Annotated in this window: 54 protein-coding genes (2 of these 54 only partly in view); 26 read left to right on the top strand and 28 right to left on the bottom strand. The window is 48.2% G+C overall.

Annotated elements, in window-relative coordinates; all coding sequences use genetic code 11:
- Window positions 1-245, top strand: partial view of a chemotaxis protein CheX gene (locus EHO61_RS13845; RefSeq protein ID WP_135769418.1) — the 3' portion only. 220 nt of this gene lie to the left of the window's left edge; only the last 245 of its 465 coding nucleotides appear in the window; its start codon lies off the left edge, out of view; it ends in the stop codon at window positions 243-245.
- Between the two features lie 12 nt (window positions 246-257).
- Here the strand turns inward: EHO61_RS13845 and EHO61_RS13840 are convergent, their stop codons facing one another.
- Window positions 258-1,142, bottom strand: a complete 885-nt coding sequence (locus EHO61_RS13840) for a tetratricopeptide repeat protein (RefSeq protein WP_246032138.1) — start codon at window positions 1,140-1,142, stop codon at window positions 258-260.
- A gap of 74 nt (window positions 1,143-1,216) precedes the next feature.
- On the bottom strand, window positions 1,217-1,816 hold the full coding sequence (locus EHO61_RS13835; RefSeq protein WP_135814134.1) for an LIC_11485 family protein: 600 nt from the start codon (window positions 1,814-1,816) through the stop codon (window positions 1,217-1,219).
- Between the two features lie 452 nt (window positions 1,817-2,268).
- Here EHO61_RS13835 and ccoN point away from each other — a divergent pair, with 452 nt between their 5' ends.
- The 10 genes from ccoN to EHO61_RS13785 all read left to right on the top strand — a co-directional run bounded on the left by ccoN (window position 2,269) and on the right by EHO61_RS13785 (window position 12,213).
- Window positions 2,269-3,699, top strand: coding sequence for a cytochrome-c oxidase, cbb3-type subunit I (ccoN, locus tag EHO61_RS13830; protein ID WP_425460355.1), 1,431 nt, complete (start codon window positions 2,269-2,271; stop codon window positions 3,697-3,699).
- Window positions 3,696-4,385, top strand: a complete 690-nt coding sequence (locus EHO61_RS13825; protein ID WP_135814132.1) for a cbb3-type cytochrome c oxidase subunit II — start codon at window positions 3,696-3,698, stop codon at window positions 4,383-4,385. Before ccoN ends, EHO61_RS13825 begins: the two co-directional genes overlap by 4 nt.
- A gap of 9 nt (window positions 4,386-4,394) precedes the next feature.
- Window positions 4,395-4,541 carry a cbb3-type cytochrome c oxidase subunit 3 gene (locus tag EHO61_RS13820; RefSeq protein WP_135769419.1) on the top strand — a complete coding sequence of 49 codons (147 nt, stop codon included), beginning with the start codon at window positions 4,395-4,397 and terminating at the stop codon, window positions 4,539-4,541.
- Window positions 4,542-4,545: 4 nt separating this feature from the next.
- Window positions 4,546-5,079 carry a cbb3-type cytochrome c oxidase N-terminal domain-containing protein gene (locus EHO61_RS13815; RefSeq protein WP_135814131.1) on the top strand — a complete coding sequence of 178 codons (534 nt, stop codon included), beginning with the start codon at window positions 4,546-4,548 and terminating at the stop codon, window positions 5,077-5,079.
- Between the two features lie 57 nt (window positions 5,080-5,136).
- Entirely contained in the window at window positions 5,137-6,510 is a 1,374-nt protein-coding gene (ccoG, locus tag EHO61_RS13810) for a cytochrome c oxidase accessory protein CcoG (RefSeq protein ID WP_135814130.1), read from the top strand.
- Window positions 6,494-6,979 carry a FixH family protein gene (locus EHO61_RS13805; RefSeq protein ID WP_135814129.1) on the top strand — a complete coding sequence of 162 codons (486 nt, stop codon included), beginning with the start codon at window positions 6,494-6,496 and terminating at the stop codon, window positions 6,977-6,979. The genes ccoG and EHO61_RS13805 overlap by 17 nt, the downstream gene beginning before the upstream one ends.
- Complete coding sequence (locus EHO61_RS13800) at window positions 6,976-9,393, top strand: heavy metal translocating P-type ATPase (RefSeq protein ID WP_135814128.1); 2,418 nt, start codon at window positions 6,976-6,978, stop codon at window positions 9,391-9,393. The genes EHO61_RS13805 and EHO61_RS13800 overlap by 4 nt, the downstream gene beginning before the upstream one ends.
- Window positions 9,390-9,563, top strand: coding sequence for a cbb3-type cytochrome oxidase assembly protein CcoS (gene ccoS / locus EHO61_RS13795; RefSeq protein ID WP_135814127.1), 174 nt, complete (start codon window positions 9,390-9,392; stop codon window positions 9,561-9,563). The genes EHO61_RS13800 and ccoS overlap by 4 nt, the downstream gene beginning before the upstream one ends.
- A complete protein-coding gene (locus tag EHO61_RS13790; protein WP_135814126.1) occupies window positions 9,560-10,309 on the top strand; it encodes a sulfite exporter TauE/SafE family protein in 750 nt (249 codons plus the stop codon). Before ccoS ends, EHO61_RS13790 begins: the two co-directional genes overlap by 4 nt.
- 182 nt (window positions 10,310-10,491) lie before the next feature.
- Complete coding sequence (locus tag EHO61_RS13785) at window positions 10,492-12,213, top strand: DUF342 domain-containing protein (RefSeq protein ID WP_135814125.1); 1,722 nt, start codon at window positions 10,492-10,494, stop codon at window positions 12,211-12,213.
- Between the two features lie 15 nt (window positions 12,214-12,228).
- Here EHO61_RS13785 and EHO61_RS13780 read toward each other — a convergent pair whose 3' ends face one another.
- The 3 genes from EHO61_RS13780 to xerD all read right to left on the bottom strand — a co-directional run bounded on the left by EHO61_RS13780 (window position 12,229) and on the right by xerD (window position 14,117).
- Window positions 12,229-12,624, bottom strand: a complete 396-nt coding sequence (locus tag EHO61_RS13780; RefSeq protein WP_135814124.1) for an LA_2478/LA_2722/LA_4182 family protein — start codon at window positions 12,622-12,624, stop codon at window positions 12,229-12,231.
- A gap of 133 nt (window positions 12,625-12,757) precedes the next feature.
- A complete protein-coding gene (locus EHO61_RS13775; protein ID WP_135814123.1) occupies window positions 12,758-13,183 on the bottom strand; it encodes an ATP-binding protein in 426 nt (141 codons plus the stop codon).
- Window positions 13,184-13,220: 37 nt separating this feature from the next.
- Window positions 13,221-14,117 (bottom strand): site-specific tyrosine recombinase XerD, encoded by an 897-nt coding sequence (gene xerD / locus EHO61_RS13770; RefSeq protein WP_135769340.1) that lies wholly within the window; start codon window positions 14,115-14,117, stop codon window positions 13,221-13,223.
- A 213-nt stretch (window positions 14,118-14,330) separates the two neighbouring features.
- On the opposite strand from xerD, the gene EHO61_RS13765 reads away from it, so the two are divergent.
- Together EHO61_RS13765 and EHO61_RS13760 are read left to right on the top strand one after the other, a co-directional pair.
- A complete protein-coding gene (locus tag EHO61_RS13765) occupies window positions 14,331-14,837 on the top strand; it encodes a tetratricopeptide repeat protein (RefSeq protein ID WP_246032137.1) in 507 nt (168 codons plus the stop codon).
- Window positions 14,834-15,847 (top strand): LA_2486 family SGNH/GDSL-type esterase, encoded by a 1,014-nt coding sequence (locus EHO61_RS13760; RefSeq protein WP_135814121.1) that lies wholly within the window; start codon window positions 14,834-14,836, stop codon window positions 15,845-15,847. The genes EHO61_RS13765 and EHO61_RS13760 overlap by 4 nt, the downstream gene beginning before the upstream one ends.
- Here EHO61_RS13760 and EHO61_RS13755 read toward each other — a convergent pair.
- Window positions 15,844-17,277, bottom strand: a complete 1,434-nt coding sequence (locus EHO61_RS13755; protein WP_135814120.1) for an MBOAT family O-acyltransferase — start codon at window positions 17,275-17,277, stop codon at window positions 15,844-15,846. The two genes, EHO61_RS13760 and EHO61_RS13755, sit on opposite strands and share 4 nt — an antisense overlap.
- On the bottom strand, window positions 17,267-18,544 hold the full coding sequence (locus EHO61_RS13750) for an LA_2490 family SGNH/GDSL-type esterase (RefSeq protein WP_135814119.1): 1,278 nt from the start codon (window positions 18,542-18,544) through the stop codon (window positions 17,267-17,269). Before EHO61_RS13750 ends, EHO61_RS13755 begins: the two co-directional genes overlap by 11 nt.
- Before the next feature lie 166 nt (window positions 18,545-18,710).
- Here EHO61_RS13750 and trxB point away from each other — a divergent pair, with 166 nt between their 5' ends.
- Complete coding sequence (gene trxB, locus EHO61_RS13745) at window positions 18,711-19,658, top strand: thioredoxin-disulfide reductase (RefSeq protein ID WP_135814118.1); 948 nt, start codon at window positions 18,711-18,713, stop codon at window positions 19,656-19,658.
- Between the two features lie 21 nt (window positions 19,659-19,679).
- Here trxB and EHO61_RS13740 read toward each other — a convergent pair whose 3' ends face one another.
- Together EHO61_RS13740 and EHO61_RS13735 are read right to left on the bottom strand one after the other, a co-directional pair.
- Complete coding sequence (locus tag EHO61_RS13740; RefSeq protein WP_135814117.1) at window positions 19,680-20,405, bottom strand: hypothetical protein; 726 nt, start codon at window positions 20,403-20,405, stop codon at window positions 19,680-19,682.
- Between the two features lie 69 nt (window positions 20,406-20,474).
- Entirely contained in the window at window positions 20,475-21,347 is an 873-nt protein-coding gene (locus EHO61_RS13735) for an early set domain-containing protein (RefSeq protein ID WP_135769347.1), read from the bottom strand.
- A gap of 128 nt (window positions 21,348-21,475) precedes the next feature.
- On the opposite strand from EHO61_RS13735, the gene EHO61_RS13730 reads away from it, so the two are divergent.
- Entirely contained in the window at window positions 21,476-25,180 is a 3,705-nt protein-coding gene (locus EHO61_RS13730) for a tetratricopeptide repeat protein (RefSeq protein ID WP_135814116.1), read from the top strand.
- A gap of 7 nt (window positions 25,181-25,187) precedes the next feature.
- Here the strand turns inward: EHO61_RS13730 and EHO61_RS13725 are convergent, their stop codons facing one another.
- From EHO61_RS13725 to thiS, 3 genes are all read right to left on the bottom strand, one after another.
- The gene (locus tag EHO61_RS13725; protein ID WP_135769349.1) at window positions 25,188-26,015 is read right to left on the bottom strand and encodes a WecB/TagA/CpsF family glycosyltransferase; all 828 of its coding nucleotides are present in this window, start codon (window positions 26,013-26,015) and stop codon (window positions 25,188-25,190) included.
- Window positions 26,016-26,076: 61 nt separating this feature from the next.
- Window positions 26,077-26,739 carry a thiamine phosphate synthase gene (locus tag EHO61_RS13720; RefSeq protein WP_135814246.1) on the bottom strand — a complete coding sequence of 221 codons (663 nt, stop codon included), beginning with the start codon at window positions 26,737-26,739 and terminating at the stop codon, window positions 26,077-26,079.
- Window positions 26,740-26,761: 22 nt separating this feature from the next.
- A complete protein-coding gene (gene thiS / locus EHO61_RS13715) occupies window positions 26,762-26,962 on the bottom strand; it encodes a sulfur carrier protein ThiS (protein ID WP_135814115.1) in 201 nt (66 codons plus the stop codon).
- A gap of 57 nt (window positions 26,963-27,019) precedes the next feature.
- Between thiS and EHO61_RS13710 the strand changes: the two genes are divergently transcribed.
- Window positions 27,020-27,406 (top strand): hypothetical protein, encoded by a 387-nt coding sequence (locus EHO61_RS13710; protein ID WP_246032136.1) that lies wholly within the window; start codon window positions 27,020-27,022, stop codon window positions 27,404-27,406.
- 2 nt (window positions 27,407-27,408) lie between these two features.
- Here EHO61_RS13710 and EHO61_RS13705 read toward each other — a convergent pair whose 3' ends face one another.
- From EHO61_RS13705 to guaB, 3 genes are all read right to left on the bottom strand, one after another.
- Window positions 27,409-28,110, bottom strand: a complete 702-nt coding sequence (locus EHO61_RS13705; RefSeq protein WP_135814114.1) for a 16S rRNA (uracil(1498)-N(3))-methyltransferase — start codon at window positions 28,108-28,110, stop codon at window positions 27,409-27,411.
- A gap of 1 nt (window position 28,111) precedes the next feature.
- Window positions 28,112-28,882: an outer membrane lipoprotein-sorting protein gene (locus EHO61_RS13700; protein WP_210415347.1), complete on the bottom strand. Its 771-nt coding sequence runs from the start codon at window positions 28,880-28,882 to the stop codon at window positions 28,112-28,114.
- 64 nt (window positions 28,883-28,946) lie between these two features.
- Window positions 28,947-30,473: an IMP dehydrogenase gene (guaB, locus tag EHO61_RS13695; protein ID WP_135814113.1), complete on the bottom strand. Its 1,527-nt coding sequence runs from the start codon at window positions 30,471-30,473 to the stop codon at window positions 28,947-28,949.
- A gap of 81 nt (window positions 30,474-30,554) precedes the next feature.
- Between guaB and EHO61_RS13690 the strand changes: the two genes are divergently transcribed.
- Window positions 30,555-31,721: a DUF1577 domain-containing protein gene (locus EHO61_RS13690; protein ID WP_135814112.1), complete on the top strand. Its 1,167-nt coding sequence runs from the start codon at window positions 30,555-30,557 to the stop codon at window positions 31,719-31,721.
- Between the two features lie 16 nt (window positions 31,722-31,737).
- Here the strand turns inward: EHO61_RS13690 and EHO61_RS13685 are convergent, their stop codons facing one another.
- Window positions 31,738-33,393: a hypothetical protein gene (locus EHO61_RS13685; RefSeq protein WP_135814111.1), complete on the bottom strand. Its 1,656-nt coding sequence runs from the start codon at window positions 33,391-33,393 to the stop codon at window positions 31,738-31,740.
- Window positions 33,394-33,439: 46 nt separating this feature from the next.
- The gene (locus EHO61_RS13680) at window positions 33,440-35,014 is read right to left on the bottom strand and encodes an LA_3751/LA_3752 family putative glycosyltransferase (protein WP_135814110.1); all 1,575 of its coding nucleotides are present in this window, start codon (window positions 35,012-35,014) and stop codon (window positions 33,440-33,442) included.
- On the opposite strand from EHO61_RS13680, the gene EHO61_RS13675 reads away from it, so the two are divergent.
- Both EHO61_RS13675 and EHO61_RS13670 read left to right on the top strand, forming a co-directional pair.
- Window positions 35,013-36,722 carry an ArnT family glycosyltransferase gene (locus EHO61_RS13675; protein WP_246032135.1) on the top strand — a complete coding sequence of 570 codons (1,710 nt, stop codon included), beginning with the start codon at window positions 35,013-35,015 and terminating at the stop codon, window positions 36,720-36,722. The two genes, EHO61_RS13680 and EHO61_RS13675, sit on opposite strands and share 2 nt — an antisense overlap.
- Window positions 36,709-37,959: an acyltransferase family protein gene (locus tag EHO61_RS13670; protein WP_135814109.1), complete on the top strand. Its 1,251-nt coding sequence runs from the start codon at window positions 36,709-36,711 to the stop codon at window positions 37,957-37,959. Before EHO61_RS13675 ends, EHO61_RS13670 begins: the two co-directional genes overlap by 14 nt.
- Here the strand turns inward: EHO61_RS13670 and EHO61_RS13665 are convergent.
- The 4 genes from EHO61_RS13665 to EHO61_RS13650 form a co-directional block, all read right to left on the bottom strand.
- Window positions 37,916-40,009, bottom strand: coding sequence for an O-antigen ligase family protein (locus tag EHO61_RS13665; protein WP_135814108.1), 2,094 nt, complete (start codon window positions 40,007-40,009; stop codon window positions 37,916-37,918). The two genes, EHO61_RS13670 and EHO61_RS13665, sit on opposite strands and share 44 nt — an antisense overlap.
- 50 nt (window positions 40,010-40,059) lie before the next feature.
- Window positions 40,060-41,547, bottom strand: coding sequence for an FAD-binding oxidoreductase (locus EHO61_RS13660; protein ID WP_135814107.1), 1,488 nt, complete (start codon window positions 41,545-41,547; stop codon window positions 40,060-40,062).
- A 30-nt stretch (window positions 41,548-41,577) separates the two neighbouring features.
- Entirely contained in the window at window positions 41,578-42,318 is a 741-nt protein-coding gene (locus EHO61_RS13655) for an SDR family NAD(P)-dependent oxidoreductase (protein WP_135814242.1), read from the bottom strand.
- A gap of 64 nt (window positions 42,319-42,382) precedes the next feature.
- A complete protein-coding gene (locus tag EHO61_RS13650) occupies window positions 42,383-43,186 on the bottom strand; it encodes an arginyltransferase (protein ID WP_135814106.1) in 804 nt (267 codons plus the stop codon).
- A gap of 113 nt (window positions 43,187-43,299) precedes the next feature.
- Between EHO61_RS13650 and EHO61_RS13645 the strand changes: the two genes are divergently transcribed.
- The 5 genes from EHO61_RS13645 (at window position 43,300) to EHO61_RS13625 (ending at window position 47,651) form a co-directional block, all read left to right on the top strand.
- Window positions 43,300-43,608, top strand: a complete 309-nt coding sequence (locus tag EHO61_RS13645; RefSeq protein ID WP_135814105.1) for a hypothetical protein — start codon at window positions 43,300-43,302, stop codon at window positions 43,606-43,608.
- Between the two features lie 17 nt (window positions 43,609-43,625).
- Entirely contained in the window at window positions 43,626-44,021 is a 396-nt protein-coding gene (locus EHO61_RS13640; protein WP_167884880.1) for a ribonuclease HI family protein, read from the top strand.
- Window positions 44,022-44,068: 47 nt separating this feature from the next.
- Window positions 44,069-44,416 carry a hypothetical protein gene (locus tag EHO61_RS13635; protein WP_246032134.1) on the top strand — a complete coding sequence of 116 codons (348 nt, stop codon included), beginning with the start codon at window positions 44,069-44,071 and terminating at the stop codon, window positions 44,414-44,416.
- Window positions 44,413-45,729: a CCA tRNA nucleotidyltransferase gene (locus EHO61_RS13630; protein ID WP_135814103.1), complete on the top strand. Its 1,317-nt coding sequence runs from the start codon at window positions 44,413-44,415 to the stop codon at window positions 45,727-45,729. Before EHO61_RS13635 ends, EHO61_RS13630 begins: the two co-directional genes overlap by 4 nt.
- 272 nt (window positions 45,730-46,001) lie before the next feature.
- A complete protein-coding gene (locus EHO61_RS13625; protein WP_135814240.1) occupies window positions 46,002-47,651 on the top strand; it encodes an outer membrane beta-barrel protein in 1,650 nt (549 codons plus the stop codon).
- A gap of 213 nt (window positions 47,652-47,864) precedes the next feature.
- Here EHO61_RS13625 and EHO61_RS13620 read toward each other — a convergent pair whose 3' ends face one another.
- The 7 genes from EHO61_RS13620 to EHO61_RS13585 form a co-directional block, all read right to left on the bottom strand.
- Complete coding sequence (locus tag EHO61_RS13620) at window positions 47,865-48,599, bottom strand: hypothetical protein (protein WP_135814239.1); 735 nt, start codon at window positions 48,597-48,599, stop codon at window positions 47,865-47,867.
- 4 nt (window positions 48,600-48,603) lie between these two features.
- Window positions 48,604-49,605 carry an efflux RND transporter periplasmic adaptor subunit gene (locus tag EHO61_RS13615; RefSeq protein WP_135814102.1) on the bottom strand — a complete coding sequence of 334 codons (1,002 nt, stop codon included), beginning with the start codon at window positions 49,603-49,605 and terminating at the stop codon, window positions 48,604-48,606.
- 10 nt (window positions 49,606-49,615) lie between these two features.
- A complete protein-coding gene (locus EHO61_RS13610) occupies window positions 49,616-51,040 on the bottom strand; it encodes a TolC family protein (protein WP_246032133.1) in 1,425 nt (474 codons plus the stop codon).
- Window positions 51,041-51,643: 603 nt separating this feature from the next.
- Entirely contained in the window at window positions 51,644-52,120 is a 477-nt protein-coding gene (locus tag EHO61_RS13600) for a hypothetical protein (protein WP_135814100.1), read from the bottom strand.
- The gene (gene secA / locus EHO61_RS13595; RefSeq protein ID WP_135814099.1) at window positions 52,117-54,846 is read right to left on the bottom strand and encodes a preprotein translocase subunit SecA; all 2,730 of its coding nucleotides are present in this window, start codon (window positions 54,844-54,846) and stop codon (window positions 52,117-52,119) included. The genes EHO61_RS13600 and secA overlap by 4 nt, the downstream gene beginning before the upstream one ends.
- 71 nt (window positions 54,847-54,917) lie before the next feature.
- Window positions 54,918-55,610 (bottom strand): type 1 glutamine amidotransferase, encoded by a 693-nt coding sequence (locus EHO61_RS13590; RefSeq protein WP_135814098.1) that lies wholly within the window; start codon window positions 55,608-55,610, stop codon window positions 54,918-54,920.
- Window positions 55,607-56,236, bottom strand: a complete 630-nt coding sequence (locus tag EHO61_RS13585; RefSeq protein ID WP_135814097.1) for a TlpA family protein disulfide reductase — start codon at window positions 56,234-56,236, stop codon at window positions 55,607-55,609. The genes EHO61_RS13590 and EHO61_RS13585 overlap by 4 nt, the downstream gene beginning before the upstream one ends.
- Window positions 56,237-56,324: 88 nt before the next feature.
- Between EHO61_RS13585 and EHO61_RS13580 the strand changes: the two genes are divergently transcribed.
- Window positions 56,325-56,858, top strand: a complete 534-nt coding sequence (locus EHO61_RS13580) for a DNA primase (RefSeq protein WP_135814096.1) — start codon at window positions 56,325-56,327, stop codon at window positions 56,856-56,858.
- Between the two features lie 249 nt (window positions 56,859-57,107).
- Window positions 57,108-57,671 carry the 5' portion of a 6-hydroxymethylpterin diphosphokinase MptE-like protein gene (locus EHO61_RS13575; RefSeq protein WP_246032132.1) on the top strand. Its footprint extends 561 nt past the window's final position, so 564 of the gene's 1,125 nt are visible here — the first part of the coding sequence; its start codon is at window positions 57,108-57,110; its stop codon lies off the right edge, out of view.

The raw sequence follows: 57,671 nt of genomic DNA, 5'->3' as shown, positions 1-57,671 counted from the left end.
TGATGCCCGGAATGAGTCAGGAAGACATCAAGAACGAATACAAGGATATATTAGGCGAAATCGCGAATATGACCACTGGAAACGCGATGAATATTTTTGCGACGGCGGGACAGTCCATCGAGATCACCGCCCCGAATATCGTAGACGCAAAGAATGAAACCATCAAAATTCCTAAGAAACAGGCTTTGGCGATCAATCTATTTTCGAAATTCGGCAAATTGGAAGTGAACGTCTCCCTTTCTTAAGAGAAAAACCGATCATTCTCGTCGGGCGAAATTTTCCAATTCGGAACGCATGGGAGAAAACTTGCTCTCTACGTCCTTCGAGGATTTTTCCAGATACTTGGAGAGGAATTTTTTCGCCCATTCCGTCTCCCCGGATTTGTAACTCGCCTTGAACAAGAGATAAGCGCCTAGATCCCTCTCTTCTCTCTGTCTTTTAAATTCCGCGGAACGTACATCGTCTCCGATCGGATATTTTTTCCCGAATCGGTTCCAAAAATCGATCAGATAAGAACGAGCCTCCTTGTATTTCCCCTGGCGAAAAAGAGAGTCTCCCAATTGTAAATACGCTTGAGCCCGAAACTCATCGGGAGCCTCGGTTGCCACCTGTAAAAGAGCCGATTCGGCCTCCGGATATTTGGATTGAGATCGGAGCGTTCTTGCGGATTCCAGTAAGGATTTCCACTTGATCTCCTCGTCCTGTCCCTCGGAAGTCTGCGGCTGTTCCCCGGATCCGGAAAATTTGGACAATTCCAATTTGGCCTTTCCCGACATTTCCCCGCCCCCTGCGGCGGCTTTGGAAAATTCCTCTTGAGCGGCCTCTTTTTGTCCATTACGAAGTCTGAATAAACCTCTTTCATAGGCCGCCTTGCCGGAGTCTCCTCCTTCCCTTTTACCGCCTTTCTTTCCTTTTTTCTCCGTAAGATTCGGGGGAAGAGTACGCTTCGGTTTTTCCGGTTCGGGGTGCTTTTCTTTTACGGTCCGGTCTTCCCTGTCCTCAGGCAGCTTCTCCGCGATCTTGGATTCGTCTTCTTTGATTTCTTTCGGGGGAAGATCTGACTCGATTTCCGAATCGGAAGAGGGAATCACCTCGCTTGCAGCGGATATTTCCCGGAGATCTTCCGGAAACGGCAAGGGCATTTGCGCGAAAAGTCGATCCGTTAGGAAGAGACAGAGGATAATAAGGAACGGAAAAAATTTCGGAACTTTCGGAGTCATTCTCTCAACTGGCTGGGTTTTCTGGGAGGCTTTTCCAATCTGGATTCGTTCTTAGGAATCGAGGAAGGAGTCGACTCTCCCTTCGGTTCCAAACGAGGGGAATCGTTGGAGGAAGTTCCGGGAGGAGCCAAATCCTCTCTGGGAGGGCGTTCCGATTCGTTCGGAAAAAATACTCTGGAATCCCCTTCCTTCCTACGCGAATTCGAAAGTGTATTTCCTTCTTCCAAGGAACCGTTGGGAGCGCTAGGACCGTCTTTGGGCTTCTCTTGGGAATACCTTTCTATCTCAAAGGAAGAAGTCGAAGAATCCCGCAAACTAGGATCGCTCCAATGAACGTCCCTTCTTTTCCGGTTGTATTCCCTTTCTATATCTTCCAAAAAAAGAGCCTTTCGATCCAAAACCTTTGCTCGATCCTCTTCTCCCGCCATTTCCAATCCTTTTTGAAAGCTGAACCAGCCCAAGGCTAAGGCGACTAGGGCGGCGAGAGCAAGAGCCGCCTTTCCGATCATCTTGACGGTTTGCGGAGGAAGCCCTCCCAGAATTCCGTCTACGGACTGTCGGATACCTGTCAAAACTGCGAAAGGATTAAAAGCCATCTCGATTCCTATCTATTAGGATCGGTGGTTTTTCATTTTTTTTCAAGGGGATAATTTCGGCCTAAGTCTCAATTTTCCCGCGGATTTTCTGCACTTAAAGCAGCGTTTCGGACCTTCTTCACAATCCCTCGCCTGTCTTTATCGTTTTCTCGCGCAGCTTTTACGAAGTGAAAATCCTCGTATCGTCGTATGCTCGGCTCAATACTTACCCAAATCACTCAGCAAAGAACCGTTCAAAATCTATACTAAGAAAGATTCTCAAAACCAAAAACATTCCTTCGTTTTTGCGAAATGATTTTAAGAATAAATACAAATATTCATTAAATTGAATGTTCCAGTACGGTTGACAATTGTCAGCGCGTCGGGAAACGAGCGAACGACTTCCTTGCTTGGCTTTTTATTCGAGTTTCGAATCCTTGGTATTAATCCCTGTCCACGGGAACGGAGAAATGATGAATTCCCAAAAATACAACGATAGAATCGTAAAAGGATTTCTAATCTCCGCGTTGGTATGGGGCGTGGCTTCGATGTTAATCGGAACTTGGATCGCCTTCCAGATGGTATTTCCGGAGCTGAATTTCGGCCCGTATTTTACCTTCGGAAGACTCCGCCCGCTCCACACAAACGCGGCAATATTCGGCTTTGCGCTCAGCATCATATTTGCGACCGCTTATCATACCGTCCAAAGACTCTGCAGAGTGAGAATATGGAGCGATCGACTGGCGAACATTCATTTTGTATTATACAATCTGACTATCGTTCTCGCTGCGATCACCCTGCCTCTAGGTCTGAACCAGTCTAAGGAATACGCCGAGCTGGAATGGCCTTTGGATCTCCTAATCGTGGTTTGGTTCGTGATCTTCCTGGTAAATTACTTCGGAACGATTTTTACCAGAGAAGAGAAGCAGCTCTACGCCGCGATCTGGTTCTATATAGCCTCATTCGTTACGATTCCGATTCTGTTCATCGTGAACAATCTTGCTGTTCCCGTAGGCTTGACCAAATCGTATTCCCTATTCGCGGGAGTGTATGATGCCAACATCCAATGGTGGTACGGACACAACGCGGTGGCCTTCGTTCTAACGACCCCGTTTTTGGGATTGATGTATTACTACCTCCCGAAACATATCAAGCAACCGATCTACAGTCATAGACTATCGATCATCCATTTCTGGTCGCTGATTTTCATCTATATATGGGCCGGCCCTCACCACTTGCTGTATTCTCCGCTCCCCGATTGGTTACAAACTACGGGTATGGTATTCAGCATCATGCTCTGGATGCCTTCCTGGGGAGGAATGTTAAACGGCTTCCTAACCCTAACTCAGGCAAAGGAAAAAATCAAAACGGATGCCACCTTAAAGATGCTCCTGGTCGGGATCACCTTTTACGGTATGTCCACTTTCGAAGGTCCGTTACTATCCATTCGATCGGTGAGCGCCTTGGGTCACAATACGGATTGGATCATCGGGCACGTTCATGGAGGAACGCTGGGCTGGGTAGGAATGATGTCTTTTGCGGTCATTTACTATCTCGTTCCAAGAGTCTGGAATACTAACCTGTATTCGGAAAGACTTGCCAATTTCCATTTCTGGGTAGCGACCTTAGGCATCCTGCTCTACATCGTTTCGATGTGGGTTTCGGGAGTTACGGAAGGTTCCATGTGGAGAGCGGTGGACGAAACGGGAGCTCTGAAATATCCCAATTGGGTGCAGATTACGGAAGTGCTCAAACCGTTCCGTCTATTCAGAGGAATCGCCGGAGTACTCTACGTTACCGGTCTCTTCGTCATGATTTATAACGTAATCAAGACGATCGCCACTGCAGGAAGCGGTTGGAAAGAAATCGACCTTCGTGTCGGCCTCAAGGAGGTAAAAGCATGAGTTGGTTCGATAAATTATTGGATTGGTTTTCCGGTTATACGGATAAGTGGGAAACCAACGGAGTCAAATTCACGATCTATACGACGATCGCCGTCCTCTGCGGCGGAATCTTCGAATTGATTCCCCCTTTCTTTCTTTCCAAAACTGCGGAACCGATAGCGAACGTAAAACCTTACACCGCTCTCGAAATCGCGGGTCGAGACGTTTACCAAAGGGAAGGCTGCAATAACTGCCATACCCAAGTCATCCGTCCGTTCAAGTGGGAAGTGGATCGTTTCGATCCTCAAAAATCCTTCGGTCGGGACGGTTATTCCAAGGCGGGAGAATTCGTCTATGACCACCCGTTCCTTTGGGGCTCCAAAAGAACGGGTCCGGACTTGGCTCACGAATCCCAAATCCAGGCTTCCGCGGAATGGCACAAAACCCATTTGATCAACCCGAGGGATACCGCCCAAGGTTCCGTGATGCCTGCTTATCCTTGGCTCTTCGAGGAAAGTGCCAAATTGGATCCGAGCAAGATCGCTGCCCACATGAGAGGCCTCAGAAGCGTAGGAGTTCCCTACACCGATGCGGAAATCGAAGCGGGTACGGCGGAGTTGGCGGGAAAAACGGAAGGAGACGCATTGATCGCCTATCTATTGAAATTGGGTAGAGACAGCGCGGAACTTGCCAAGAGTCTGAAATAGGGAAGAATGATGGATTTAGATACATTACAGATATATAAAGCGCTCAGGCTTCCTGTCCTCGTGATAGCGATAGCTCTGATCTTTGCCTACGTTTACGGTCGTAAACGTAGGGACCGCATGGAAAAGCCGAAATACCGCATGTTAGAGGAGGATTGATCGAATGAGCGATCCGAACAAAGAATTCGACGGCATAAAACAATCCGATAATCCTCTACCCGCTTGGTGGGTTTGGGTTTGGCTGGGCTCTATCCTATTCGCAGTCGTATACGCGATCTACTTTCACGGATTTTCCTCGTGGGGAACCGGAGAGCAGTACGCGGAACAGATTCAGGAATACGAAAAAGACTTCCCGCAAAAAACGAACGTGGTAGCGTCTAAGGACGGGGTAAATCCCTTCCGAGGGGACGAGAAAGCGATCTCTGCGGGGCAAGTCACCTTCCAGACGTACTGCGTGGCTTGCCACGGCCCGACGGGAGAAGGCTTGGTGGGACCGAACTTGATGGATAAGGAATGGCTGCACGGGAATACCGACGCGGAAATTTACCAAGAGATCATGAAGGGAATCGGTCCTGACAAGGCCAAATTGGGAAGAGGCCCTATGCCTCCCCATGAAAACACTTTAGGCTCGGAGAAAGTCTATCAGGTAATGGCCTGGTTAGCTTCAAAGAATCCGAATTTAAAACCCTCCAAGTGAAATGAAATTTAACCCGCCCATTCTGAATATGGGCGGGTCCGATCCGGAGGAAACCAAATGGTAATTTCCCGCCCCATGTCGGGCAAAATACGAAACGCACGCACGATCGTACAAGTCTTCTTAGTCATTCTATTCGCCGGTACCCCTTGGCTACGCTGGGGGAACCTCCCGCTCATCCGGTTGGATATCCCGGAAAGAAAATTCTTTTTACTCGGAAATATATTCACTCCCCAGGAAGGTTATTTCCTTCATCTCTTCCTACTGGGAATGGGACTCTCCCTCTTCCTATTCACTTCCCTGATCGGAAGAGTTTGGTGCGGCTGGGCTTGCCCTCAAACGATCTATACCGATATTTTCGATAAGATAGGCCGCCTCATTTTAGGAAGTAAATACGGAAAAAAAGACGCTTCGATTTTAGGCAGGATCGGAACCCACCTGATTTGGATCCTAGTCAGCCTCTTAGCTTCCTTGGCCTGGATTTCATATTTTTCCGATCCCTATCTGATGGTAGCCGACGTTCGGGACTATTCCGCGAACTCCACGATTCCGAGCTGGGCGTATTTCACCGCTTTCTTTACCGGTTCCATGTATGTGGACATGGCATTTATACGGGAACAATTCTGCAAGTACGCCTGCCCATACGCCAGATTCCAGACAGTGATGATGGATGGAGATTCCATCAATATCACCTACGATTATCGAAGAGGCGAACCGAGACGAAAGGGCACGACAAAAATCGGCGATTGCACCGCATGCAATATGTGCCTCGTCGTTTGCCCCACCGGAATCGATATCCGAGAAGGAACTAACGTGGGGTGTATCGCTTGTGGAAAATGCTCCGACGCTTGCACTCACCAAATGGCAAAGGAAGGAAAGAAAACCCTCATCGGTTATTGGTCGGAAAAGCAAGTCGAGAATCGAAACTCCAAAGTACGCCTACTCCGCCCAAGAACGATTGTTTACGGGGGTCTGCTCCTGCTGGTACTATCCGTTTCCAGTATCCTTCTCTGGAATCGTGTTCCTATGTATTTGTCCGTACTTCCGGATAGAAACATCCAACCGATGGCGCTCCCGGGAGGGATTGTCAGAAATTTCTACGAAGTCCAGATCCAGAACCTTACGTTCGAAGGGAGAAAGCTCAAATTTCAAGTGGACCGCTCGGATTTGGAGGGAGAATTGCATATTCTGGTGGGAGGAACGGAAGAGGCTTCCGTGGAACTCCTACCGAACTCGAACATGCATTATCGATTGATTCTGGAATTGAAAAACGCTTCACCGAAGGATGCGTCCAAAAGAAGTCACGAAATCTTTTTAAAAGTCACCGATCTTCACCAACCCGCATTCGCAAAATCCGACCGGATCCCTTTCCTATTACCTCTAGGAATCGCATTCGGTCCTACCGGAGGAAACACACTTGCATCCAAGCCTTAAAAGAGCCTTTGTTCTCGTTGCGATCTGTTTTGTCGGATTGATTTCCGCCACAATCTGGACGGTCCGAGTCGCGACGTCCAGCCACACCCCTCCCGTCGAAAAGGATTACTACGAAAAAGGGTTGAGATACGAAGCCGCAATCGCGGAACAAAAAAAGATGATCGCCTTAGGGTACGATTTCCAGGCGGATTGGTTCTCCGGGACCGCTCCCTTAAAAACGGGAAAACAAACGTTAAGATTGCTTCTTTACCGAAACGGATCCTCAGTCACAGACGCAAACGTGAGGATCCGAGTCGAGAAAAGCGCCACGGATGCCTACAATCGGCAGGCTTCATTCCGTTCGATTTCGCCTGGAGTTTATGAGGCGGATCTGGAAGTTCCCTTTTCCGGAGACTGGACCGCCACCATTTTCGCGGAAACGAAGGACGGCAAATTCGAACGAAGTCGACTACTGAGAGCGATACGGTGAGTCAAGTCTGCTTCCATTGCAACTCTACGCTGGATGAAACTCCCGTTTTCCGACAAGTTTCGGGAATCGAAAGGACGTATTGTTGCAACGGATGTGCGGAGCTTTCTTCCTTATTGCTTACCAGCGGACTCGGACATTTTTACGAGATCCGCGGCGGGCAAAAGTTGGATCCTGCGGAAATTCCCACAAAGCAAACTCCGGATTCCAGATTGGAAACGGAATCGGTATATTCAGAGTATGTGGAGAAGACGGCGGAAGGGAATTCCCTAGTACGACTGAGTATAGGCGGCATCCATTGTAGCGCCTGCGTATGGTTAAACGAAACCGCGCTTTCCCGGGTGCCTGGTGTTGTCACCGCGAGAATGAATTTTGCGACTTCCCGATTGAATGTGGAATTCGACCGGAACAAAACGAACCTGAGCGGAATCTTCGAGTGTGTCCGAAAATTAGGATACACCCCCAATCTATATTCCCCTTACAAATCCGAAGCGAAGGTGGAAAAACCGTTCAAAGACCTGACCTTACGAATGGTCGTTGCCGGTTTTTGCTGGGGAAACATCATGCTTTTCTCCGCAGGTTTGTACGCGGGATATTTCGAAGGTATGGATCTCGGAATTAAAAAACTCTTCCATTACGTTTCCTGGATTCTCGCCACACCGGTCTATGTCTTTTCGGGATATCCTTTCTGGAAAGGAGCCCTGGAATCCTGGAAGAGAAGATTCCTTTCCATGGACACTCTGCTATTTTTAGGAGTAAGCCTAGCGTATTTTTATAGCGCTTATGTGACTCTCACCGACAGGGGGGAAGTCTATTTCGATTCGGTTTGCACGATCTATTTTTTCATTTTGCTCGGTAAATACTTGGAAGCTTATATGAGGTACAAGGCAGGTTCCAAAGTGGGGGAACTTTTATCCCTTCTACCGGAGGAATACGAAGCGGAACGGGACGGAATCTGGAAGAAGGTTTCCACATCCGTACTCGCCGAGGGAGACAGAATCAAATTGGTTTCCGGTAGCAAGGTTCCCGTCGACGGAATTCTGGAATCGGAAAACGGTTACTTTGACGAATCCGTTCTTACGGGAGAAAGCGAACCGGTTCACAAAGTCCGGGGTGATTTTCTGCGCGCGGGATCCATACATCTTTCCGGCGCGATTTTTTTCCGTGCGTTAGGAACTTCTTCTCAAAGCACATTGGCTCAGATAGGCCGACTTTTGGAGGAATCTCTGCTCACGAAACCGAAACTACAGAGAACCACCGACAAACTCGCGTCCGTTTTCGTCAAAATCGTTCTACTCGTGGCTCTCGGAACCTTCCTGTATTGGTGGGGAAATTCCGGAACGGAAACCGCGGTCTTGAATACCATCAGCGTTCTCATCGTCGCCTGCCCTTGCGCCTTAGGACTCAGCGTACCTGCCGCGTTGGTAGTCAGTCATTTGCTTCAATCCCAAGCGGGAATTCTGGTGAAAAATCCGGAATCGACGGAAACCCTAGCAAAGGCGGATCGGATCTTTTTCGACAAAACCGGGACCTTGACCACGGGAAAATTGGAATTGCAGGAGGAAAAAATCTTCGGAGAGGATCGTCCTGTCTATTACAGAAATCTAGCCTACTCTCTGGAAACGAATTCCTCGCATCCGTTAGCGAAGTCCTTGGTCCGGGCTTTAGGGGAAAAATCGAACGATCACTCTTCTCCCGAGACGTTCTGGAAGGAAATCCGGGAAATTCCCGGCTTCGGAATCGAGGCAAAACGTCCGGGAGAAAACGGAAACCTGTACAGGATCGGAAACAGAAAATTCGCCTTCGAATCGGAAAGTAAAAACGACGGATGGATTTATTTCACTCGGAATTTACATCCTATGGTAGCCTGGAAGTTCGGAGATTCGCCCAGGTCGGACGCGAAAAAAAGCATTACTCTTTTGAAAAGTTCCATCCCTCATCTGCAGCTTCTTTCCGGAGATTCTTCCGAAAAGGTGGAACGCTTGGCTGGAGAAATCGGAATCCAAGAATTCGAAGGCGATCTCTCGCCGGAACAAAAAAGGGATAGAATCAGGGAAGCCCAAAAGAAAGGAGAAACCGTCGTAATGGTGGGAGACGGCATCAACGATTCTGCCTGTATCGCGCAAGCGAACCTCGGAATCTCCATGGGGATGGGTTCCGACTTAAGTCTGGACCGTTCCGATTTGATCCTAGTGCAAAACCGCTTGGATTCCCTCCCGAAAGCGGTTTCCATAGCGAAAACTACGAGACGGATCATTTTGCAGAATATCGCCCTATCCTTAACTTACAATTCCATAATGATTCCGATCGCCGCCCTGGGTTATATGCTCCCAGTGATCTGCGCGGGGTTTATGACTTTAAGTTCGATCACCGTCGTACTGAATTCCGTTTCATTAAAAAGGAGGATTCGATTTTGAACGCATTGTACATGACTGTCCCAATCGCCTTATTCATAGCCTTCGGTTCGTTTTTCATTTTTCTCTGGAGCTACCGCTCCGGACAGTACGAAGATATAGAAGGTCCCAAGTATAGGATGCTCTTCGACGACGAGGAAGAGAAACCGAACGAAGAGGGAAAGGAGAAATGATCCTACCGATTTTCGGCGCCGCGTTCCTGCAAGGGCTCGCAAGTTCCCTCCACTGTGTCGGGATGTGCGGCCCTTTCGCCGGAACACTTTCTGTTTCGTCCGGAGAAAGCGGCTGGCGGTCCAACGCATTCCTGCAGGTTTCTTATAATTTAGGCCGTCTGGGTTCGTATTCCCTTTTGGGAATCCTATTCGGCGCAGCCGGTCAAGGGGCGAATTTCGTTTCCGTGGAGCTGGGTTGGGTCCGTGAAATCGCGGCTTGGATCTCGGGATTCTTTCTGCTTTTCTTCGGGCTTTCTCTCTTTTTCGGAGGCAGTCGTGTTTCCTTCCGCTTATCCGCAAAGATTCTGGAAAAGATCGCTAAACCCATCCTGCAATCTCTCCGTTCGGGACACGAAAAACCGTTTCTCCCTCCTCTGTTAGGATTCGCTTTCGGATTAGTAACCGGATTGCTTCCTTGCGGAGTCCTCTATCCCGCGTTCGCACTCGCCTTCGCCACAGGATCTCCTTGGCTCGGAGGAGGGATCATGATTTCCTTCTTTTTAGGAACCTTTCCCCTACTCTTCCTTTTCGGATTCGGCTTTCGTACGTTGGCTTCGAAACTCGTAGGAAATCGGGCAAGATTTGCGGGAATCATAGTGATCCTGATCGGAATCGGTTGGATTTTTTTCCGAATCGGGCACGACCATTCGGGACATTCCGCACACATACAAAATGCGCACGAATCCCATTCCTCTCACTCGAACTGAAAGGACTCTCCTTCCCTTCGATAAGATCGAAAAAAAAGGCACTCGCCCGATTTTCGAGATCGATTCCGTAAAAAGTTTTCGGATCTGCGCCGCGTTTTTCCTTCTTATCCCTAAAGTCTTGGCCTAAGATTTCGATTGTAAAAAATAGGATGGGCGTTACTCTCCAATATCGGAACCGAAGAATGACCGATTCGATCCGCAATTACACCGATTCCCTGCTCCGTGATCTGGAGGAAAACGAAGTCGGCTTTTTTAAGATCGAGAATACGGACGGTCTAGCGTATTTGACCGTCTTTCCTTCCGGAAAAAAAGGGAAGAACGTAGAAATCAAGGAAGTACGAAAACGGCTGGAAGTGTTCCGAATTTCCGGCATCTCGGAAGAGGAGATCAAACGCATCGTCTCCGAAAAGGACGGCGGGCCTCATTACGTAGGCAAATGGCCCGGAAAGCCGGAAACTAGCGTTCTGGATTTGAAAATGTCGGAAGATAAAATGACGGTCCACGGAATCCTCCAACCTCCCAAATACGGAGGCAAATTATTGAACGAAGAGGAACTCCTCGAGACGCTTCTGAAAAACAATATCCGTTTCGGAATCAAAAACGAGGAAATCCTTCGTCTGGCCAAAGCGGAGGAATTCGGAAAAAGAACTCTCTTGGCGGAGGGCGAGCATCCCGTTCCCGGTTCCGACGGGGATCTGAAAATTCTGTTCCAATATCCGGAGTCCCCCGTTTTGGAGGAGGACGAATTCGGACGCGTCGATTTTAAAAACATTCATATCATTCAAAGCGTTAAGAAGAACCAAAAGCTGGCGGAAAAAGGTTCCCCTCGGCCGGGAAAGATCGGGCATAACGTATTGGGCGAAGTCCTTCCTTTCGAAGAGGGAAAAACCGCGGAATGGAAGTTGGGACCCAACGTAAAGATTTCGGAAGACGGAAACCAACTCTTCGCTCTTATCGACGGTCGTCCTATCCTGGATAGACACGGATTGATCCGGGTAGACGAGGTCTGTCATTTGGATCATGTCGATTTTTCCACCGGAAACGTAAGCTTTCCCGGCACGATCATAGTGGAAGAATCCATTGCCGACGGATTCGTCCTGGAAACGGAAGGTTCCATCATTATCAAAAAATCCGTAGGCAAGGTCTTTCTAAAGGCCGCCGGCGATATCGTCCTGTCCGGAGGATTTATGGGGCGTAACGGCGGTCTAATCCAATCCGGAAACGATATCTATGCGAAATTCGTAGAACAAGGAAAGATGATCGCAAAGAACTCCATCTTCATAGAGGAAGCCTCCATGCATTCGGAATTGATCGCGGGAGAATCCGTATTGGTCCGGGGAGGACGGGGAGAACTCATCGGCGGAGAATGCGTTGCCGGCAAGAGCATCGTCTGTTCCAAGTTGGGAGCGGTGGTAGAAACCAAGACGGTACTTAGCTGCGGATTGCCTCCGGAATTGCTGACGGAACTCGAGGACCTGAAGGCCGAGATCCGTAAGAATCAGGAAGTCCTGAAGAAAGTGGAGACGAGCATCGTCAAGCTGAATGAGGAAGCCCAAAGACGGTCCCTTACCGCAGAAGAGAAGGAAAGCCTTCCGAAACTACAAGCGATCAAACAAAAATACCAATCCATTCTGCAAAACCTCCAGGCGCAGGAACAGTCCGTGATACTTTCCTTCGAACCCGATCGGAATTCGTACATAGAAGTCGAACGCGAGATTTTTCCGGGAGTGGATGCCAATCTGGGAAGAAACCGCAGTTTTAAGGTGAAATTAAAGGAAATCCCCGGACCTTCCTTTTTATACCTGGGTTCGGACGGACAAGTTGCTCATTCCAAAGTGCGCCCGAAACGTCTCGGATTGCTCCAAGAAGAGACGCGTTCCGGTGATCTTCTCGCCGAGCCTTAACCGAGCCTTAACGGATTATTCAACCGTACGAAACAGTTCCCTGCAGGAAGGGATTCCGCCCGATTCCTCCATGGCGGAACAAGGGGTCTTGAGTAAATCGTCCATACAATGCCTTACTTTTGCGATCTGCTCGTCCGTCACTTTTTCATAATCGTCAGGAAGGATGCTCTGATCCTTCTGTCCTTCCATGCATTGTTCCAGCGAATAAAATTCGGACTTGGCGGCTTCCTTTTCCGAAGCGGGCAAAGACTCGAGATAAAGCGCGGAACATTCCAGATTTTTACGACACAATTCCAGAATATAAGAAGAGCTTAATTTTTTCACCTCTTCCCGGGAAAGAGACGGGCCTTTTCTACACTGAAAAAGGGGGCAAAAAAGGAGGAGAAGCAATGCCGGAAGTTTCGATTTCATCGACGGAGATACCGTATAAGACCCTGGGGATTTTAGGAAACAAGATTTTTCCTGGATTCCCGGATTCCGAACCCTTCAAAAAGGCGTCGAAACCGGCGGAGCAAAAACTCCGATTCCGCAAAAGGCGATTTTCCTATTTCATCTTGGTCAGGATGAGACGATTTCCCTTTCCGGATTGGTCGATGTAAAAATGATCCGTGAGCTTCCTCACAAGAAATAACCCCAATCCTTCCTCGCGGTAATCGCCCAAATCATAACCTCTCATTTCGGAGAGTTTTCTCTGAACTCCGAAATCCCGTATTCGGATCTCCATTCTGTTCTCGAAAAGAGAAATCTCCAAAAAAATCGGATATTCGTTCTTTCCAAGATAAGCGTGTTTGATGACGTTTAAAAGGCATTCCCCCACGGCTAACTTCAAATCCGCGGAATCGTAAAGTGTAAATCCCGACTCATGGGCCAGATTGTATACGAAATTCCTGGCCGCCGATACGTACCTCGGATGGGACGGAATTTGGATCCGAAACTGGTTGGAGTAATTCGCCTTTTTCGGATCCGTCATCGAAACCCTCGATGGTGTACGATCATTCTGAAGAGGATTATCCTCTAGGATGGAACTTCTTATGGACTTCCTTCAGGGTCTTGTTGGCCATGTGCGTGTATATCTGGGTGGTAGAGATATCGATATGGCCCAAAAGTTCCTGAACGGATTTAAGATCCGCGTGGTTCTCTAAAAGATGGGTCGCGAACGAATGGCGTAATGTGTGAGGAGTGACCTTCTTCTTGATTCCGGTCCTTTTGATATAATGATTCAAAAGTCTCCACACGGATTTACGGTTGATGAAGGATCCTTTTTTCGAAACGAAAAGATAATCGCAGTTCCGGTTCTTAAGGATATAGGGTCTACTTTGTTTGAGATAACGGTTCAGAATATCCAAGGATTTTTCGCCGAACGGTACCAGTCGTTGGCGTCCACCCTTCCCTTCCACAGTTAGGGTCATTCCCGCCATATCGATGTCCGTTAAGCGAAGATTGCAGGCTTCCGAAATCCGAAGACCGGAGGAATAAAGCAATTCGAATATGCACTTGTCCCTCAGTTCGTACAAATGGTCCTCACGAATCGCGCTGAAAAGCTCCTCTATCTCTTCCTGAGTGAGATAATCCGGTATGGACCGCATAACTTCCGGAGTTTCGATTTTCTCCGTCGGATTGGAATCCAGCTTCTTTTCGTCTTTCAGAAATTTATAAAATTGCCTTATGGCGACCACTTCTCGTGCGATGGTCTTCGCGGAAATCTTCCGATTTCTCTCTTCGTTCAGGAACCTCACTATATCGTTGGCCTGGACTTCCAGAAAATCGATATGTTCCTTTTCCAGGAAGTTCTTGAATTTGTTCAGGTCGTATCCGTACGAATAGATCGAATTGTCGCTTAGACCCTTCTCTACCGAGAGGTATTCCTGGAAATTTTGGAGTAAATTCTTATGAGAAGATGTCACTTTCTTAGTCCCGCTTCCACGTATTACAGTACTAAATCCTTCGGACAAATTCTCCCGCTAGATTGAAACTTTTTTAAGATTGCGGTATGGGAAGGCCCGTAAATTGTACAAATTCGACTGGAAAAATTCTCTTTTTTTAGCCGATTTTGCGATCAAAAATAGAAAAAAACTACGGAAATGAGACAGAAGTTCCGATATATTCCCGCCATACTTATGTCACTAATCGGCTTCCATTGTGATTCCTCGCAGGAATGGGTGAACATCGCCAGGCAGAAGCACTCTCAAGGGAACATCGCAGAAGCATTATATTATTATGATTTAGCTTTGAGAAAAAATCCGGACAATGCGACTGCGAACCGGAACATGGGTATTCTGCTCGCGGAAAGCGGACAAGCTCCCGGATCCTCCTCGCTCTATCTGGAAAAGGCGCTAACCAAGGATCCTCAAAATCCCGACATCCTGTTGTATCTCTTGGAAATCTATCTGAACGCCGGATCCAAGACGGAGGCCGACAGAGTCCTTACCGCCTTTTCCAAAGGATGGGATAAGGACAGGGAAAGCCTGGCCAAATTCCTGAGGGAATGTCTGCTGGAAGGCAAAAAAAATCCTACCGAAAGGAAACGGTTCCAAGAGAACCGAATCCCGGATGCGAATCCCGCTTCCAGACGCATGTTCCGGGCATGCGAAGACAGGATGTATTCGGATCCTTCCGCAAAATGATCCTTCGCAACTTCCGCACCTCGCTAAAATTCCTCCTGATCCTCTTCGCTCTAATCGGCGTTTCTGAGATTTTTCTGAGGCTTCCCCTCTTTCCTGCGATCTCTTTCCGCCTGGAAGACAAGAGGCTTCATTGTCTTTCGAAAGGAAGGATTCCTTGGATCCGGCTTTGTCCGAACTCGGACAAGAATTTGTATCTTCCCCAAAAAGAGCGCGGATACAGGATACGCACGAACGAATACGGAGAAAGAATCAGCTACGAACCGGGAAAGGAACCGAAGCTCCCGCAAAGGGAACTTTGGATTGTAGGGGATTCCGTTGCCATGGGATATCTCGTGCAGGACGAGGAGACGATTTCCTGGAGACTGGCGGAGCGAAAGCCCAACCTCCGCGTGAGAAATCTAGGCGTGGATTCGGTCGGAACATTAGGAATTCTAAATATATTACGGGAGAATACTTCCACATTCGGATTGCCTAAATCCTCTTATTGGATCTACCATATTTCCGATCTGGAGGATTCCTTTCGGGAAGAGAGGATGTTACATTCCGGGAAAAATCGCTTTTCCATCCGGCTTTCCTATTACCTATCCAAATACAGCGCCCTATTCGACGCGCTCAAGATTCTATCGGAAAACTTTAAACCGGAATTGGCCGAAAATCGGATCGAATCGGTTCCGGAATCCCTGTCGCCCATTCTGACGGCAAACCATCCGCATAGGACCGCACTTCTTTCCTTATTTTCCTTTTGCAAAGAAAACGGTTTTCCTCTCGTACTTGTGCTCGTTCCGGAGCCGAATCTGGAATATCTTCCCGTATTCCGCTCCCAGTTACTGGAAGAATTGAAATCGCTGGCCGGCCAAAACGGAATTCCCGTACTAGACCTTCGCGACGGCCTATCTTCCTTTTGGAAATCGACTTCTACCCCGCTCTTTTTACCGCGAGACGGACATCCGAATCCTACGATGCACGCTAGGATCGCGGAGGCCATAGAACAAGACGTATCGAAACGCTAAAATTGAAAGTATAGGAAGGGCTGGCTTACCGTAACGCTATAAAGTATGAAGCAGATGGAAACCAAGATTGCGGAAACGGAATATACCCACACGGGACGATTCGAAATTTTTTCCACGAAAGGAATCTTTCGATCCACGAGATAATCTCCTAACAGCAAAGCAAACACCGCAGCCAAAATCGAAAAGGGAACATGGATCACGGAAGACCCTCCGGAAATCGCGAAAGTTCGGGTAACCATGGTCCAGGCCACATCCAAACTTCCTTCGTAACCGGGAACCGCCCTCGCTCTGAAGAAAAACATGGAAAATGAGAAACATAGAAAGGTGTACGAGACCTTGAAGATTTGAGGAATCCTATCCCAAACGGCGACGATTCTAGGCCAGGAAAATAAAAACCTTTCCACCACCATGACGAGCGCATGAAACCCTCCCCAAATGATGAAATTCCAGTCCGCCCCGTGCCAGATTCCGCTGACGAAGGTAGTGAGGAATAGATTCAAGTACATCCGAGGTATAGCGACCTTATTTCCCCCCAATGGAATATAAACGTATTCCCGCAACCAGGAACTGAAAGAGATATGCCATCTTCTCCACAATTCGGAAACGGATTGGGATAAAAACGGCTCGCGGAAATTGATCGGGATATGATAGCCCATGATTCTTCCCGTTCCGATCGCAACGTCCGAATAACCGGAAAAATCGCAGTAGACTTCCAGGGAAAATAGAACCGCCGCCAAAACCAAGGACTCCCATCCGTAGACCGCAGGGTTGCCGTAAATCGGATCGATTATCGTCGCGATAGGATCCGCAACGAAGGTTTTTTTAAAAAGTCCCCAAGCGACCTGGCGGATTCCGGGAAGAAGATTGTCTTTTTGGAATCTGTATTCTTCCAAAAATTGGTGGAGCATGTCTTGCGCCCGAATGATCGGACCGGCAACCAATTGCGGAAAGAAACTTAAGAACAGGCCGAACTGGAATAGATTCTTTGCCCTTTCCACATGTCCGCGATAAACGTCCACGGCATACGCGATAGCTTGTAACGTAAAAAAGGAAATCCCCATCGGAAGCAGGACTCCGGACGGATGTGCATATAGGGAATCGCAGGGTTGCAATCCTAGAATCGTATTCCAAGCCGAGAAGGAAAAATCCAGGTATTTAAAGAAATACAAAAGTACTAGATTTCCCCAAACCGCTAGATTCAAAAAAAATAATTTTCCGAATTTGCCTTTCATCCTATCCATCCAAACCACGCAAAAATACGTGAACACGATGGAGTAGATGAGAAGCGCGACGAACGGTATCTTGAAGACCGCGTAAAAATACAGGCTGACCGCGAATAGCCACCACTTCTGAAATCTCGCCGGGAGTACGAAATAAACGAAAATAACGAGGGGAGCGAATATCAGGTATTGGACGGAATTAAAGAGCAAAGGGCCGCTCCTCTAGACGTTTTGCAAGCGAGTCCGCCAACCACTTGTTCCCGATTTTCGTGAAGTGGCCGTCCTCGGGAATATAATAATCCAAGATTCCGATTCTGCGCCCGCCCGGCTCGATTCTGCACATTCGTTTCGTATCGTTTTTTAACCGGAGTACGGGAACCCCTTTCCCTTCAAAATAGGCCGAGGCACGGAGAGCATAGTTTTCCAGTTTGTGGTATTTTCCGTTCGTATGACAAAAGATCTCTTCCACCTGGATCGGAACGATGACCGGTACAAGACGGAATCCCTTTTCTTTCGCAAGCCGGATCATTCCGTCGTAACTCCTTCGCGTCAGCTCGGGCAAAGGTTGCAGCTCGGATACGGAAGGAGGATGATCTTCGCACCGAATGTCTGTAGGAACCGGTTCGGGACAGACGGGCGAAAGCGTCGCAACCGGAGCCTTTGAGTATTCAATGGAACAATCCGGACGAGGAGGCGGACGATAAAAGGAATTTTTCAAATAGGATCCCACGGTTTCGTCTCGACCGGATGAGGAGGAAAATCCCGCCGATCGGATCTCCTTCTCTATGCTCAACTTCGTAACGGAAGCGGTAACGTTCAATTGTTCCCAGGCAAGTTTTAGAGCCTGCAAAGCGTAGGAGTGTTTGGTCAACTCGAACTGGATTCTGAAATTTCTTCTGTAATTCTGGTCCGTTTCGCGTATCGCGTCCGTTTGATCGTCCGGAAGGATTCCCTTCGCGGCTAAAGCCTCGGGCATGTCGAAATCGTTAGGAGAAATAAAAAATAGTACTTCCGAAACGGAATCTAGTCGGGAAACGATTTCCTTTAAACGAAGATGGGAACCCGATGATCCGTAGGCATCCACGCCTAAATTCAAGGTTTGGTATTCGATCCCTTTCAATCGGATTCCGTCCAAAAGGGAACAAAAAGTATCCTCGTCCGTGACTCCGAATCCCATGACCAAGCTGTCTCCAAGGCAGAGCAATTTCGGCTTTCCGGGTACTGGGTCTTTGGTTCCCCGGAGTCCTAGGGAATTCGTGGAGATCCTTCCTTCCCATTTTCCGGCAAAATGGCGTACGAACACGGACTGGTTCGGTTCCAAGTCCACGTAGTATTCCGGGTGATATTTGTGCAGTATTTTAAGGTCTCTATAATACTGAAGGGAGGGAGCTTTTAGAAACCGAAGTCCGATCTCCGTCCCGAGGAAGGCAATTCCCCCTAAAAAGAGGGCCCATCCCGCCTTTTTCGCAAAATTCATGAATACGGGAAAGCATCGAGGACAGGGCTAGACTGGCAAGCCATTTCGGTAGATGAGAACCTAAGCTCCAGGAATCCATCCGGAAAAAAAGATCTACTTTACAAGAAACCGGTCTAAACAGTACAGTTAATTTAGAATCATTCTAAACATATAGAGGTCTGTTCCTATGTCTCACAAAGTCGTCATCATCGGTTCCGGTCCGGCAGGCCACACTGCCGCAATTTATGCGGCTCGAGCCAATTTAAAGCCTGTCCTCTACGAAGGATTTATGGCAGGAGGAATCGCAGCCGGAGGACAGTTGACTACGACTACCGAAGTGGAGAACTTTCCCGGATTTCCGGAAGGGATAGACGGAACCCAATTAACACAACTGTTCCGCTCTCAATCGGAAAAGTACGGAACTACGATCCATACGCAAAACATCACTAAGGTGGATTTTTCTTCTCGTCCGTTCAAACTTTGGTCGGACGAGGAACTCATCCAGGCGGATGCAATCATTATCGCGACTGGCGCGACCGCCAAAAGGATGTTTATCCCGGGAGAAGATTCCTATTGGCAAAAAGGGATTTCCGCCTGCGCCGTTTGCGACGGAGCCCTCCCCATTTATAGAAATAAGGAATTGGCGGTAATCGGCGGAGGAGATTCCGCGGTGGAAGAAGCTTCTCACCTCACGAAATTCGCCTCGAAAGTGTATCTAGTGCATAGAAGGGATTCTCTTCGGGCGTCCAAGATCATGCAGAAACGCGCGACTACCCATCCTAAAATCGAAATATTATGGAATACGACTGTAGAAGGTGCCACCGGAAACGGTAACCAACTCACTTCCCTAAAAGTCAAGGATGTCGTTTCGGGAAACACGAGAGATCTGTCCGTAGGCGGACTCTTCTATGCCATCGGACACAAACCGAATACGGAAATTTTCCAAGGCCAATTGGATCTGGACGAAACAGGCTATATCAAAACCGTTCCCGGAACGACCAAAACCAGCGTGGAAGGAGTCTTTGCGGCGGGAGACGTACAGGACAAAACATATAGACAAGCGATTACCGCAGCGGGATCCGGTTGTATGGCGGCTCTCGAAGCGGAACGTTGGCTCGAAGCAAGAGAGGAATAATATCCTAGCCGCGAAACTCTTTCAGGGTCTTGCGACTAAAGTCCCTTTTTGGGAAGAGGTATCGTAGATGAATACCGTGGGCAAAGAAGGTTTTTTCTTTTCTTTCGCCCCGGTTTCCTCCTCTTTTCGAACAATCATCACGATGCGATCCTTGGGAGAATCCTGGAGGAATTTTTCCAGATAATACTTTTTGGGAAGGACCTGGATGAGATCCTCGGAAATCGGGTCGTAAACGAAAACTTTCTTGAGATCCTTTTGGTTGAGATACCCGTCCTTGTTCGTGTCGTCCGGCATTCCTACAACGATGAATTTTCTCCCCGTCTTTAATCCTGGAAAAACGTCCGGATTCGCTTCCGTAATTTCGGATGAACCCGACTTACTCTCCTGTTCCGTTCCGTAAAAATAGTCCCAGATATAGATGCTTTTCCCGAACACTTTGCGGATCTTTCCGTTTAACAGATCCACTACGACCAGATTTTGAGCGTGGTTGAGAGTTTTTCTAGGTCCGAAATTTTCCCTATCCCGGTTCAGATTCAGAGGATAGTACAAAAACCGATCCCAGGCCACAGAGGAGTGTTCCAGTAAATCGTCGTCGGGCTCCACATAAACGGTTTCGCTCTTTTTAGAGGAGGATTTGGAGATCTCTATCCCCCGGTCGTAGACGAACCAGCTCTTTAACAAAGCGTACGCCAGAATCACGACGATGATCCCGATGATTAAATATACTGATACGCGGAGCTTTTCCATAACCGGATGCAAAGGTGCCGGGCAACTAGCGTACCGGTCAATCCACTTTTATGGATCCGATTCCGCGTCCTATTTTCGTTCCAGTACACCGGATCTCTCCGGCACGTTTAACGCGGAGGAGATTTCACCTGTATCTTCCCGAAGTAGAGTCAAGGGATTGTAGGTGTCCGGGATCACTTTCCCATCCACAACGAAATTATAAAGGTATTCTCCCGGTTTCAGTTTTTTTACGATTCTGAAAATCCCGTTCCTCTCCCTCTCCATGAAATCCGCTTCGGGATCCCAGTGATTAAAATCCCCCACTAACGTCACTGCCTCCGCCTGGGGCTGATAAATCCTGAATTCAACCGTCCTGAACTCCTTTTCTTCCAGGGGGGAGTCTTCCAAAACTCTGGTACTGACTTGCTTGTTCGGGCCGCCGTGTCTGTAAGCGATCCTGGATACGAGGGAACCGCTTCCGTCCTCGAAGGTATCTGGGTTTCCCGGATCGTGGGTAAAGAGACCGTCCACTCGGAATTTGTACTCGTATGCGGGCTTAGGATCATATGCGGTATCTCCCACAAGATCCAGAATCCCGTAAAATACTCCCTTATCATTCTTGGTTAAAGGAACGCACTGCCAATGGTTGAATTCACCGCAAACGCTCACTTCGTCGTTCTGCAGGCCTTCGTACGTGAATAAAACTCCGCGGTTCAGCAATTTTCCCGTCCTAAGGGAGGTCGCCGTATCGACGTATCTGATAAAACGGGGAGGAACGGCTTTTTTTAGATTTTCCATCTGCCAGAAATAATAGATCTTTTCTTCTGCAAGGGCTTCTTCCCCTTCCTCGAAATCCACGGAGCGAAAGGAACCGATCCAGTCCTCCGCCTCGTCCGCCGCCAGGGCAAATGTAAGAATCAACGTGAGAAATAGAATTACCTTGGTTTTATTGGCTGGAATCATTCTGTTGGGATTGTCGAAACAATTCCGGGAAACCCTAAGCGGATTTCCGGAGCCCGCCGGATCGATCCGACATAAGGAAAAATTCTTTGATCTTTTTTTAGGAAGCCGATAGTATCCTTAAGGACTTTATGGCTGAGCCTTCATCTCCAGAATATTCACCCCAAGATTTGGAGCAGATCAATTCCATTCTGGATCCTCTGAACCGAAATCCGGACGCCTCGGACGACCTGAATCCGATGCAGCCCGTATTCCGGGACAAGATGGGTTTTTCCATGCCCATCTCGATCGGGGACGAACCGGAAAACGGTGAGGAAGGTTCTTCCGAGGAACCGTCCGATGAATTCGGAGAAGCAGAAGAGGAAGAAGAGAGCCCTCGTCCCTCTGCGGGAAGGCCGAAACCTCTTTCGTTTTCGGATGAAGACGACATCGATTTAGACGAACTATTAAACCAGCCGGCATCGGAGACTCCTCCCGCCGAAGAAGATCCGTTTGCGGACATGGATTCTTCCCCCTCCGAAACGAGCGACGAGGAAGGAGATTTCGATTTTCCTTCTCCGGAAACCGAACCGGAAGAAGCGCCCGATTTCGGCGAAACGCCCGCGGCCACGGACGATTTTGGAATGGGAGAAGGAGATCCATTTTCCGGTTTAGACTCCAATCAAGAATTGGATGCGCCTTTCGATTCCGCGCCTAGCGAGGATTTTCAATCCGCGGAATCCGATCCTTTCGGCGGAACGGACACCGGCCTCGAGGACTTCGAAGCGGTTCCATCCTCCCCCTCCCTTGAAGAAGAAGATCCGTTTGCGGGACTGGGGGAAGGAACGACTCCCGTTTCGGACTTCGGAGGAACGGACACGGAAGATCCGTTTGCCGACTTCGATGCCGGCGCTATGGAATCCGCTCCCGGAGACGAGTTCGGATTGGAAGAGGGAGATCCGTTTGCCGCGGCGCCGGTCTCCGAAAAGGAAACCGATTTCGGAGACCTAGGTTTCGATTCTTCTCCGGAACCTTCTTCCTTCGATAGTGAACCTCATCCGCAAGAATCGGATCCTTTTTCGGACTTTGCACCCGTTTCAGGCACAGGGAGCCAGGATCCTTTCTCCGACTTGTCGGGAGCGACTTCCTTACCCGAAGCGGATCCTTTTGCGGACTTTGCGTCCGAACCGGTATCCGAAATGGATTTGGGTGGAGGTCCCGAAGGTTCCGACTTTACCAGCTTTTCCCCCGATTTGGATGCGGAAGGGGAAAGCGATACGGAGGCCCCCTCCTTCGAGGACGACCTCCGATCTTTGGGAGGAGACGAAAGAGAGGAACTGGACAAGTCTCTTTCCGACGAAGAATTAGCGATCATACAGAAAGAGATCCTGCGTTATCCTCCTTTGCTCCGAAGGACGGTTATCGAATCCATCGTCCAGGACAAACTCTCTAAAAAATCCCAGAGAGATTTATTAGAACTCATCAAGGTGGAAAGCAACCCGGAAGACGTTGCGTCTTTCCTTTCCTCGGCGCTCGGAACTTCCGTCAGCGTGGTGGATAAAAGCGGCGCCTATTCCGCCGACGGTGTTCCTATTATTTCCTCCGATCCGATCTTTACGAAAGAAGGCTTGGTCGAAAGACGCAAACGGATCCGCAGAACCGTCTATACGTTAGCCGCTGCCTTATTGTTCGCGTTCGGAGCTTATTTTACCTATTTCGGGATCATCCGCCCCAAACAAGCCTCGCAACATTACGAAAGTGGATTGGAACAGATCCGCGAAATGGGTTCCAAAAAGATTTTGGGACAACTCGGCGAAGAGGACCGAAAAAGGTATCTGATTCAGATCGAAAACCATTTCGACAAGGGCGCGGAAATCCTGCCGAACAATCTGAAATATCTGAATCTGTACGGAATCGAATATAGCCGCGCCGGAGAGTACGAACTCGCCTACGAAAAACTCTTCGGCCGAATCGAACCGGACCTAGGATTCGGTCCTTCCACGAATTCCTGGAGCCGTCGTGAAAACGCTCCCCTCGTACGTTTGGCCTCGGGAGAGACTTGGAACGATAAGAAGTTGAAACGTCCTTTAGGAATCAACCAAGGAAAGGAAGGCATACGTTTTCTTTTGGATCAGGAAAAGACCCCTCGTAAAGTCATGACGGCGGGGGCTTTTCTTGTAATGCGTTTAAAGGAAAAGATCCACGACAACGATACGTACAGAAACCTAGGATGGTTCCATTCCCAAATCACTCCGGATTTTGCGGAGCCCGAAGGCAAACGGGGAAAATTCAAAAACGATTCTTTGGCGGTCGACTACTACCGACGGGTGTTCACGGATGGGGAAAGTCCTTACGACGAAAAAGCCACCGCGGGAATCGGTAAAATCTATTACAATCGTCGCGAATTCGGAAAAGCGGCTTCGTTTTACAATCGAATCGTAGAAGCTAATCCCAAAAGCGTAACGGGCCAATCCGGTTTGATTTCCACTTATATCGAAATGTGGAAGGAGAGCGGAGATCCTCAGTTCGTCCTGAACCACCACCGACTCCTGAGGGGAAATTTGGATATGGAGTCGGATTTACCGTTCTTTACGATGGCAAAACTCGCCTCGTTCTATACGTCCTTGGATCCCGAAGAATTAAGGATCAAATACAATATCAATCCCGTGGACCAAGTCTCCGGAATCGAAATCGAAGAGAGCGCGCTCAGACTCTTGGACACCATTTATCGCAAATCCGAAGAGGATGAGAGAACCAAGGTGGAAATCGAAGGCAAGGATTATGCCGAAGGTTATTACCAGCGTGGCCTTTATTATCTTGCGTTAAAGGAAAACGTTCAGGCAAGAAGGTTCTTCGAAAAAGCGGCTAGTCTGGACGGCAAACATTGGTTGGCGGTCCTGGAATTAGCGGAACATTCGATTCGAGTCGGGAATTTCGACGAGGCGCGGGCTCTGTTAAAAGAAGCGGAAGAGAGATACGACAGAAGCGCGAACTGGTTCGGCACGAGGGACGAAGACGAAACTCTTTACGAGGGAAATCCGAACAGAATCCATTTCGATCAGGGAAAGATCCGTTATCTTTCCTCAGCAGGTCTGTCCAACCGGGAATCCATTAAGGAGTTTCCCGGAAGAAAAATTTATCCTTTTCGTGCAAGAACGGAAGATGACGGAAAAAGCCTCTCCGTCCTGAAGGAAGAGGAAGAACGGAAGAACCGACGTAACGAATTAAGAGCTTCGCTTATCGAATTTTCCAGAGTGGATTCTGACGAGCCAAAATACGAATTGATCCGCAAGTGGAGAAGGGAACTCTCCCCTCACCTTTTAAGGGAAATGAAATTTTTCCGCGGTTGGGTCGAATACATGGATTCGGATTTCGATAAGGCCCTGGTCGATTGGACCGGATTCGAAGACAAGGATGAATATTACAATGCTACCCTAATGATGGGTAAAGGGAACGCGCTGCTGTACACTAAACAGACCAAGACCGCCTTAGGTTATTTCCTCAGAGTCAAAGAGGATATGGAGGAGAGAATTCCGGGAATGGGAACTCCGAAATCGGACGATCCTTACCACCAGGAAGTGTACCAAACGCTGACCGCCGCCTATAATAACATAGGCGCATGTTATGAAATTCTGGCCAGAAACGCAGGCTCCCAGCAGTCGGAATCCTACACTGCGGAAGCTCTGCAGAATTACTGGAAAGCTGTGGAAACGGCCAGAAAAATCGGAGATTCGAGCGAAATCGCTCTATCCAACAAGGATCTACTCTTCAAGCGGGAGGCTTTACACAGAAACCCTCTGTTGGAAGACTGGGTGGCTCCGACTTTGGAATCGATCCGGGACCTGGTTCGGAAATAACGGCCGATTACTTCCTTTTTTGGAAGAGGGATTTCACCCAGACGAAAAGGAAGAAACCGATCATCCTACTGAGTCGGATCAACCTCCAGGGCCGGACAAGGATCCTCCAAAACCAAGTGAGTCCTTTCAATTTAAAGAAATTCGGGGCCTTCCGGACTTTCCCGGAGAGGATATCCATGGCACCTGCCACTCCGATCACCACCGCATGACCGAAGAACGCGGTGTTATTCTCGATCCAAATCTCCTGGTCGGGAAAATCCATTGCAAGAAATATAATATTCGGACTGGTCTTTCGAATGGATTCCTTCACTAAAAGTTCCCTCTGAGTGTTCATGTATCCGGCGTGACGACCCACGATACGGACCCCGGGAAAATGTCTGGAAAGATTAAAATATACTTTTTCTATAATATCTTCTTTTCCGCCCAACAGGAAAATGGAGTAATTACGCAACTCGCACAACCGGACCAAATCCATCATCAAAGCTATGGTCGGGATCCTTTCCTTGAGTTCGCCTCCCAGGCGTCTAGCGGCCCATTGCAATCCGGCTCCCTCCGCCAAAATCAGGCTCGCTTTCTGCGCGATTCTATGGAGTTTCTTTCCCTTGCGCAAGGCCATGGTCTTGACCGGGTCCAACAGAAGAACGTGATGGTAGTGGTCCTTCTCCTCCATCAAATGATAGATTTTGGCCACCGCCTCGTCCAGGCTGGCATTCTCGAAAGGAACGCCTAAAATGTCCGTCTTTTCCAGATTGTCTATATCTAGAGATTGATAATCTAGAAGATAATCTCGGTCGTCTTTCGCAGAGAGGTGACGGATTTCCCCAGGTTGCTTCATACGGAGCATCCTGCTGGACATAATCTCTAAGTCAATTGAAAGTTCGCTCACATTTTCGGATCTATTCGTTTCTCACTTTCTCCAAGAGTCGAATAGAACGCAGAAAATCCGCGGGTTCGGACGCCCCCGAGATCATGGCGACTATAAAGTTCCCTTTTTCCAAAACGGCAGGGAGAGTCGAGGAATCGATTCCTCCGATAGGAGTCACGGGAATCCGGCTGATTTTCAAGGTTTCTCCCAGAATTTCGGATCCTAGCGTCGGACGAGCTCCCTCTTTGGAGGAAGTCGCAAACACCGGACCGAAGCCTGTATAATCCCAAAATTCCTCCCCCAGGTTGGCGAGTTCTTCCAGAGTATGTGAGGAAGTCCCCAAAAATAAACCGCTTTCGGACAGACGTTTGCGTAGGAACCGATCCGAATTTTCGTAGTCCTCCTTGCCGAGATGCAAGCCGAAACAATTCAACTCCAAGGCAAGGTCGGCATAATCATTCAAGATCAAGGGGAATTCCGGAAATTGCAGACGTAACTTTCTATAGAGTTGGATGATATTCGGGATCGTTTCCTTTTTGGCACGGAGCTGGTAAAAAGGAACGTAAGAACGATGCCGATTCCAAAGTGCCGCCAATTCGGAGGGATCCTTTCCGAATTTTGCACAATATTCCAAATCGAGAATGGGGTATATTCCCGGATCTCTCCAGAAAGAATTTCTCGGCCTTTTGTGCATGGAAAGAATTTTCACAAGGATTTTAACCGCCCCCGACGAATTTCAGAATTTCGATTCGATCTCCTTCTTGTAATTCCACTCCCGACCAACTCTCCCGTTTTACGATTTCCCCGTTTCGTTGGATTGCGACCATTTCAGGCTTCAGTCTAAGAGATTCCAATAAGGCGACTATATCCGGGGAGGAAAGATCCCCGACCAAGATCCGCTTTCCGTTTACGAACATATCATGCACCTCGGTCTAATTCTGCTTCTATTCCGATCGAGAACGGAAACCCGTCGAATGTTTTTTAGTTTACCGTACCTTCCCGAGCGAAAACCTATTACATATATGGCCCTGCTTTTACGGATTCTTTTGATTACATCGGCGATTTTTTTAACTGCCTGCGAACACAAAGAAAGAGATATAAAAGGAACCGCAATGAATACGTATCTAGCGGGGTGCGTAGGCGGCGGCTATACCGCATGCAAATTGAATTGCGAAAACTTGTACGGCGCTTCCGTTACTCCGGACAACGCTCTGCAAATGAACACCTGTCTTTCCAACTGCAACACCGCTTGCAATATTTCCACTCTATGCCTCCAGCTCCAGCAAGCATGCAAACGTGATTGCGGAAACAATTATACGAACTGCTTGTTGATCCTCGGCTCGAACGGAGTGGGCAAATAGGTTCAGCTCCGCGTTAGGAACGCCCTAAAAAGAGAAGCCGCATAGATTCCTGCGGTTTCGATTCTAAGAATGGAATCCCCGGCGCTGTAGTTCCGGACTTTCTCTCTTTCAAAAAGCTCTTTCTCCTCCGCCCGAAAGCCGCCTTCCGGTCCGATTACCGGGATTTTACCTTGAACGGTTTCCGGACCTAAAAATTCCTTTCCCGTCGGATCCAAAACGATCAATTCGGATCCCTCTTTCCGACTTTCTTCCAAAAATGCAGAGAGTTCCAACGGGCCGCGGATCGAAGGTAAAAAGTCCCGACCGGATTGAGCGCAAGCTTCGGCAGCCACCTTACCCATTCTTTCGGGATTCAAATCCCTGCGATCCGAATGTGCAAAATTCAAAAAGATGAATTTCGTAATTCCGAGTTCCGTTCCTTTCTGAATCAACCATTCCAATCGATTCCCTTTCGGAATCGCGGTGGCGATCACGGCGGGTCGAGAAAGGTCCTCTCGAGTTTCGCTCTTCAGGAATTGTCCTTTAGAAGAGGAGGTCGGAACCCGGAAAAAACAACTGAGTCCCTTGCCGTCCTTCAGGATTACGATCTTATCCTCCTGGAAGATTCGCAAGGCTTTGAGATGGGAAATTTCTTCCGGCAAAAGCTTTAGATCCGCTTCCGGCAAAAAACCCGGCCTAAAAAAAACCGCTTCCGTCGACGACATCTTAAAGTCGGTTCAGGTTTTCCAGTTCGAAGAGTGAAGGATCCGGTTTTACGTCCCGATCCACTTCCGTATATTCTAAAACACTAATAGAACCGGTATTCAAATCCAGCATTTCCAACCTGCTCGCAAGGTCTTCTTTCGTCACTTTCTGTTTGGCTTTTACCTTGATCGGACCGTATTTGATGTTCAGCGTCTTATACAAAACCCCGTCCTTATCATGAAAATCCAATCGAATCGGCTTTAAACTTTCGGGCTCCAACAATAGCACCAACTTGGAATAAAAATAGGGAACGATGGGCCTCATCGCTACCCGTTTCATTTTTTTTCCGCCCACTTCCAGATCGCTTTGGACTACCGGATTGTAGTTCGCCTGGTAGGAATTCCCGGAAAGGTCTACGAAACTGAATCCAGTGCTCAGATGACTTTCGTATTTTTCTTCGTCGGTTTTCCGGAAGATCTTCCGCGAAAGTGCGTTGAACGCGTAGATCAATTCCCCGTCTTCCTTGAAGAGGATTTTGTATTCTAATCCCCGTCCCTTGCTTTCGAAGAGGGAGAGAGAATCCTCTCCTTTCCGGAAGACGCTCATGTCCCAAGTCCAACTGTCTCCGGACCGCTTTATCAAAATCAGATTTGCCTTGACCAACCCTTCCGTCTTCAGCAATGCCTGGTCCAGCCGAGCCACTAATTCCTGCGCCACCCTATTTTTTTCCTGGGAGGTCTGGGCATGGCTTACCACGGAAGCCAAGAGAACCAAAGCGGCTAAAACGGCCAGTTTAGGACGGAATCTTTGCAATTCTACAGACCTCTTTCGGATCGGAGAAGGACCCTGTCGGAATCTATTCGGCCCTCAGACTGGGAGCGCTGTAGGAATACAGGCTATGAACCGAACCCTGGGCCTGAGCGGATTCGCTTCTCCTTTCGAATCTCAGTTTTCCTTCCCTCAGTCCTTTGTGAAGTTCCTGGATGCTTTTATAGCCCATATCCTGGAAGGAAAGCCGAATTCCTTGGCTTAAATAAGGAATAAAATTCAGAATGGAGCCCCTGTCTACCACGGAACCGCTCACCCCTTGGGCGACTTTGACCTTTTGTCCTTCGTTGAAATATCGTTTGTCTCCGCCCGCTTTCATGGCTTCAATACTGGCCATTCCTCTATACTTCTTGAGACGGATTCCGTTTTCGTAAAAGTATTCTCCGGGAGCCTCGTTCGTTCCGGCAAACATAAAACCCATCATACAGGCGGAAGCTCCGATCGCTAGAGCGTTGGCGATATCGCCTATATTCGAAATTCCACCGTCCGCGATCACGGGAACGTCATGTTTCGCCGCATGGAAAGCGGTTTGGTAGACAGCAGTTGCCTGAGCTCTACCGACCGCCATCGTATCCTGCGTGATGCAGATGGAGCCTGGTCCCATACCGATCCTGAGTCCGTCCGCTCCGGCCTGAATGAGATTTTCCGCCTGCCCTCTAGTGACTACGTTTCCTCCCACCACTTCCAGATTCCGAAAATTCGCTTTGATGAACTTCAGCATCTCGATCTGATAGATGGAATTTCCTTGGGCGGAATCGATGAAAATCACGTCGACCCCCGCTTCGTACAGAGCCGCGACCCTATCTCTGGACTCGGGCAACGTGGAGACGGCGGCTCCGCAACGGAGTCGCTTGTTTTCGTCCTTGGACGAATCCGGAAAATCCTTGTTCTTCTTTAAGTCGGATCGACTTACCAAGGAAACCAACCTGCCGTCCTTATCGATGATCGGGAGCTTTCCGATTTTTTCCTTTTTGATAATGTCGTTCGCTTCTTTTAAAGTGATTCCGGCTTTTCCCGTAATGACTTCGGTGGTCATCACCTTGTCCACAGTGATGTTCCTTTCCCGTTCGAAATCGATGTCCCGGTTGGTAACGATCCCGATCAGCTTCGAGTTTCTGGTCCCGTCTTCCGTGATAGGAATGCCGGTAAATCCGTGTTTCTCTTTGATTCTGTCCAGATCGTGGATGGAATGTTTCGGACCTAAAACGACCGGATCGGTGATAAAACCGTTTTCGAACCGTTTCACTTTCGTGACTTCCGACACCTGTTGGTCGATCGTATTATTGTAATGAATGATTCCGATTCCCCCCATCAACGCCTGAGCGATGGCCATAGAGGATTCGGTAACCGTGTCCATAGGGGAACTTACGAAGGGACGTTTTAACCGGATTTTTTTTGTAAGCCTGGTTTCCAGTTCGACTTCGGACGGATGAAAATCGATAAAGCCGGGCAGGACCAAAAAGTCCCTGTACGTAAGCCCGATCTGTATGTTGAAAAGCTCTTCGCCCGAAAGGCCGTCTAAAAATTGGGAGTCGCGGTAAGATTGGTTTGACATTAGTGTACCTTACCTATTACATCAAAACGAAGCGAAAGGCTGGAATCAAGAGAATTTCCGCCCCTTACACCTGAGAATTGAATGGAAAAGGTCGAACGTAAGCAAAGGGACCGCGAAATCATTGCAGAGCCTGAAAAAAAGCTCCATATCATCGGAAAATTCCTGTTAAAGTCCGAACTTCTGGTTCGGGACACGGACTCTAACGATTCCGTCCAGCTCCTCTCCGTCAGTAAAGACGCCAAAAAAATCCTAGTCCAAGGAAAAGCGCCGGAACAATTCAAATTGAATTCCCATGTGGTTTTGTACAAACTCCTGGCCCGGTATTTGGAATTGGAATGCGAGGTCGTAGACGAGCGTCCGAACAACCAGTATGTAATGGAAGTGGAATCCGTGTCGATTGCGAGTCGGGAACGCCAATTTATGAGGATCAAACCTCCCGACGGAACCGTCTGGATCACGAATTTGCGAACCAGTAAGACCACGATCGACGCGAACCTATTCAATATCCCGACCTCGGTGAAAGTGAATTTTGCGGATTATGAACGGATCCTAAAACCGAAATTCGACATTCTGAAAATCGACGTTTTCCGGTCCATAGGGGATAAGTTCGATCTGGTTAAAAAAACCGGAAAGATTCTCTACATACCGAATACGCAAAAACCGGAGAGTTATACGACCTCCGACCCGAACGGATACGTGGACTACGAGCACGAATTAGGGGACGAAGAGGACGTCCGCCGGAAAATCATCGAATACGCGAACCAAAAGATCAAATCGGAACTGATCGTCCCCGTCATTTATATCAACCACGACGAGCAAGCCATCCCTATCGGATACGTTTTGGTCCAGAATCGGAATAAGGAAATCGACATGGCCGAGGTGATGGAGATCAAAACTCTCACTTTCGAGATGGTGGATCGGATCCGGGAATCGAATACCATTCTAGTCAAAGAGCGTTTTCCGGTCCTGGATCTCTCCACCGGAGGCCTTCGGGTCAAAATCAATCATCCGGATCTGAACGACGACCTCCCCCGCCGAATCGGATTCACCTTCGACATCTTTTTTAAAATGCAGGCACCCTTGACGGCTTACGGAGTGGTTCGTTCCGTCGCCCGAGATGCGGAAAATAACATGTATGTGGGAATATCTCTGGAAGGGAATTCTGCCCGCCCCGGGGAGAAAAAAAGATACATAGACAACGTCAATCGCCTTCTGGTGGATTCCGGCGCGAAAGTAAATCCGAGTTAGGAAGATTGGCTTCCCGTCAAAACCCCTGACCGAGTCCGCAGGTCGCATCTTTCGGAATTTCCTGCCATTCCCGCTCGTCCGTGTACCGGGCAAGAAGTTGTCGATTTCCTCCCAAATTTTCCCTAAGAATCTCTTCGAGGCGATTTTTAGAGAAGAGATCAGGCGACTCCGTCAATAATTTAAGTTTTTCATAATATTCTTTCAGATTGGAATCCGCGATCCGATTTTCCCCGCTATCGATGGATTCCAAATAGCCCTCGGGTAAATTCCGCCCGAAATGGCCGATACGCCAAGGACGGGCAGATTTCAGCTTGCTTAATAAGGGATCGGTCAACGCGTAAACATCCACGATTTTCCTTTCCGGCCCGGAATAGTACCCGAAATATCCTACGTTCAAGGTAGCGCAGACGGAAAACCGGGAGGGAGAAGCGCTTTTCTCCTTTTTGTACTTCCTACCCTGCTCCGCCCAACCGTGATCCGGATATTCAGAAACGAAAAAGGACCGGAAAAAATTCGCGTTCGGAAAATACATACTTTTCTCATCCGCGATTTTACCGTCCATCCTGGCCCGGGAATAAGTCGCGGTGGTATATAGATACGAACGAGGATTCAGGATCATAAAAAAAATAAAACACAAGAACCCGAATACCGCAACGGATCGATGACGGATTTTAGTTAAAACGAAGACCGCAGCAACGAACGGAAGAGAAACAAATCTTCCGGCCATAAAATCCCCGCCGATCTTTAGGATATAAATCAGATAAAAAAGAATTCCTAAAATCGGAAAAAGAAATTCCGGATCGAATCTTTTTTTCCGATCCATAGCGAAATACACGATCGGAAAAGCCAAGGCTAGGATGGAGACGGGATCCCAGAGGACGGAATTTCTCAAATACAGAAATCCCGAAAACCAAAGCTCTCCGGAGGGAACCCCGGTATTCAATTTCGCATACGCGGTGTTCGGAAACGGATAACCGTAATAGAGTAAAGAAAAAACGATCCAGGCCAAGGCGGGCAGGAGTCCGAGACTTCCCCATCCCATCCAACGAATCGTTTGTCCGTTCCTAAAAGAAGTAAGAAATAGCCGGACGAGATAAGGGACTCCGAAAAGAACCGTATCCTGCCGATTTAAGTACGCCAAAGAAAGAATCAATGCGAAACCGAAAACGTCCTTTCCGTTCGGATTCGAAAGCAGCGTTTCCCCTTGCTTGAAAAGCAGGATTAAAAGTAGAAAAGAGGCGGGGTTTTCCAAACCCGAGGTGGAATAGTCCACAAAGGCCCGGCAGGAAACCAAAAGCAGAAGAATCCACGCAAACGTTTCCTTCTTTTCCGATCTAGACCGGACCAGCAAAAAAGAGCTCCCGAAAATGCAGATCCAGGAAAGCAGAAGAACGGCATAAAAAAGAGGAATTTTCAGCGCTCCGAAGAAAGCGATGCCGAACATCCACAGCGGATGAGTATAGACCTGCACCCTTTCGTATACGTTCCATCTCAGTCCGAAGCCGTTCAGAAAATTTTCCACGGTCCGAAAAGTGATATAGGAATCCTCTCCCACCCAGGAATTCATTAAGACTACGTAACCGAATAAGATTACTGAAACGGAATCGAGAGATTTTGCGCAGGATTGCGAGAAGATCCTATCCGAGATTCTATTGAAAAAAGACGGTTTCATTTTATCTATTTTATCTATTCCTAAAATACTCTAAAATTTCGGCCGCTCATTTCCAGGTTCCGATCTGCCCCTTCAATCGGTCCGACTTGATTTCCCGCAAATTTCGGAAAAATCTTCCCAAAATCGGATCCAACTCTTCCTCTCGCCAAATCGTTCTTCTGACACTTTCCGCCAACGCAGGATTGGAAGCGAGCACGGTTTTCATTCTAGGATCGATCTTATCGATGTCCGTCTGAAAAAAAGCCACCCTGCTTTCCGGCCATCTCTCTCTTAATTTCGGAAGCAGATCTTCAAGATCCGACGGGGTCGCCACTCTAAGTACGATCTTAGAGAAGAAATCGACGCCCGCCATATAGGCGATGGAATCATCCGGAAAGATCCAAACATCCGCGGAGGAGGAACGATAGAAAGCATCCGACTTTTCCTGCTGTTTTCTCCCTTCGCCTATATATCTTATACCGGCGAGTCCCATCAGGAAAGAAAAAGACAATCCCGCCAACAGGACGTACCTGAATACGGCGGCCTTCCTTCTTCTTTTTAGAAAATAGAAATATTTGGAAAAAAGAATCACGAACGGAAACACAACCGGACCGAAGAAACGAGGTCCCCAATTCGTAAATCCGTCGTTCGGGACGATGACCAGTACCAGAAGTATGTATGTCAAAGAGGAACCGAGGATCAACTTGTTCGTTCGCGAGAGTTTCTTCCAAGAATACAACAAAACCGGAAAAAGCAGGAGAGTCGTCGGCATATATCCGAAATATCCCAACTTAAACTCCCCGAAAAAGAGAAGACTTTTGGCCCATCCTAAGCGGACGAGAAACGGTACCCCCAATCCTTCCCGATTGATCATGTATCTCGGGCCCAAAGGATGTCCGTAATCTATAAAATTAAAAATACTGAATGTAGCAACAACTAGGCCCGCACCTAGAATGAAAAGCGTCGATCTCCTGATCGTTCTTTTCAAGTTCGCCTCTTTCCGGCTCCCGATCCGGGAAAGAAAAATCCACAAGGCCAAACTCGCACAATAAACCAATCCTTCGTGCCTGAACCATACGGTGAGTCCGCACATCAGTCCGGACAAAAGGAAACCTAGATCCGAACCTGGTTTCTTAACGGCTAAGGATAAGGAAAGTAAGCAAAAAAGAATGAAAACGCTGTGTTCCGAATACTCCACGGAAAGAATCCATAGGAACGTACACAAAACGCTGACAGTTAGTATAAACGGCGTCGGTCGCCAATATCTTGCGTAAGCGACTAGGCAAAGAAAAAGACCGAATGCGCTCGCATACGGCAGAGATTCGAATCCGAAGATCCAAATCCAAGGCGCCGAAATCACCGCGAATGCGACCGGAAACGCGCTTAGATTCCGTTGATCTATCTGGAGGAATACGTTTCCTTGTTGGGGAAAGAATTTGAACGCTGGGTCCACCGCTTTTCCGGGATAATACAATTCCTCCGATTGAAAACCGTTTTGGACTAGAGAATACGCTTGGACGGCTTTGTTATGTATGTCCCAATTAAAGGAATATCTAGGCTTTAAATACGAGACGGAACCGAGTAGCACGGCCGCCAATACGAGTAAAGTCAGAAGTCTAGAGCTACGAAGTACTCGATTCATGAATCGCAAGTATCCTGTTGTACGGGAAGGAATATGTAAAGGAAAATCCGAAACTTCGGGAGTCAGAATCGGAGACCCGCAGTTTCGGGAGAATTTACTTGACCGGTATCGAAAACTACATTTCCTAGTTTTCATGTTTCGAGCCGCACTGCGACGTTTAATTTCCTTAACCGATTCGAAAAAAGGATTCGTTCTTTTCGGCGCTTCTTTTCTCGCCCTTTTTTTAACCTGGCAGTACCAAACCGGAATCCGAGTCGGAGACGGGGCCATCAAGCAGCAGCAGGTGGCGGACTTGTTGGTCCAAGGATTTCCGGATTTTTCCTGTAGATACTTCGGAAAGGATTTCGATCCTACGTTTCGCTTTCTCCCGATGACCATCGAAAAGGGAGATACGATGGCTCATTCTTACCGGGGAAAATGTTATTACGTTTTTCCTTTCTATTACGCCGCCGTCCAAGCGCCGCTCGCTCTCCTTTTCGGAAGAGTAGGCAGTTTCATTTTATCGCTGATCTCTAGCTTGGTATGTCTAGCCTTCCTGTACGAGATCTCGAAAGAATTGGATTTCAGGAACGGCACCAGATTTTTTTTCATATTATTTCTGTTAGTCGGTTCCACCTTCAGTCTTTTTTCCACGGATATGTCCGAATACATCCTTTCCATGGCGGGAGTCACCGCCGGCCTGTATTATCTATTACGAACCGAAAAAGAGAAAGGCCGCGAAACCAAAGATGCGATCTTAGCCGGAATCTCATTCGGACTTGCGGCTCTTTTCCGACAGGAAGTGGTATTGTTGGCGGCTTCCCTGACTTTTTCCCAAGTCCTTTTCATGCCGAAACGATTCCGATTGCTATGGTTTCCCGCCGTGTTCGGAGTTTTATTTCTTTTGCAGGCGGCGATCAACGACACGGTAGTGGGACATCCCTTCGGGTCCCGCGGTTATTTGCAGTCTTTTTCTCCGAAGGAATTCGATCCTTGGGCGCAACTTTCTTTCTTTTGGGAGCTGATCGCTTTCGGCCACGGATCCATCGGGTTATTCGGAGCGTATCCCATCCTTCTCTTCACTTGGAAATCGACCCTTAAAGATTCGAAGATTCGGACCGTTTTCGTGGGAATTCTATTTTTTATTCTCTTATCTGCGGCTCTCACTTCTCCTAAATTCTGGCAGGGGGTTCTTTTCGGGCCAAGGTTCCTATTGACGGTCACACCGATCCTACTTCTGTTCGCTTTTCATTCGTTGGAAAGCGTCGACATCGCCGGTTCTAAACTCTTGAAAGTAATGGCGGCTGTAGCGATCGGATTTTCCGTTCTTGGAGTCTGTACTTACGACGTAATGTACCATAAATTCACGAAATCCATCGTTTTGGAAAACTCCGAATTGGATTCTTTTGCGGAAAAGGCCGTCGTTTACAGAAGAGGGAGCGCCATGTTTCCTCCGAATTCGTTTCGGACGGAAAGAATGATCTTCGAACTTCCCGATGAAGCGGAATTCGACGTACTTTTGACTGGACTCTATGGATCCGGTATCCGAAGGTTTACCGTAGTCGGCGCTAAGGATGCCTATCCCAAGGAAAAATTAGTGCCGAAATCGAACCGGTTCGAAATCTCTGAGATCTCCTTTCATAAAAGTCCTTCTATCCATTTAGAAACCGTGGAAATCCGACCGATACCGAACCGCGCTGATCTGGAAACGTTGCATGAAAGCCGTTAGGCATTATTTTTTCGGAATATTTAAATTCGACCCTCGTGAAATCGCCCCGCTAAACGGATTACGAAGCTTAGGTTTCTTTTTAGTCGTCGCGGGTCACATGTACCGCCCTTTCGAATCGAAGATCCAGGATCCGAATGAATTCGCCCGGAACTTCTTCAGCTCCGGAAGTTTTGCGATGGATATCTTTTTCGTACTGAGCGGTTTCCTGATTTCAGGCCCGCTTTTCCGGGAATTGGACCGCTCCGGAACGATCCGGCTCGGGGTGTTTTTTTCCAAACGGACGATTCGGATTTTTCCCCCGTATTTCATTTTTCTGTCCTTACAGACTTTCTTGCTGTTTCCTCTGTTGATCAAACTCCAGCCCGACTCCGCAAACGAATTGATCCAGTATAAGAGCAGGGCCATATTCGATTTTCTGTATATATCCAATTATTTTCCGGGAACGGTTCCACACGGATGGTCCTTATCCTTGGAAGAGCAGTTCTATCTACTCTTCCCGCCCTTTCTACTCGTCTTTTTCAGAAGAATCCCGGAAAAATACAGGATTTATACGTTATTATCCTGCATTCTATTCCCTACGATGTATCGGTTTATAATATTCAAATTAAGGATAGAAGGAATTACGGATCCGGTAGTTTCCAAAGCGTTATATCACGAGCTGATCTATTACCCTCTCCATACCCGATTGGATTCCCTTTTTACGGGAATTTTGCTCTCCTATGTCTTAAACAGATATCCGGATCGCATCTTCGAATTCCTAAAAGACGCTAAAAAAAGGAGAACTCTTCTACTTGTCTCCGCTGTCGCCGTTTTCTATATTATTTTCTTTCTCTACGAATTCAGCCCGGATCCGATTTCCATGGTCTTTCGTTTCAATCTGAACGCTTTCGCCTGCGCCGCGGTGATGCTTCTGTCGCTGAGGCCGGAGTCCTTGTCTTCCAAATTACTTTCGTTCCGGATATTCTCCCCCATCGCGAAATTATCCTACTGTGCGTATCTGATCCACTTTTTCCTGGCGGGCATTTTAACCCCGCTATTCGTGGATGTGAATCATCCTAGATATTTGGATTTTGCGCTGGCTTTCGTGCCCGCAGGGTTTATCGTTCTATTCTTCGGATATCTATTCCACTTGGTCGCGGAAAGACCTTTCATGGTCTGGAAGGAATCCAGGTACGGAAAAGAGGTGATCCTATCTAAAAAGGAGAACGCTTTTCCAGCGGCAGGAGAAACGGGTTGAACTTCTTCATGCTTTTTTTGTAATTCTCGGAATTGTCGACCGGCTTCAATCTTTCCAAATTATAGAAACAGAACCAAGGATTGGAAGAATAGGAGGTGCAGGCTTCGAATCTTCCGATCGAGACGTTCAGAAAACGATCCTCTCGGGTTTTGCTGTACAAGACTCTCGCTAATTCGGCGCTTTCTTCCAGGAAGATGGGGTCCTTCGGAAAGATCCGGACTAATCTTTCCGAAATGGCGAAGGCTTCCCGTAACTTTACGATTTTATAATCATCGACGAAATTCTCGTCCAGTACCAGATCGTTCAGAAGATTCCTGGAACGGAATCCTTTGGTTAATGAGATCTGCTCCGAATGCAGATATTCGATGTGAAGCAAAAAACACGCGGAGCATAGGAAAAGAAAAGCGACTCCGACGGAAAGATACCGCCCTATCCCTTTCTTAAAAACCGGGATCCCGTTTTTAATGGGTGCGGAAAACTCCGGAGGCAGGGAAGCGAACAGCAGGAGAGAAAAGGCCGTGTGCAACCCTGCAATGTTAAACGAATAGTTCGCCATGGAATAGACACCGAAGCAAAAAAGGGAGATACGAAAACCGAAAGCGCTGCTTCGGAATTGGATCCTATCCGCTTTCAGAAACGGAAATAATGCGAAGAAAAAACACCCGAGTAAGCCGAGTGCGGGGAAAATCCCCCAGTTCAAACCGACCTGAAGGAATAGATTATGTACGTGAATCCTTCCCAAATCCTCCTGCATAAAAACGCCGGGGGGGAGATCCAACGGATTTCCCCAGACCAATAAACCTTTGTATTGGAATGCTCCGATTCCGAAGATCCAATTATCCACCAAAGCCCGAAGAGCCAATCTCCAGAGCAAAGTTCTTGCCCACAAGGAATGAAAATTGTCAAAGAGAGGAAACTTGAAATTCTGAAAGAAAATCCAGGCGAAGAGGCCGAGAAGGACGACCAAGATCCCGACGAACATTAAACGTAGTTTTTCGGAGACGAATTTCAGGAAAAAGAAAACGAATACGGTCGCAAAGAAAGCGATGTAAAGACCGCGAACATGAATGACGAACGTGCCCGCGGCCAACAAACAGAAACAAACCAGAAAAAAGGTCCTGGCCTTCCATTTCTGAGAGCAAAAAAAACCGTGAAGAACCCAAGGCATGGAAAGCGAAAGCAAGGTCGCTATATCGTTGGTATTCGTTCCGGCGAGTATGGTCTTCTTTACAAAGATCAAGGATGCGAGTCCATTCTGGAAGGAAAAGAAAGAAAGGGCCGCGAACAAAAAGAAACCGCTTACGATGAATAGTGTTCCGACGGATCTTTGGACGATGGAACTCCATGCGGAAGGTGCGATATTTACGAATAATAGAAAGAGGCAGATCGGAATTCCTTGTAGAAAAAACCCGTCGGCAAAATCGAGCACGGGAGTCTTTAACCCCGCATAAAGCCAAGGGAGCAAAGCGTATAGAAGTAAAAAAAGGACGAAGGACTTAGGAACGCGGTACCTAAGCACATTGATCGTTCGGAAACCCAGAATCCGATCCGCGAGGATGCCGAGTAAAAAGAAGAACGTTAAGGCCCCTTTGTACGGAGTTTGGAGTTGCAACGCCAAAAAAGGAAGGCTCCCGTAAAAACAAGCCAGGATCAGATTCGTCCCGACTCTGGATGCGCCTCGAACATAACGAACGATGAGAAAGACGATCACGCCCATATAGGCGAATCTTCCGAACATCTTCAACCTAGGAATTTCGGTGTTGATAAGATAGGAAGTGAATAAGGCGGTGGAAACGGAGGCGTATGCCAATCCGAATAGCAGGCCGAAATCCAGGATTCTTTTCCGTCGCGCGTCTTTCCTGAGCCAAAGATAAGCGTAGCCCAAACTTACGATAAAGAACCCGCCCAAGATCAATTCATAAAGGGAGTTTCTGGAGACTGCCGGATCGAAGCCCATCCGCATAAAAAGGACGGAAAAGAAGATTATATTCGCAGCTCTTTTTAGCGACTTGAAGTTTTCGCCGAAAAAGCCGATCGTCCCTTTAGACATTATATTCGAATCCTTTCATATTGCGGGATCATTCTGGGAAGTCATCCCACTTATTTCCAAATCCTCCTGTACAGATCGGATTCCAGCAAATTAACCGGATCCAGTTTCTTTTTCAAGGATCTAAATTTATCCAGGCTCTTTTTCGGGAAGGCCCGATTCAAAATCTCGGGACGAAGAGTACTGTCTTTAGCAAAATAAAATTTCCCGCCGTATTTTAAAACGATTTCGTCCATTTCCTTTGCCAGTTCCCACAGCTTTTCCTTATTCCCTTTCGTCATCGGAAAATCCATCGCCATGGAATATCCGTCCAAAGCGTGCGTGAGAAGGAATTTATCCGGGCGGTGTTTCTTAAATACGGCCAACCAAGTTACGATTCCTTTTTTTTGTCCCGCTTTGAGAAGCTCCTCGAATCCGCGAACGGCATTCTCCTTCGGAAGGAAACTCTGGTATTGTATCATCGCGCCCGGTTTGTACATAAATTTCCAATTCGGAACGTAATCCAGGAGAAACGCGTATTCCGCATGTCCCTGCATATAGGGCTTATTATTGTTCAGAAATCCCGAAATCCACTTTCCGAAATTCACAAAACGCATTCCGAATTTGTTGCTGAACGGGTACATGAAAATCCACATCCACGATTTAGGAATCAAACCGAGGAAGGTAGAAGGAAGAATCTGGTTTTCGATCTTGCAGTTTTCCGGGAAGTCGGGATCTTCCCCCGCTTTCAAGTGAACCGCCTTGTGGATCTGTCCTCTTCCGAGCTGTTTGCCCGAAGCGAACGCATCCACCCATCCCACCAAATAATCCGAGTGCTTGTACTCTTTTTCGAAATAATCGAACATCTCCTGGAGATTGAACGTATTGACGGGCCAAACCCTCATCTTTCCGGCATGGATTTTCTTCATCCGAATCGTAACGGTGAGAAATGCTCCTAACATTCCGAAGCCTGAAATTGCGGAGTAAAACAGATCCGGATTCTTTTTAGGATTAGCGACGTGCTCTTTTCCGTCCACGGTCAAAAACGTGAACTCTTGGATATGATCTCCGATGGGACCCACCGCGAAATTATTCTTTCCGTGAATATTCATGGAAAGTGCGCCGCCCAAGGTCGGAAACATAGTCCCGCTCACTACCGGCGGCCAAAAACCTTTTTCCACGCCGAATTCCCAGAGCTGCTTGATGGTCGCTCCGGACTCAGCTTTTAACACTCCAGTCTTTTGGTCGAAGGAGAGAATCCGGTTAAAATCCTTGATATCTATGATGATGCCTTTCTCGTTCGTCGCCGCGTCGCCGTAACTGCAACCGCCCCCTCGGAACGAAAGCTTGGCTCCGGTGGCGCGGGCATAGGCAAAAACATCCCGAAAATCCTCTTCCGATTTCGGATAGAAAACCGGACTCAAGGAAAAATGATTCATTCCCCAGGCTTCCACTTTTTTAGGAGTCCCTAGTTTGGCCTCGAAGGCCGCCCTATCGAAAGAGACTCCTTTCTTTTGAATCTTAGTTGTTTGTACGGATTTTTTTTTGCGTGCAGTAGCCATATCGTCTGCCTTAAAAGGTCGCGTTCACGTCTAGATGGAAAGCCTTCTGAAAATAAAGGAAGGAATAGAACGGATGATCAACGAAACCAGAGCCCAGCGAGCCGGAACGTAAAAATCTTCCTTACCGGAATTCACTTTTTGAAGGATCGTACTCGCCGCTTCCTTAGCAGTGATGACCCAAAAAAGTCCGGACAGCCCCTCGGTCATAGGAGTCTCTATCATTCCCGGGCGCACCGTTACGACTTGGATTCCTTTTACCGCCAATCGATTTCGCAAAGCTTCTAGATACGTGGTCATCCCCGCTTTGGAAGCGTTGTACACGGGATTCGATCGGCGTCCTCTATCTCCTGCAATCGAGGAAATCCCGACGATTTTTCCGGATTTCTGGTCCTGAAAAAATTTAGCCGCCAAATCCAGCCAAGCTACGCATCCTAGCAGATTGACCTCCAGCATTTCCAGATCCTTTTCGATCGAAAATTCGTTCGGTTCTATCCTGTGCATCACTCCGGAAGAGTAATAAATTTCGTCCAGTCCGCCAAGGGATTTGATCGCCTTTGCAAAAACGGAAGGGACCTGAGAATATTGCGTTACATCGTGTTTGAAAGTGAACACCTGGCCGGTCTTTGCGCTCGATACGGACCCGAGGAGATTCTTGAGCTCCTTTTCCCTTCTCGCAAACAAAGCGACTTTGTGGCCTTCTGCGATAAGCTGGGTCGCGATTTCTTTCCCAATACCGCTGGATGCCCCTACAACGATGATCTTTTTAGCCATACCTGCCTTTTTAAGGAAGGGAGTTCCCGTGACAAGTCTTTCTAGCTCCTCTGTCTTTCCCCTCTTACGTATCATACGGCGATTTCGGTTCCGATCGACTCCCGTCCTGTCCTGCCTTTTCCAGATAATCCGCAAGAAATTTCCTAGACTCGATCCAATTTCCCGTTCTTTGGTCCAGTATTTCCGCCGGTTTCCAGAATCCCTTATAATCCATTTTCGGGTGACCGGGTAAAAAAAGGCCGAGATGGTATTCTAGAAACCCTTTTTCCTTGGCCCAAAGAAGAGATGCTAGGATCAGAAATTTTCCCAGACTCCTAGTGTGGAACTCGGAATCGAAGACGGAATAAACCGCGGAAACCGCCACCTCTCCGCAGTCCAATAGGATCCAACCGAGCAAACGTCCTTCCTTACGTATTTGTAATTCGACCGAATTTTCGGAACCTAAGTACATCTGCCCGAACATCGTTTCCTGCAATTCAGAGTCCGTATTGCCGTAGCTTCCCGGGTGTCTTGCGTTCTGGTATTTCACATACAATTCCGCTTTTTCTGGTGTCATCTCCGGAGAATGCACCGAGGGAATCAGATCTACGTTCCGCTTCCCTAACCTTTTCAGACTTTTCGAAATCGTAAATTGATGTAAGGGGATACGATAACTCAGGCAATGTATACAAGAGTCGCAGGCCGTCCGGTAAAAGAGTTCTCCAGACCTACGAAAACCGGACGCCAAAAGGAAATCCAGCGCGGAAAGATTGGGAGGTTTCTTGGAAAGAAAACCCTTCACCTTCGAAATTCGATCCGGATAATAGGAACATTCACCGGGAGGGGAAGAAGGAATCGATTCCAAAAACCGAAGGTATCCTGCGTTCATCTTTTTCAGATCCGAACCGAAACAGGAAACCCTTTCCGGCCGGAATAAACAACACTTAAATCAGGAGATTTTTTCCGTTGCCAAAGAAAAGCACCGGGAGGATAGGACAATCGATGGTACTCCGTCTTTTCATGGAAAATTTCAATCGTATCTCTGCCTATCGACTCGCCTTCGGATGGACTGGTCTCAGTTTTCTCTTTTATTTCCTAAGCCGACCGAACTTTCTTTTTCTTTGCCTTGGACTGGGTTTTTTCTGCCTTCTGGCCGGAATTTTTTTCCCCCATTCTTTCCAGGAAGTCTACAATCGTTTCCGGTCCGCAGTGCTCGGAATCGCTTCCTTCCTGGTCTCCCTTTTCCTACTCATCGGATACCTTCTTTTTTGGAGACCCTTTCTACTACTAAAGGGAAACCGGGAAGAATAACATTGCGAAAATTCCGGATGCATTGTGACGGAGCTTCCAAAGGAAATCCTGGGCCTTCGTCCATCGGAATCGCGATCTACGAAGGAGAAGAGGAAATCCATTCCATTTCCGAAAGAATAGCGGACGGCACGAACAATACGGCGGAATGGGCCGCCTTGGAAGCTGGCCTAAAATGGTGCCTGGAAAACGGAGCCTCGGAAGTGGAAGCTTTTCTGGATTCCGAACTCGTGGTAAAACAATTCAAAGGGGAATACAAAGTAAAATCCCCCCATCTCTCCGAAGCGAAGAAAAGAGTTCAGGCATTGAGCTCCCGGTTGTCGGGTTTTAAAATTTTTCACGTCCTGCGCGAAAAAAACAAGAGAGCGGACAAACTTGCGAACCAAGCGTTCAAGACCCGAGAAGAATCGGATTAAAAAAAGAACTTTCCTTCTCCCGCAAATCGGAGAACTCTCTTCACAAGATGATTCGCTTTTTCTCGACCTGGATTCCGATTTTGGCGCTCCTCTCCTACGGTTGCGGTAAGGATATCGCAAGCAAGATGCAGGAATTGAAAGACCGGGGAAACTATCTGGAGCTCTCCCTACTCTGTACGGAGCACCGGGAAAGGGAGTACAAAAGCTTCTGCGATGCTGCCTGGACGGAAACCTCCGCCAAGATCGACGGCATCCTTTCCCAAAAAGCGGAACTGCCTTTCTTACGGATCTCCGTGGACGAAGGTACCCGCAAACAGGTAGAAGAAATTCTGTCCAAGAACCCGGAGTTTCGGGAGAAATACCTTCCCCTCTGGAAAAAGTTCGTGCAGGAATGAGTTCCGCCTTAGCGCAAAATCTCATTCGGGCAATTCCTTCTCCTTATTTGGAAGATCTATTGGAAATTTCCCGTACCGTCCGATCGGACGGGGGAGAAGCGTACTTGGTCGGAGGGTCCGTCCGCGATCTGGTATTGGGAAAGCTCCCACACGAGTTCGATTTAGCCGTATCGAGCCATCCCGACCGAGTCCAGAAATTGTTCCGGCGAGTGGTTCCTACGGGGATCAAGCACGGGACAGTTACAGTGCTCCTCCGGGATCGCTCCTACGAATTGACCACGTTTCGTAAGGAGGAGGAATATAAGGACGGAAGGCGGCCGGAACAAGTTTCCTTCGGAGTCGGGTTAAGCGAAGACCTGAAAAGAAGGGACTTCACCATGAACGCTCTCGCGTTGGACCTTCTTGACGAAAAATTAATAGATGAACACGACGGCCTACGGGATATCTCCGAAAAAAGGATCCGAACGATCGGAATCCCCCAAGAACGTTTCCGAGAAGACGGTTTACGTCCGGTACGAGCGATTCGATTCGTATCCGCCCTAGGATTTCGGATCGATCCGGAAACGGAAAAAGCGATAGAGGATTGCCGCCCGATCACCGCAAAGGTCTCGGCCGAACGGATCCATGACGAATTTCTAAAGATCCTGAAGACGGAAGACCCGAGTCCTTCCCTAAAACTTCTAAAACAATACCGGATATTCGAGCTGTTCCAGGGAGAAAACCTGTATAAAAACGCCGTACCGGACTGGGAGGAAAAGATACACTCCCTCTCAAAACTCGCAGCGGATCCGGATCGATTACGAATTTCTTATTTTCTAAAACTCACGTTCGGGGATTTCGGCTTTTCTGAAGAGGGAAAAAACTTCTGCAAAACCCTGCGTTTTTCGAACCAGAAGACCAAAGATTCCCTTTTTCTTTACGAAACTCTGGATTCCCTCCTGAAAGAGAAGGAACACTTATTTTCCCCCGACCGGATCAGAAAAAAAATTTTGCATCCTTGCGCGCAATATTCCGGACGAGATTCTCTCCGACAACTTTGTTCCGAGCTAGCTTCTCTTTGGACGGTGTCAGAAAATTCTTCTCCCGCTTGGTCGAGCTCAGCGGAGGAAATTCTTCGACAAAACCCTCCCCTTCTTCTCGGAGAATTGAAGATCAATGGAACCAGTTTGAGGAATGCACTTCCGAAACTACCTCCGCAAAAAACCGGAGAGGTTCTGAGATTCTGCCTGGAAGCTGTTTTGCAGGAACCGGAAAAGAATTCTGCGGAAGAATTGTCCGAATTGGTACATAAGAACTTTCCGGAATTCTTATAAACCTTCCGGGCTAGAAGACATGCTACTTTGAATCTATTGATCTGCAAAAGTCCGGAAAAAGCCCCCTCCTGCTCAAAATATAAGCAAATCCATCTTGCCTAAATATTAGGCACACTGTAAGAATAACGTAATCTCTTAAAAATAAGACCATTCTTACTACAGATAATTTCCCTTCTATTCTTGTTTTTGAGACATTTTTTGTCGCATTGCCCATTTTTTTTACTCTGGCACGCTAGTTGCATAGAAGGCAGCATAGGAGATTTAGGAGAATGATGAGAACAAAAACAATTAGCCTCATTGCCTCCCTGGCCCTGATGAGCGTTTCTTCGGTTTTTGCCCAACCCGCCAAGAAACCCACAGAAGCCGCGGTGGAAGCTCCGGCCGCTAAAGAGCCTGAGCCGGTCGAACAAAAATGGTACGATAAGGTAGAGTATTCCGGATTCGTAGACGTGTACTACATGTACAACAACAACCCCTTGCAAGGAAACTCGGTCGATACGACCCGCGCTTTCGAAACGAACAACAAAAACTTCGCGATCAACGCGGTATCTTTGGTAGTTCAAAAAGTCGCTGAAAAATCCACTCCTTGGGGATTCCGCGTAGACTTCCAAAACGGACAGAACAACGCCTTCCAAGAAACTCCGTACACCACTTCCAACCAGATCTACAACATGAACATGTTGAAGCAAGCGTACGTGACGTTCTTCTTTCCCGTTCTGAAAGGGATGACATTGGACGTAGGTAAGATGGCCACGCACATCGGTTACGAGGTTCTCGAATCGATGAACAACCCCAACTACTCGATAGGGGCCATCTTCCAGAATACGATCCCTTTCATTCACACCGGTGCCCGCTTAACCACCCAGTTTTCGGATAAATGGTCAGGAACCTTTTATCTCTACAACAGTGGACAAGGTACCGGTTATCTCGCTCCCACCACTGCGGCTCTGACGGATACGACTCATAGCCCGTACGTGGAAGCATACACCCAGCACAAATCCGTAGGTACTCAGCTGAAAGGACAATTGATCGAAAACAAATTGGCCATCACCTGGAACACCATATATTCTTCGGACTTGGCTAACGGACGTACGGACGTAAACAAAGCCCTGATGGCGAACTACCTGCAAAACGGGGATTTCAACGTCGTAGCGACTCCGCAAAGCAGTGGAGGACTTCTTCCTACCGCTTCTCGGAACCATTACAACAAGGACTACTGGTTCATGAACCACGCGATCCTTTCCATCACTCCTACCGATCGCATCCAGATCGATTTGGATTATACTTGGAGCCAAAAAGCAGGTTCCCTCTCCAACGGAGGATTGGCCCAGCAAGGTTACAACGCGAACAACAACGTGACCCTTTCCGGGCTTGCCATGGGACAGGTCACCTCCGAAAACAACAAGAGCATCTACAAGGCGTACGGAGTCTTCTCCAAATTCAAAATCAACGAATCCTGGGGAGTGAACATCCGCTACGAATACTTGGATGACAAACACAATAACGGTGCACTAAACACGTTCGCTCCCGGCGCCTTCGGTTCTACGGGAATCAACACGTCTCTTAGCACCTATCACGTAGCTACCGATACGGCGTTTGCGAACGCGATTTTGGCGGCCAACCCCCGTCTCAACAACACTCTGAATGCGGGGATTGCTGCCCTAAACGCCCAAGGATACAACACGCCTACGGACTGGGTTTTGGCTCACCTGAGCGACAACTACAAACACTATAACGGCGCCAACAACTACGGTCAGTATAGAACGTTTACTGTAACTCCTGTCTGGAACTTTACGGAAAACTTATTGATCAAGTTGGACATGAGACGCGACTGGTCTCTCGGAAAACAATTTGTGGATGCATCAGGACATAGAAGAAGCGACCAAATCGGGTTTACTCTCGGCGTAGTCGCGAAGTTCTAAACCAAACCTTTCCCCTTGTTATGGAAAAGGCGCCCTTTAAAAAGGCGCCTTTTTTAATTTCCGTCTGTGTACGTGGGGGCTCCCTTCCTTTGCTTCGCTCGGGTCGCTCTGGCCACGCAATCGCGAGGTTGCAAGTCCTGAACGCGGGTTCGATCTTACTGGAAAGTTAGATATCTGAAACGAGAAAACCGAGTTAGACGATACTAAAAAATCTTATCTCGTATCGAAGAAATAACCCATCTGCAAAAGGAGTTGAGGATTGGAAAAGTTTCCCTTGCCGACACCCACACCGACTTGCAAAAAGAAATTTCCGAGCAGAATATCGTATGTCAGACCGATATATCTTTGGCTCAAGAAAACCTTCTGGTTTTCTCTGCTTTTGTATTCGAGGAAAGATTCCAAAGTAGGATTCAAGTTGGAAACGTAGGAACGAATGATCAGATCGTCGAAGGTAGGATTCCAGTGGTTATAACCGGGAACATTCAAGGCGCTAGGATATCTGTTCTGACCGCCGTGACCCACTTGAGGAGCGTACGGATCCACCGCATAGCTTCCGGCTACGATCGAAACGCTATGAGTGATTACGGGAGTCTTCCAAAAACTATAACCTAAATCCACCTGGCCGCCCCACCAATGGGGTCTCCAGTGGCCTCCGGAAGCCCGAAACACTACGTCTTTATAATAATATCCTAAATTTAGGTTCATACTCCCGGGAGATCCGATCGTAGCGCCGTAAACCAGAAAGTTCGTGATTTTCGGACCGGCCTTCTTGGTTTCCACGATCGTAGGTTCTTCTTGGCCGAACCTGGTCTTTCGATCGGGATCCGGCGACCATTCCGGCTGCTCGGATCCTTTCTCGACTTTATCGTACGTTTGGGCAAAAAGCGAGAACCGGACGTCGGTCGCCAAAATGAGAGCGATCGATATCGAGAATAAAAAATTCCGCATAGAGTTAAAACCCAAAACTTAATCCCTTCAACAAAATGGCTCCCTCTACTACGACTCTGTCGCCTTTCGTCAGACCTTCCAGCACGTTCACTCTTTCCCGGCTAGAAATCCCCAAGGTCACTTCCCTTCTGTAAAAATCCCCGGGAGCTTCCTCGACGAACACGTAATTCCGTCCCTCGACCGTAACGATCGAATTGAAAGGCAAAACCACCGTATCTCCCTTGGTTTCTTCCGGAAACTTGACGACCGCGTACATTCCCGGTTTCAACTTATATCCGTTGTTCATGATCTCGATCCGCACTTTGACGGTTCTAGTGATCGGATCCACGTTGTCTCCCAGAGACTGAGCCACGCCGCCCCATTCCTCGTTCGGAAAAGAGGAGAATTTGACTTTCACCTTCTTTCCTTTATTCAAATTCTGTAATTGAGATTCCGGAACGTCGCACATGATCCAAGCCGTTTTAGCTCCGGCGCGATTCAAGGAAGCGGGATTCAATCCTACCGCGCGCAACTTTCCTTCGAATTCCGCTAATTCCGCCGCGTCGTTATCCGCGTTGGTTTCGGCCTCCACCAGATCTTTCTCGGTGGCGACCCTGTGTTTGAACATGTCTTGGATCCTGGCCAAAGCCTTCCGAGAGCGACTCAAGCTGTTTTTGGAATGAATGTATCCCACATATAGATCGTTCAATTCCGCCGACTCGAAGAGGATGATGGGCTCTCCTTCTCCGGAAACGGAAGGCGAGGTCGTCGCGATCAGCCTCGCAGGCGCCTCTACGTTGACGAAGTCTCCTTCCTTACCGATCGTAACGCTTCGGATGATCTGTAGACCCGGGCTTCCTTCTTTAAATTCGACCCTCTCCCCTTTTTCGGATACGATGGGTCTCCCCGGAGGACGAGCCATCTTTTTGGGACCCTTGTGCAGGAAAGCAGCCGCAACGGAACCGATTCCCGCCAAAACGATCAACGTCAGCCAAAATTTGTTCTTACTGGAAAGACGAATATTCATACGCAACACCCTATTCCCGACCTGATTCCGTCGAAGGTTTGTAGTTCGGCACTAACACACCGGAACCCACGGAGTAATTCACTCCTTCTATCGCATCCATTCTATCCGTCTGGAGACGGAGCATCTCAACGATACTGGACCGATACGTTTCGAAGAAATCGGCAAATTCTAAAATTGAAATATAACGCTTTTCGTAACTCAGGATCATATCTTGGGCAAGATCCGAGTAATCTTTCGTATAAGTGTTTCTAAAACGACGATACAGCATATCCTTCGCCTTAGCGGTGGCTAGGGCCACATTGACGTCGTTTTCCACTTCCAGGATCGTATTTTTTAATTCCTGTTTCCGAACCAGAACGGACTTTTCCGCCGCCTTAATATTCCCTTGGTTCCTGTCGAACAGAGGGATGTTCAACTGGGCCGTAACCCCCCAATAGTTTTGGAAGGCCGTTCCTCCTCGGTTGTACATAGGACCGAAAGCCAAATCCGGAATCGCGTTCGCGTGCTGTAATTCCAGATTTGCTTCTTCGTATCTCAAGGCCTGGACCGCCTTTTTCAAGTCGGGTCTGAATTGTCTCGCAGTCTGTAAAATATCAGAAATCTTTAATTTGCCCGGCTCTATGTTCTCCACGAATTCCTGATTTAACACCGGTTCGAAGGCGATGTCCAGACTCATGAACTTATCTTCGTTTAACAGCACCCGTAAATCGGCCTCTTTTTCCAGCACCCGGATGCGCAGGTCTTCCCTTTCCTTACGGAGGAAAAAGAGCAGAGCTTTCAAACGAAGTAACTCCGCCTGCAAAATCGCCCTTCTTTTGTAGGCAAGTTCGGCGGAACTGACCGTTTTTTCCAGGGCTTCCAAGCTACCGTCATAAAACGAAATCGCTTCCCGGTAATAATGGATAAAGTATAAGGTCCGTCTCAATTTGGACACGAGAGCTCGAGCGAGGTCGTAGAATTCCTGCTCGCCCATTTTGGCGCTTAATTCCGCGACGCGGATCCGTTTGTCTATCTTCCCGCCGAGCAGGAACAATTGCTGGATCTGGTAAACCGTCTGACCGGCTCGGGTAAAATCGAAAAACCTACGGGTCGGTTCGGCAAAAATACTCTGATCGATGAAGATACTGGGATTCGCATACAATCCGGCCTGCTCGATTCCGGCTTTTTTGGCGTCGATATTGTACTTCGCAGCCAAAAGTAGAAGGTTGTTCTTCCAGAGGAGCTCTTCCGCTTTTGCCATCTCTAACCGCATTTTGATCTGCAGGTCTTTATTGTCATCAGGTGAGCTTCCGATCTTAGGATCCGTTGTCGGGAGCACTCCTTCCTCGATCGCAAGAACCTCCTTCGGCGAAACGAATTTCTGTGATTCTTTCGTCTCGGAACTGTCGACATTCGTCGAGGCAATCAGAAGTAGTGCGAATACTTTAGTTTTCATCGTATGTATGGGTTTTCCATGTCCTATAAAATCGAAGAGAATCGACTAGCGGACCTTTAGATCGATATCCGGGCGGCGAAATTACACTTACCCGAAGAGACTAGAATCCCAGGTGCGCTAGGGTAAAATTTAAGAGAGGGCCGGAGGAGGTAGGCTCGTTAAAAGAAAAGAAACTATGTTCTTTGCCCAGGTTTTTTCGTGCGAAAAGAAATGCCCGGAGAGGAACACAGGAGGAATCCACGGGAAGAAAGAAGGTCCTTCGGACAATAACTCGACAGGTCTACTGTCTCTTTCCCGAGCGGGTGCAAAAAAAAGAGGATCTGAACCCGTTAAGTCCGATTCCAGAAAGACTACCGGACTTCCTTTCTTTAGGGCTACGCTGGAAATACGGGATGCTTCTCCTTGGTCGATCAGATCGATGGAGGAAGAAAAAAGTACTAGTGCAACTTGGACAAGGACTAGTAAAATGTACAACGCGCGCCGCACTATAAGGCCAGGGAATAATGTGCGTTCCTTTTGTCAAGGAGAACAGTTTAAAAAATTATGATCTCTTATCCGTTTCCCTGCCCGAGTCGGAGGAAGAGAAAACTTAGATCTTTTGGATCAGCGCAAAGGATCCGGAGGTGTATGTAAAACCTTAACCACGGCACCTCTTTGGAAACGGATCCGAATTTCCTTATCCGGCCGGGAACCTTCTGCGTATTTGCAAATGGGACGGAAATAGACCCATTCCTCCATTCCGGGAGCCCAATTGTTGATTGTCATTTTTTCATCAGGTTCTCCGATCTGATTCTTCACGTACAATTGGTTCTGGTACAAAAGGGAATGGACCAGTTCGGAACGGATTCTTAGCTTCGCTTTGGCCTCGTCCGCAAGTTCGGGTTGTTTTCCCAGAAGGTCGATATCCGCATCCGGAATGGACTTCAGAACGAAATTCTTACATTTCGCTTCGTCCGAAAACGTACTCATGCATTCTTCGAAGAGTTGCTTCGGGGTTTTGGCCTCCCTTCCCGTGCCCGGTACCAAAGAGCAACGGAAAAGTAAGGTCGAAAGCAGGATCGCCAGTGACAAGAATCTCATTTTCGTTTCCTCCTACTCGTTTTCCGCTCGGAACTTCCTCCGCCGGAAGCTACAGGCAGGGGCGGGGCCGAAGAAGAAGAACTTCTATCGGTTTTTTTGGCTCCCTGCAATTCCTGGAATCCTCCGGTCAGTTCCTCACCGACCTTCTTGTATTCCTTCTTCTCTTCCGGGATCTGGGTTTTTTCGGTCACTTCTACCCGGATCAAAAAGCCTACGATCTCGTATTTCATATTCTCGATCGCCTGATCGAAAAGTCTGAATCCTTGCAGTTTATATTCTACGAGGGGATTTTTTTCTCCGTAACCTACGGTCCAAATTCCTTCCCTCAAATGGTCCATCGCGTAAAGATGTTCCTTCCAACGATGGTCTAGAATGTCCAAAAAGATATTTCTCTCCAGAACCTTCCAGACATCCGGACCGATGCGATCGGCTTTCTCCTGGTAAAAACTCTGCGCGGATTCGTTTAACGAATTAAATAGGAACAACTGCGGATTTTTTGACTTAGACACCGTGGCAGGGTCTATCTCCCAACGAAGACCGAGTCCGATAAACCATTCCTGGAGCGTCCCCCATTCCCAACCGTTCGGATTTCCGCCTTCACAAGTGGCGACCACTTGGGATTCGATGATTTCGTCCAGAAAACCTTTAACGAGTCCGGTGACGTCTCCGCCTTCCAGCACTTCGTTTCTCATCTTGTAGATGACGATCCGCTGACGGTTCATCACGTCGTCGTATTCCAGTAAGTGCTTGCGTATATCGAAGTTGTGGCCCTCTACCCGCTTTTGCGCCCTCGCGATGGCGTTGGAAACCATGGTATGTTCGATTTCCTGGCCCTCCGGCATTTTGAGCCTTTCCATAATACCCGAAATCCGATCCGATCCGAAAATACGCATCAGGTCGTCCTGTAGGGAAAGGTAGAAACGACTGGAACCGGGATCCCCCTGCCGACCGGAACGACCCCTTAACTGGTTGTCGATCCTCCTGGCCTCGTGCCTTTCCGTTCCGAGAATATGTAGTCCTCCGGCTTCCAAGACTTCGTCGTGATTCTTTTTCCAAATCTTAGCGGACGTGAGGATTTCCTTGGCCTTGTTCTTTTTACCTTGGGAATCCAATTTGTCCACCAGGGATTCCGCCTTTTCGAAATTGGAGCGTAGAGTCCCCTCTTTAAATTCGATCACCGTGGAATCGGTTTCGTCCCAGGACTCGAGGCTTTCCTTGAAGAGTTGGGCCCCTCCCAAGACGATGTCCGTTCCCCTTCCGGCCATGTTCGTGGCGATCGTAACCGCGCCCGGTTTACCGGCATTCGCGACGATCTCCGCTTCCTTTTCGTGGAACTTGGCGTTCAATACGTTATGCGAAATTCCCGACTGGGTCAAAAGCCTCGAAAGCGCTTCCGATTTTTCGATCGAAATCGTACCCACCAATACCGGCTGCTTCTTGGATTGGCATTCCTTGATTTCATTCAGAATTGCGTTGAATTTTTCTTTCTCGGTCCTATATACGCGATCGGCAAAATCCTTCCTCTGAACGGTCACATTCGGCGGAATAACGATCACGTCCAAGTTGTAGATCTTATGGAATTCCTCCGCTTCCGTATCCGCGGTTCCCGTCATTCCGGATAATTTTTCGTACAGACGGAAATAATTCTGGAACGTGATACTAGCTAACGTTTGGGATTCTCTCGCGATGGGAACTCCCTCTTTCGCTTCCAACGCTTGGTGAAGCCCGTCGGAATACCTGCGTCCCGACATCAATCTTCCCGTGAACTCGTCCACGATGATCACTTCTCCGCCTTGGACCACGTAATCCACGTCTTTTTGGAAGATCTTATGAGCTTTCAAAGCCTGGTGAACATGGTGGACCAGGTCCACGTTTTGAGGAGCGTACAGATTTTCGATTCCTAGGATTTGTTCCACGTGGGCCACACCCTTTTCAGTGAGAAGGGTATTTTTGGCCTTTTCGTCCTTTTCGTAATCTTCCCCTTCCGACAATTTCGGAATGATCCGATCGATACGTACGTATTTGTCCGTGGATTCGTCGGAAGGTCCGGAGATGATCAGAGGAGTCCTGGCCTCGTCGATCAAGATCGAGTCCACCTCGTCCACGATCGCAAAGAAGTGACCTCTTTGGACCTTATGATCGATGTGGGAAACCATATTGTCCCGCAGATAATCGAATCCGTATTCGTTATTGGTTCCGTAAGTGATGTCCGCGGAATACGACTTTTGCCTGTCGTCGTGATCCATGTCGTGCTGGATAATTCCGACTCTCAAATCCAGAAAATCGTAAATTGGTTTCATCCATAGGGCGTCCCGTCTGGCCAAGTAATCGTTTACGGTGACTACGTGAACGCCTTTTCCCGCCAAAGCGTTGAGATAGACCGCGAGAGTGGAGGTCAGAGTTTTTCCTTCTCCCGTCTTCATCTCGGCGATATTTCCCCAATGCAGCGCGATACCGCCCATCATCTGAACGTCGAAGTGACGCATCCCCAACTTTCTCAAGGAAGCCTCGCGGACCGTCGCAAACGCTTCGGGAAGGATATCGTCCAAGGTCTGACCTTGGGAAAGACGCTCTCTAAACTTGCGCGTCTGGTCCGAAAGTTCCGAATCGCTCAACTTGCGGATGGATTCCTCCCATTCGTTGATCTTTTGGACGATCGGAATTAGACGTTTTAGGTCCCTTTCATATTTGCTTCCGAAGATGACTTTCAGAACTTTCTGTATCATGTACGCACCGTTTTTTTTTGTTTCGAAATCATAGCAGAATATTGCGATATAGAGCTTAGGAAAGTCCCGTCCTACTCCAGGATTCCTTCGAAGAGGATCCTACCGGCCTCTTCCATTTGAGACCTCTGAAGTCCGACTTCCGGTCCAGGTTTCCAACCTGCCTTTCGGATGAATTCGGAATGCACGTTTTTCCAAACTTCGAACATGGGAGCCGTGACTTCCAAATGGCATTGGATCCCGAAAACCCGATCTTTCCAAGAAAACATCTGGTTCGGATATTCCTTCCCTTCCAAGACTAGCTCCGCACCGGGAGGAAGATCGAAGACATCCTCGTGCAAATGAAAAGCGGGAAAGGACGTTTTTCCGTTCAATTTGGAAAAACGGGAATGCGATCCGTTTACGAGGCGGACATCGGAAAAACCTACTTCGGGTCCCTTGGCTCCGGTATAGACTTTCGCTCCTAACACCTTAGCGAGAATCTGAGAACCCAAACAAATCCCGATGACTTTCCGATTTTCCATACGGACCAGATGGGAAGCGAGCTCCAACCAGGGAGAAAAAAAAGACTCTTGCGCCGGATCGTGTACCGTTTGTGGACCGCCGAGAAACACCACCAAATCGAAGACTTGGTGGGCGTCCGGCAAAAGATGCACGTGCGGATCGTACGCATTGTGATAGGTGATTCGATAATTTCTATCTCGGAGGCAATCGAGGAGGGTTCCCGGACCTTCGCAATCCTTAAAACGAACGACCAAGCATCTCATGAGGATCCCACCATCCTTTTAAAGAACATCACTTTCCGATCCTTTTGGATCGCGGAAGAATCGGATTCCTCGCTAATCGGCCCGATAAAATTATAATACAAGACCAAAGGTTTGGTTTTGAAGAGCAGAGTTTCCGGAGTCCCGGTCACCAGTCCTTGGTTTCTGGAAATACGAAACGGTTTCTTCATGATCAAAACCGGAAGTTTGATTCCGTATTTCCGAATTTCAGAACCCATTTGGACTTTGGCCTCCCGGATGATTTCTTCTTCCGTCATCTGCTCCGGATTGTCCACGAACACGGTCGGGTCGACGACCATATAAAACTTGATCCTAGGATTCCCTTCCAATTCCGAATAGAGGTGATTGAGAACGGGAACTTCCTTGATGCAAGGTACACAATTCGGTCCATATACGTTCAGCGCGATCCGGTCCGCAGAAACTTCGGAGAGTCTCACCGGTTTGTCGTCCAAAGTTAGACCCTCGAACGCCTGAACCCCAAGATTGGATTGTTCTGAGGGCGCACAAGACGCAAGGCCGACGAAAAAAGATAAAAATAGACCAAAACAAAACCGGGAAAGAAATCCGGGGGAGTTTGGCCTGGAATCGGGGTTTGCCGGGGAATCCATGGGCGTTTACCAAAATCGGAGGTTCACCGGGAAATTCAAGGAATAAACGAAGACATAAGGTGTTGACAAGCAGAGGAAACAGAAGAAGATGGTAAAATCTTCGCCTGCTATCCCTTCTCAGGAACAAAAAATGACCCAGCATCCGAATTCTGAATTCGACATTGTGACTCTCATCGAACTGGCTAAGAAAAACAAGTATGAAAGAGCCGTAGCCGGATTCCAAATTCTGGACAGGCTCGATCGACTGGAACTGCCTAAGAAAATCAAAGGCAGAAAATTAGCGGTTCAGGCAATGTTCGCTCTAGCCAGCGAGGACGTCCAATACAAATACGTCACCAAGGAAGAAAGGGCTGCCATCGAGCAGGAAACCAGAATTTCCGACCCGGCATATTCTAAATTCAACGGACTTTTCGAAGCCCCCCAAGCCCCGATCTCGGAAGAAGATACCGAGGAAGATTTCATTCCGGAAGAGACTCCAAAACCGTTTATGGACATGGAAGATGGAGAGGAAGGAGACGATTCCTTCGATGACGACGAGGATGAGGACGAAGAAGATAACGATTCTGACGATGAGGAAGAAGAAGAGGACGAAGAGGAAGAAACCGAAGACGAGGAAGAGTAACCTATTTTTCTCGTTGTCCGAAATCCAGACGGCGAACTGAATCTAAAGGAGGAGCATTCCTCCTTTCACCTCCACTCCCAACAAAATCCCAGAAAAGAAGGCGAACGCATTGCCCATTCTTTTCCTCCCCCGTCCCACAACCAAGAACTTGTTCTATTTATTGGAATCGGCTGCGGTTACCATGTCCGCCCGTACCTACAATCCATCTCCTTTACTGTTCCCGTATTTTGCTTAGAACCTTTATCCGAGTTGGAACCCCTCCTAGAGGAGCATCTCCAGGAAGAAATCGGCGAAATTCCGATCTGCTACGGTTGGAAGAATTTCCTGAGCCTTCCAAAATCCGACTGGCTACCGCCGGGGACCAAATCGATAAAATTATGTCTCCATCCTACCTATGCGCGCAAATTTCCCGAGCTTTCCCGGGAGATTTTGGAAACTTTCAGAAACTTCTCTCCCCAGGACGAAAACCGAAAAGCAAAAACGGAATTCGGCAGACTCTGGGTGCACAACTATTTTCGGCATACTAGAATGTACAAGGATCGTCCGGATTCGTACCGCTGGATTTCTCGGAAATTGCCGGTTCGGCCAAAGGAAGTGGGTTGCTTTGCAGGAGCCTCCCCGAATCTGGAAGCGGAAGAAGATTGGCTAATAGAAAACCGGTCCAAAGTCTTTCTGCTCTCTTCGGACGCGAGTCTAGGCTTTCTGCTTTCCCGGAAAATCTTCCCCGATGCCGTGCTTTCCTTGGATAGTGGAAGAGGAACCGGATTTCATTTTCCTTCGGATTTTCCTCCTGAAATCCCAGTGATCACCTGG

Source organism: Leptospira fluminis (assembly GCF_004771275.1).
Lineage (GTDB): Bacteria > Spirochaetota > Leptospiria > Leptospirales > Leptospiraceae > Leptospira_B > Leptospira_B fluminis.
The sequence above is the reverse complement of the archived record's forward strand: the minus strand, read 5'-3'. Positions and strand labels throughout refer to the sequence as shown.

Bases quoted from the DNA above. Each gene is read 5' to 3' on its own strand.
- EHO61_RS13840 (WP_246032138.1), bottom strand. From the start codon at position 1,142: ATGCCCTTGCCGTTTCCGGAAGATCTCCGGGAAATATCCGCTGCAAGC.
- EHO61_RS13835 (WP_135814134.1), bottom strand. From the start codon at position 1,816: ATGGCTTTTAATCCTTTCGCAGTTTTGACAGGTATCCGACAGTCCGTA.
- ccoN (WP_425460355.1), top strand. From the start codon at position 2,269: ATGAATTCCCAAAAATACAACGATAGAATCGTAAAAGGATTTCTAATC.
- EHO61_RS13825 (WP_135814132.1), top strand. From the start codon at position 3,696: ATGAGTTGGTTCGATAAATTATTGGATTGGTTTTCCGGTTATACGGAT.
- EHO61_RS13820 (WP_135769419.1), top strand. From the start codon at position 4,395: ATGGATTTAGATACATTACAGATATATAAAGCGCTCAGGCTTCCTGTC.
- EHO61_RS13815 (WP_135814131.1), top strand. From the start codon at position 4,546: ATGAGCGATCCGAACAAAGAATTCGACGGCATAAAACAATCCGATAAT.
- ccoG (WP_135814130.1), top strand. From the start codon at position 5,137: ATGGTAATTTCCCGCCCCATGTCGGGCAAAATACGAAACGCACGCACG.
- EHO61_RS13790 (WP_135814126.1), top strand. From the start codon at position 9,560: ATGATCCTACCGATTTTCGGCGCCGCGTTCCTGCAAGGGCTCGCAAGT.
- EHO61_RS13785 (WP_135814125.1), top strand. From the start codon at position 10,492: ATGACCGATTCGATCCGCAATTACACCGATTCCCTGCTCCGTGATCTG.
- EHO61_RS13780 (WP_135814124.1), bottom strand. From the start codon at position 12,624: ATGAAATCGAAACTTCCGGCATTGCTTCTCCTCCTTTTTTGCCCCCTT.
- EHO61_RS13775 (WP_135814123.1), bottom strand. From the start codon at position 13,183: ATGACGGATCCGAAAAAGGCGAATTACTCCAACCAGTTTCGGATCCAA.
- EHO61_RS13765 (WP_246032137.1), top strand. From the start codon at position 14,331: ATGTCACTAATCGGCTTCCATTGTGATTCCTCGCAGGAATGGGTGAAC.
- EHO61_RS13760 (WP_135814121.1), top strand. From the start codon at position 14,834: ATGATCCTTCGCAACTTCCGCACCTCGCTAAAATTCCTCCTGATCCTC.
- EHO61_RS13750 (WP_135814119.1), bottom strand. From the start codon at position 18,544: ATGAATTTTGCGAAAAAGGCGGGATGGGCCCTCTTTTTAGGGGGAATT.
- trxB (WP_135814118.1), top strand. From the start codon at position 18,711: ATGTCTCACAAAGTCGTCATCATCGGTTCCGGTCCGGCAGGCCACACT.
- EHO61_RS13740 (WP_135814117.1), bottom strand. From the start codon at position 20,405: ATGGAAAAGCTCCGCGTATCAGTATATTTAATCATCGGGATCATCGTC.
- EHO61_RS13735 (WP_135769347.1), bottom strand. From the start codon at position 21,347: ATGATTCCAGCCAATAAAACCAAGGTAATTCTATTTCTCACGTTGATT.
- EHO61_RS13730 (WP_135814116.1), top strand. From the start codon at position 21,476: ATGGCTGAGCCTTCATCTCCAGAATATTCACCCCAAGATTTGGAGCAG.
- EHO61_RS13725 (WP_135769349.1), bottom strand. From the start codon at position 26,015: ATGAAGCAACCTGGGGAAATCCGTCACCTCTCTGCGAAAGACGACCGA.
- EHO61_RS13720 (WP_135814246.1), bottom strand. From the start codon at position 26,739: ATGCACAAAAGGCCGAGAAATTCTTTCTGGAGAGATCCGGGAATATAC.
- thiS (WP_135814115.1), bottom strand. From the start codon at position 26,962: ATGTTCGTAAACGGAAAGCGGATCTTGGTCGGGGATCTTTCCTCCCCG.
- EHO61_RS13710 (WP_246032136.1), top strand. From the start codon at position 27,020: ATGTTTTTTAGTTTACCGTACCTTCCCGAGCGAAAACCTATTACATAT.
- EHO61_RS13705 (WP_135814114.1), bottom strand. From the start codon at position 28,110: ATGTCGTCGACGGAAGCGGTTTTTTTTAGGCCGGGTTTTTTGCCGGAA.
- guaB (WP_135814113.1), bottom strand. From the start codon at position 30,473: ATGTCAAACCAATCTTACCGCGACTCCCAATTTTTAGACGGCCTTTCG.
- EHO61_RS13690 (WP_135814112.1), top strand. From the start codon at position 30,555: ATGGAAAAGGTCGAACGTAAGCAAAGGGACCGCGAAATCATTGCAGAG.
- EHO61_RS13685 (WP_135814111.1), bottom strand. From the start codon at position 33,393: ATGAAACCGTCTTTTTTCAATAGAATCTCGGATAGGATCTTCTCGCAA.
- EHO61_RS13675 (WP_246032135.1), top strand. From the start codon at position 35,013: ATGAATCGCAAGTATCCTGTTGTACGGGAAGGAATATGTAAAGGAAAA.
- EHO61_RS13680 (WP_135814110.1), bottom strand. From the start codon at position 35,014: ATGAATCGAGTACTTCGTAGCTCTAGACTTCTGACTTTACTCGTATTG.
- EHO61_RS13670 (WP_135814109.1), top strand. From the start codon at position 36,709: ATGAAAGCCGTTAGGCATTATTTTTTCGGAATATTTAAATTCGACCCT.
- EHO61_RS13665 (WP_135814108.1), bottom strand. From the start codon at position 40,009: ATGTCTAAAGGGACGATCGGCTTTTTCGGCGAAAACTTCAAGTCGCTA.
- EHO61_RS13660 (WP_135814107.1), bottom strand. From the start codon at position 41,547: ATGGCTACTGCACGCAAAAAAAAATCCGTACAAACAACTAAGATTCAA.
- EHO61_RS13655 (WP_135814242.1), bottom strand. From the start codon at position 42,318: ATGGCTAAAAAGATCATCGTTGTAGGGGCATCCAGCGGTATTGGGAAA.
- EHO61_RS13650 (WP_135814106.1), bottom strand. From the start codon at position 43,186: ATGAACGCAGGATACCTTCGGTTTTTGGAATCGATTCCTTCTTCCCCT.
- EHO61_RS13645 (WP_135814105.1), top strand. From the start codon at position 43,300: ATGGTACTCCGTCTTTTCATGGAAAATTTCAATCGTATCTCTGCCTAT.
- EHO61_RS13640 (WP_167884880.1), top strand. From the start codon at position 43,626: ATGCATTGTGACGGAGCTTCCAAAGGAAATCCTGGGCCTTCGTCCATC.
- EHO61_RS13635 (WP_246032134.1), top strand. From the start codon at position 44,069: ATGATTCGCTTTTTCTCGACCTGGATTCCGATTTTGGCGCTCCTCTCC.
- EHO61_RS13630 (WP_135814103.1), top strand. From the start codon at position 44,413: ATGAGTTCCGCCTTAGCGCAAAATCTCATTCGGGCAATTCCTTCTCCT.
- EHO61_RS13625 (WP_135814240.1), top strand. From the start codon at position 46,002: ATGAGAACAAAAACAATTAGCCTCATTGCCTCCCTGGCCCTGATGAGC.
- EHO61_RS13620 (WP_135814239.1), bottom strand. From the start codon at position 48,599: ATGCGGAATTTTTTATTCTCGATATCGATCGCTCTCATTTTGGCGACC.
- EHO61_RS13615 (WP_135814102.1), bottom strand. From the start codon at position 49,605: ATGAATATTCGTCTTTCCAGTAAGAACAAATTTTGGCTGACGTTGATC.
- EHO61_RS13610 (WP_246032133.1), bottom strand. From the start codon at position 51,040: ATGAAAACTAAAGTATTCGCACTACTTCTGATTGCCTCGACGAATGTC.
- EHO61_RS13600 (WP_135814100.1), bottom strand. From the start codon at position 52,120: ATGAGATTCTTGTCACTGGCGATCCTGCTTTCGACCTTACTTTTCCGT.
- secA (WP_135814099.1), bottom strand. From the start codon at position 54,846: ATGATACAGAAAGTTCTGAAAGTCATCTTCGGAAGCAAATATGAAAGG.
- EHO61_RS13590 (WP_135814098.1), bottom strand. From the start codon at position 55,610: ATGAGATGCTTGGTCGTTCGTTTTAAGGATTGCGAAGGTCCGGGAACC.
- EHO61_RS13585 (WP_135814097.1), bottom strand. From the start codon at position 56,236: ATGGATTCCCCGGCAAACCCCGATTCCAGGCCAAACTCCCCCGGATTT.
- EHO61_RS13580 (WP_135814096.1), top strand. From the start codon at position 56,325: ATGGTAAAATCTTCGCCTGCTATCCCTTCTCAGGAACAAAAAATGACC.